This is a genomic window from Citreicella sp. C3M06 (genome assembly GCF_018860705.1).
Taxonomy (GTDB): domain Bacteria; phylum Pseudomonadota; class Alphaproteobacteria; order Rhodobacterales; family Rhodobacteraceae; genus Salipiger.
Map to the genome: position 1 here is coordinate 1 of NZ_JAHKQA010000039.1, position 56326 is coordinate 56326.

57 protein-coding genes (1 of these 57 cut by a window edge) are annotated in these 56326 nt (G+C 63.5%); 10 read left to right on the forward strand and 47 right to left on the reverse strand.

Annotated elements, in window-relative coordinates:
• Positions 1-13: 13 nt before the first annotated feature.
• Complete coding sequence (locus KO516_RS07800) at positions 14-808, reverse strand: GntR family transcriptional regulator (RefSeq protein WP_371742043.1); 795 nt, start codon at positions 806-808, stop codon at positions 14-16.
• Between the two features lie 407 nt (positions 809-1215).
• Between KO516_RS07800 and KO516_RS07805 the strand changes: the two genes are divergently transcribed.
• The 5 genes from KO516_RS07805 (at position 1216) to KO516_RS07825 (ending at position 6169) form a co-directional block, all read left to right on the forward strand.
• Complete coding sequence (locus tag KO516_RS07805; RefSeq protein ID WP_216003233.1) at positions 1216-2199, forward strand: TRAP transporter substrate-binding protein; 984 nt, start codon at positions 1216-1218, stop codon at positions 2197-2199.
• 69 nt (positions 2200-2268) lie between these two features.
• A complete protein-coding gene (locus KO516_RS07810; RefSeq protein WP_216003234.1) occupies positions 2269-2862 on the forward strand; it encodes a TRAP transporter small permease in 594 nt (197 codons plus the stop codon).
• Entirely contained in the window at positions 2859-4139 is a 1281-nt protein-coding gene (locus tag KO516_RS07815; protein ID WP_216003235.1) for a TRAP transporter large permease, read from the forward strand. The genes KO516_RS07810 and KO516_RS07815 overlap by 4 nt, the downstream gene beginning before the upstream one ends.
• A gap of 64 nt (positions 4140-4203) precedes the next feature.
• A complete protein-coding gene (locus KO516_RS07820) occupies positions 4204-5391 on the forward strand; it encodes a CaiB/BaiF CoA-transferase family protein (protein ID WP_216003236.1) in 1188 nt (395 codons plus the stop codon).
• Positions 5384-6169 (forward strand): enoyl-CoA hydratase, encoded by a 786-nt coding sequence (locus KO516_RS07825; RefSeq protein ID WP_216003237.1) that lies wholly within the window; start codon positions 5384-5386, stop codon positions 6167-6169. The genes KO516_RS07820 and KO516_RS07825 overlap by 8 nt, the downstream gene beginning before the upstream one ends.
• Positions 6170-6229: 60 nt before the next feature.
• Here KO516_RS07825 and KO516_RS07830 read toward each other — a convergent pair whose 3' ends face one another.
• The 11 genes from KO516_RS07830 to KO516_RS07880 all read right to left on the reverse strand — a co-directional run bounded on the left by KO516_RS07830 (position 6230) and on the right by KO516_RS07880 (position 21440).
• Positions 6230-8509 (reverse strand): NADP-dependent malic enzyme, encoded by a 2280-nt coding sequence (locus KO516_RS07830; RefSeq protein WP_216003238.1) that lies wholly within the window; start codon positions 8507-8509, stop codon positions 6230-6232.
• A gap of 24 nt (positions 8510-8533) precedes the next feature.
• Positions 8534-9520 carry a type I glyceraldehyde-3-phosphate dehydrogenase gene (locus tag KO516_RS07835; protein ID WP_216003239.1) on the reverse strand — a complete coding sequence of 329 codons (987 nt, stop codon included), beginning with the start codon at positions 9518-9520 and terminating at the stop codon, positions 8534-8536.
• A 22-nt stretch (positions 9521-9542) separates the two neighbouring features.
• Complete coding sequence (bhcD, locus tag KO516_RS07840; RefSeq protein ID WP_216003240.1) at positions 9543-10508, reverse strand: iminosuccinate reductase BhcD; 966 nt, start codon at positions 10506-10508, stop codon at positions 9543-9545.
• Between the two features lie 109 nt (positions 10509-10617).
• Positions 10618-11781 carry a 3-hydroxy-D-aspartate aldolase BhcC gene (gene bhcC, locus KO516_RS07845; protein ID WP_216003241.1) on the reverse strand — a complete coding sequence of 388 codons (1164 nt, stop codon included), beginning with the start codon at positions 11779-11781 and terminating at the stop codon, positions 10618-10620.
• 55 nt (positions 11782-11836) lie between these two features.
• Complete coding sequence (bhcB, locus tag KO516_RS07850) at positions 11837-12802, reverse strand: beta-hydroxyaspartate dehydratase BhcB (RefSeq protein ID WP_371742044.1); 966 nt, start codon at positions 12800-12802, stop codon at positions 11837-11839.
• Positions 12802-13995 (reverse strand): L-aspartate--glyoxylate aminotransferase BhcA, encoded by a 1194-nt coding sequence (bhcA, locus tag KO516_RS07855; protein WP_216003242.1) that lies wholly within the window; start codon positions 13993-13995, stop codon positions 12802-12804. Before bhcA ends, bhcB begins: the two co-directional genes overlap by 1 nt.
• Before the next feature lie 34 nt (positions 13996-14029).
• On the reverse strand, positions 14030-16966 hold the full coding sequence (locus tag KO516_RS07860) for an FAD-binding and (Fe-S)-binding domain-containing protein (RefSeq protein ID WP_216003243.1): 2937 nt from the start codon (positions 16964-16966) through the stop codon (positions 14030-14032).
• 92 nt (positions 16967-17058) lie between these two features.
• Complete coding sequence (locus KO516_RS07865) at positions 17059-18576, reverse strand: tripartite tricarboxylate transporter permease (RefSeq protein WP_216003244.1); 1518 nt, start codon at positions 18574-18576, stop codon at positions 17059-17061.
• Between the two features lie 24 nt (positions 18577-18600).
• Positions 18601-19119: a tripartite tricarboxylate transporter TctB family protein gene (locus tag KO516_RS07870; protein ID WP_216003245.1), complete on the reverse strand. Its 519-nt coding sequence runs from the start codon at positions 19117-19119 to the stop codon at positions 18601-18603.
• 56 nt (positions 19120-19175) lie between these two features.
• A complete protein-coding gene (locus tag KO516_RS07875; RefSeq protein WP_252737473.1) occupies positions 19176-20132 on the reverse strand; it encodes a tripartite tricarboxylate transporter substrate binding protein in 957 nt (318 codons plus the stop codon).
• Positions 20133-20249: 117 nt separating this feature from the next.
• Positions 20250-21440, reverse strand: coding sequence for an alanine--glyoxylate aminotransferase family protein (locus KO516_RS07880; protein WP_216003246.1), 1191 nt, complete (start codon positions 21438-21440; stop codon positions 20250-20252).
• Between the two features lie 235 nt (positions 21441-21675).
• Here KO516_RS07880 and KO516_RS07885 point away from each other — a divergent pair, with 235 nt between their 5' ends.
• Positions 21676-22362, forward strand: a complete 687-nt coding sequence (locus tag KO516_RS07885) for a GntR family transcriptional regulator (protein ID WP_216003247.1) — start codon at positions 21676-21678, stop codon at positions 22360-22362.
• A gap of 401 nt (positions 22363-22763) precedes the next feature.
• Here KO516_RS07885 and KO516_RS07890 read toward each other — a convergent pair whose 3' ends face one another.
• From KO516_RS07890 to KO516_RS07910, 5 genes are all read right to left on the reverse strand, one after another.
• Positions 22764-24008, reverse strand: coding sequence for an extracellular solute-binding protein (locus tag KO516_RS07890; RefSeq protein WP_216003248.1), 1245 nt, complete (start codon positions 24006-24008; stop codon positions 22764-22766).
• Between the two features lie 85 nt (positions 24009-24093).
• Positions 24094-24906, reverse strand: a complete 813-nt coding sequence (locus KO516_RS07895; RefSeq protein ID WP_216003249.1) for a carbohydrate ABC transporter permease — start codon at positions 24904-24906, stop codon at positions 24094-24096.
• The gene (locus KO516_RS07900; protein WP_216003250.1) at positions 24903-25790 is read right to left on the reverse strand and encodes a carbohydrate ABC transporter permease; all 888 of its coding nucleotides are present in this window, start codon (positions 25788-25790) and stop codon (positions 24903-24905) included. Before KO516_RS07900 ends, KO516_RS07895 begins: the two co-directional genes overlap by 4 nt.
• The gene (locus tag KO516_RS07905) at positions 25787-26860 is read right to left on the reverse strand and encodes an ABC transporter ATP-binding protein (protein WP_216003251.1); all 1074 of its coding nucleotides are present in this window, start codon (positions 26858-26860) and stop codon (positions 25787-25789) included. Before KO516_RS07905 ends, KO516_RS07900 begins: the two co-directional genes overlap by 4 nt.
• Before the next feature lie 46 nt (positions 26861-26906).
• Positions 26907-27563 (reverse strand): TIGR00725 family protein, encoded by a 657-nt coding sequence (locus KO516_RS07910; RefSeq protein WP_216003252.1) that lies wholly within the window; start codon positions 27561-27563, stop codon positions 26907-26909.
• Between the two features lie 63 nt (positions 27564-27626).
• Between KO516_RS07910 and KO516_RS07915 the strand changes: the two genes are divergently transcribed.
• Entirely contained in the window at positions 27627-28358 is a 732-nt protein-coding gene (locus KO516_RS07915; RefSeq protein WP_216003253.1) for a DeoR/GlpR family DNA-binding transcription regulator, read from the forward strand.
• Between the two features lie 128 nt (positions 28359-28486).
• Here KO516_RS07915 and KO516_RS07920 read toward each other — a convergent pair whose 3' ends face one another.
• Positions 28487-28759: a hypothetical protein gene (locus KO516_RS07920; RefSeq protein WP_216003254.1), complete on the reverse strand. Its 273-nt coding sequence runs from the start codon at positions 28757-28759 to the stop codon at positions 28487-28489.
• A 62-nt stretch (positions 28760-28821) separates the two neighbouring features.
• Here KO516_RS07920 and KO516_RS07925 point away from each other — a divergent pair, with 62 nt between their 5' ends.
• The gene (locus KO516_RS07925) at positions 28822-29229 is read left to right on the forward strand and encodes a helix-turn-helix domain-containing protein (protein ID WP_216003255.1); all 408 of its coding nucleotides are present in this window, start codon (positions 28822-28824) and stop codon (positions 29227-29229) included.
• Here KO516_RS07925 and KO516_RS07930 read toward each other — a convergent pair.
• The 20 genes from KO516_RS07930 to KO516_RS08010 all read right to left on the reverse strand — a co-directional run bounded on the left by KO516_RS07930 (position 29199) and on the right by KO516_RS08010 (position 44729).
• Entirely contained in the window at positions 29199-29972 is a 774-nt protein-coding gene (locus KO516_RS07930) for an alpha/beta fold hydrolase (protein WP_216003256.1), read from the reverse strand. The genes KO516_RS07925 and KO516_RS07930 overlap by 31 nt on opposite strands.
• A gap of 52 nt (positions 29973-30024) precedes the next feature.
• Entirely contained in the window at positions 30025-30981 is a 957-nt protein-coding gene (locus KO516_RS07935) for a branched-chain amino acid ABC transporter permease (protein WP_216003257.1), read from the reverse strand.
• On the reverse strand, positions 30978-31847 hold the full coding sequence (locus tag KO516_RS07940; RefSeq protein WP_216003258.1) for a branched-chain amino acid ABC transporter permease: 870 nt from the start codon (positions 31845-31847) through the stop codon (positions 30978-30980). Before KO516_RS07940 ends, KO516_RS07935 begins: the two co-directional genes overlap by 4 nt.
• Positions 31847-32569, reverse strand: coding sequence for an ABC transporter ATP-binding protein (locus tag KO516_RS07945; protein ID WP_216003259.1), 723 nt, complete (start codon positions 32567-32569; stop codon positions 31847-31849). Before KO516_RS07945 ends, KO516_RS07940 begins: the two co-directional genes overlap by 1 nt.
• On the reverse strand, positions 32566-33300 hold the full coding sequence (locus KO516_RS07950) for an ABC transporter ATP-binding protein (protein WP_216003260.1): 735 nt from the start codon (positions 33298-33300) through the stop codon (positions 32566-32568). Before KO516_RS07950 ends, KO516_RS07945 begins: the two co-directional genes overlap by 4 nt.
• A gap of 5 nt (positions 33301-33305) precedes the next feature.
• On the reverse strand, positions 33306-34538 hold the full coding sequence (locus tag KO516_RS07955; RefSeq protein ID WP_216003261.1) for an ABC transporter substrate-binding protein: 1233 nt from the start codon (positions 34536-34538) through the stop codon (positions 33306-33308).
• A 40-nt stretch (positions 34539-34578) separates the two neighbouring features.
• Positions 34579-35883, reverse strand: coding sequence for a M20 family metallopeptidase (locus KO516_RS07960; RefSeq protein WP_216003262.1), 1305 nt, complete (start codon positions 35881-35883; stop codon positions 34579-34581).
• Positions 35880-36524, reverse strand: coding sequence for a cysteine hydrolase family protein (locus KO516_RS07965; RefSeq protein WP_216003263.1), 645 nt, complete (start codon positions 36522-36524; stop codon positions 35880-35882). The genes KO516_RS07960 and KO516_RS07965 overlap by 4 nt, the downstream gene beginning before the upstream one ends.
• Positions 36518-37399: an N-formylglutamate amidohydrolase gene (locus KO516_RS07970; RefSeq protein WP_216003264.1), complete on the reverse strand. Its 882-nt coding sequence runs from the start codon at positions 37397-37399 to the stop codon at positions 36518-36520. Before KO516_RS07970 ends, KO516_RS07965 begins: the two co-directional genes overlap by 7 nt.
• A gap of 193 nt (positions 37400-37592) precedes the next feature.
• Positions 37593-37907: a hypothetical protein gene (locus tag KO516_RS24115; protein ID WP_252737474.1), complete on the reverse strand. Its 315-nt coding sequence runs from the start codon at positions 37905-37907 to the stop codon at positions 37593-37595.
• A 63-nt stretch (positions 37908-37970) separates the two neighbouring features.
• A complete protein-coding gene (locus tag KO516_RS24120) occupies positions 37971-38528 on the reverse strand; it encodes a branched-chain amino acid ABC transporter permease (RefSeq protein WP_371742045.1) in 558 nt (185 codons plus the stop codon).
• 103 nt (positions 38529-38631) lie between these two features.
• Positions 38632-38904 carry a hypothetical protein gene (locus tag KO516_RS24125; protein WP_252737475.1) on the reverse strand — a complete coding sequence of 91 codons (273 nt, stop codon included), beginning with the start codon at positions 38902-38904 and terminating at the stop codon, positions 38632-38634.
• A gap of 492 nt (positions 38905-39396) precedes the next feature.
• Positions 39397-39789 (reverse strand): ATP-binding cassette domain-containing protein, encoded by a 393-nt coding sequence (locus KO516_RS24130; RefSeq protein WP_252737476.1) that lies wholly within the window; start codon positions 39787-39789, stop codon positions 39397-39399.
• 480 nt (positions 39790-40269) lie between these two features.
• Positions 40270-41004 (reverse strand): ABC transporter substrate-binding protein, encoded by a 735-nt coding sequence (locus KO516_RS24135; RefSeq protein ID WP_252737477.1) that lies wholly within the window; start codon positions 41002-41004, stop codon positions 40270-40272.
• A complete protein-coding gene (locus KO516_RS24140; RefSeq protein ID WP_252737478.1) occupies positions 41001-41174 on the reverse strand; it encodes a hypothetical protein in 174 nt (57 codons plus the stop codon). Before KO516_RS24140 ends, KO516_RS24135 begins: the two co-directional genes overlap by 4 nt.
• Before the next feature lie 96 nt (positions 41175-41270).
• Positions 41271-41540 (reverse strand): hypothetical protein, encoded by a 270-nt coding sequence (locus KO516_RS24145; RefSeq protein WP_252737479.1) that lies wholly within the window; start codon positions 41538-41540, stop codon positions 41271-41273.
• A gap of 38 nt (positions 41541-41578) precedes the next feature.
• Positions 41579-41758 carry an ATP-binding cassette domain-containing protein gene (locus KO516_RS24715; protein ID WP_371742046.1) on the reverse strand — a complete coding sequence of 60 codons (180 nt, stop codon included), beginning with the start codon at positions 41756-41758 and terminating at the stop codon, positions 41579-41581.
• Positions 41731-43041, reverse strand: coding sequence for a glutamine synthetase family protein (locus KO516_RS08000; RefSeq protein WP_216003265.1), 1311 nt, complete (start codon positions 43039-43041; stop codon positions 41731-41733). The genes KO516_RS24715 and KO516_RS08000 overlap by 28 nt, the downstream gene beginning before the upstream one ends.
• Entirely contained in the window at positions 43038-43886 is an 849-nt protein-coding gene (locus KO516_RS08005) for a MurR/RpiR family transcriptional regulator (RefSeq protein WP_216003266.1), read from the reverse strand. The genes KO516_RS08000 and KO516_RS08005 overlap by 4 nt, the downstream gene beginning before the upstream one ends.
• A gap of 591 nt (positions 43887-44477) precedes the next feature.
• The gene (locus KO516_RS08010; RefSeq protein WP_216003267.1) at positions 44478-44729 is read right to left on the reverse strand and encodes a hypothetical protein; all 252 of its coding nucleotides are present in this window, start codon (positions 44727-44729) and stop codon (positions 44478-44480) included.
• 957 nt (positions 44730-45686) lie between these two features.
• On the opposite strand from KO516_RS08010, the gene KO516_RS08015 reads away from it, so the two are divergent.
• Positions 45687-45959 carry a hypothetical protein gene (locus tag KO516_RS08015; protein ID WP_216003268.1) on the forward strand — a complete coding sequence of 91 codons (273 nt, stop codon included), beginning with the start codon at positions 45687-45689 and terminating at the stop codon, positions 45957-45959.
• Here the strand turns inward: KO516_RS08015 and KO516_RS08020 are convergent.
• The 9 genes from KO516_RS08020 to KO516_RS08060 all read right to left on the reverse strand — a co-directional run bounded on the left by KO516_RS08020 (position 45956) and on the right by KO516_RS08060 (position 55394).
• On the reverse strand, positions 45956-47389 hold the full coding sequence (locus KO516_RS08020; protein ID WP_216003269.1) for an amidohydrolase family protein: 1434 nt from the start codon (positions 47387-47389) through the stop codon (positions 45956-45958). The genes KO516_RS08015 and KO516_RS08020 overlap by 4 nt on opposite strands.
• Before the next feature lie 139 nt (positions 47390-47528).
• On the reverse strand, positions 47529-48164 hold the full coding sequence (locus tag KO516_RS08025; protein ID WP_252737480.1) for an aspartate/glutamate racemase family protein: 636 nt from the start codon (positions 48162-48164) through the stop codon (positions 47529-47531).
• Positions 48164-49618, reverse strand: coding sequence for a dihydropyrimidinase (hydA, locus tag KO516_RS08030; protein WP_216003270.1), 1455 nt, complete (start codon positions 49616-49618; stop codon positions 48164-48166). Before hydA ends, KO516_RS08025 begins: the two co-directional genes overlap by 1 nt.
• Before the next feature lie 14 nt (positions 49619-49632).
• Positions 49633-50394 carry a DUF1028 domain-containing protein gene (locus KO516_RS08035; protein WP_216003271.1) on the reverse strand — a complete coding sequence of 254 codons (762 nt, stop codon included), beginning with the start codon at positions 50392-50394 and terminating at the stop codon, positions 49633-49635.
• A gap of 12 nt (positions 50395-50406) precedes the next feature.
• Positions 50407-51204, reverse strand: coding sequence for an ABC transporter permease (locus KO516_RS08040; protein ID WP_216003272.1), 798 nt, complete (start codon positions 51202-51204; stop codon positions 50407-50409).
• Positions 51204-52037, reverse strand: coding sequence for an ABC transporter permease (locus tag KO516_RS08045; RefSeq protein ID WP_252737481.1), 834 nt, complete (start codon positions 52035-52037; stop codon positions 51204-51206). The genes KO516_RS08040 and KO516_RS08045 overlap by 1 nt, the downstream gene beginning before the upstream one ends.
• Before the next feature lie 21 nt (positions 52038-52058).
• Positions 52059-53186, reverse strand: a complete 1128-nt coding sequence (locus tag KO516_RS08050; RefSeq protein WP_216003274.1) for an ABC transporter substrate-binding protein — start codon at positions 53184-53186, stop codon at positions 52059-52061.
• A gap of 114 nt (positions 53187-53300) precedes the next feature.
• Positions 53301-54371: an ABC transporter ATP-binding protein gene (locus KO516_RS08055; RefSeq protein ID WP_216003275.1), complete on the reverse strand. Its 1071-nt coding sequence runs from the start codon at positions 54369-54371 to the stop codon at positions 53301-53303.
• A 96-nt stretch (positions 54372-54467) separates the two neighbouring features.
• On the reverse strand, positions 54468-55394 hold the full coding sequence (locus tag KO516_RS08060) for a LysR family transcriptional regulator (RefSeq protein ID WP_216003276.1): 927 nt from the start codon (positions 55392-55394) through the stop codon (positions 54468-54470).
• Between the two features lie 97 nt (positions 55395-55491).
• On the opposite strand from KO516_RS08060, the gene KO516_RS08065 reads away from it, so the two are divergent.
• A protein-coding gene (locus KO516_RS08065; RefSeq protein WP_216003277.1) for an N-carbamoyl-D-amino-acid hydrolase crosses the window boundary here: on the forward strand, positions 55492-56326 show its 5' portion. Its footprint extends 101 nt past the window's final position; 835 of the gene's 936 nt are visible here — the first part of the coding sequence; the start codon lies at positions 55492-55494; its stop codon lies off the right edge, out of view.

Consider the following 56326-nt stretch of genomic DNA (forward strand, 5'->3'; position numbering starts at 1 on the left):
ATGAATCCTGACCCTAGGTGGCAGCGATGACCTTTTCTTGGCTGCGGCCCTGTTCGCGCAGCACCGAGAACAGGGCCGCCCCGTCGCGATTGCGTAGGCAGCGCACCATTTCCACATGTTCGTGCAATACCTTCTGCCATTGCTCCGGCGTCTTTTCCGAGGAATAGCGTGCAACCTGAATGCGCCCTGACAGCGAGACGTAAAGCCGCTGCAGCGTCTCGTTTCGGCTGGCGGCTACGATTGCGTCGTGGATCTGGCGGTTACGGGTGAAGTAGCTCGGGAAATTGCCGTTCGACCAATCGCGGATCATCGCGTCATGCACCACCTCGATCGCATCGACCTCGGCCTCGGTGATGGTGTCGCAAGCCTGCTCGCCGGCCGTCGCCTCGAGCACGGCAATGACCTCGAGCATGTTCTTCAGCTCGGCCTCGTTGATCAGCCGAACCCGGGGGCCGTAGTTGGGCAGGATCTCGAGCAGGTCCTCGGCGGCGAGCATCTTGATCGCCTCGCGTACGGGCGTGCGCGAGATGCCGAAACTCTCCGCAAGCTCGCTTTCGTTGACCTTGTCGCCGGGCTTGAGCGCGCCCGAGCTGATCATGTCGCGCATGCGCATTGCCGCTTCGTCGTGAAGGTAGCGTCGATTGATGGGTTGCCTTGGCCTGCTCATTGGCGCCTCGCTCGGTCCAGTGGCCCGCTTGCGAAGACCCGTCCAATATGCCGGGGTCCGGGCTTGTGCGCAGCCCCCGTGGTTCTCCGCGAAATCATGCCCGGCTCGGCGGTGCAATGGAAATAGGCGACAGAGTCGCATCCCGCCAGAGCATCCAATCGGCCGCTCAACACCGGCGCCCGGCTCGCCTGAACCGGATGCGCAAGTTTGGGTTGACCCGTTACATACTTTATACAATATTCTAAATGCAATTTAGGGATGCTTATGAGGAGTGAGTCCCCTGAATGAACTGGGAGAGAAGAGCGGGCGCCGCCAAGGTGGCCCCGCATAAGACACCTGACGTGTGAACGACCGCCGCGGACATGACGCCCGGCGCCGGGGATCGCAGCACTGCTGTTCCCGAACAATCGACCTTTGCCCCGTGCCGGGCCGGACGCCGTCCGGACCGGGGCCTTGCCGCCATTAGCGGCACCTGACCGCACCCTGACAGGGGTGTGGGCTCTGGCGTTCTGTGCGGTGATGGACCGCATCTTTGGGAGGAGAAATTCATGAAGCGTCGCAATCTTTTGGTAGGTACCCTCGTGGCCATGCTTGGCCTTGCCACAACGGCCCAGGCCCAGACCGAGATCAAGTTTGGCCATGTCGGTGAACCCGGCTCGCTCATGGACCTGAGCGCAACCGAATTTGCCAAGCGCGCCAACGAAAAGCTGGGCGATCAGGCCAAGGTCGTGGTCTTTGGCTCAAGCCAGCTCGGCAATGACAAGGCGATGTTGCAGAAGCTGAAATTGGGCACCGTGGATCTGGCGCTGCCGTCGAGCATCATGTCCACCATGGTGTCGGAGTTCGGACTGTTCGAAATGCCCTATCTGGTCCAGAACCGTGAGCACATGGCGAGGATCAGCGAAGAGATCGTCATGCCGAAGCTGGTGCCCATCGCCGAGAAGGCGGGCTATCATATCATCGGTGTCTGGGAAAACGGTTTCCGCCAGATCACCAACAACCGCCAGCCCATCGTGACGCCGCAGGATCTCAAGGGCATCAAACTGCGCGTTCCGGGCAGCGAATGGCGCGTGAAGATGTTTGAAAGCTATGGCGCAAGCCCCAGCCCGATGGCGTTCTCCGAGGTCTTTGTCGGGCTTCAGACCGGCGTCATGGACGGGCAGGAAAACCCCTATGCCCAGATCTACCCGGCGCGCTTTTACGAGGTGCAGACCTATCTGAGCAAGACCAACCACGTTTACACGCCGGGATACGTGACCGCCGGGCGGTCGTTTGGCAAATTCTCGCAAGAGGTGCAGCAAATCCTGACCGAAACCGCGCAGGAAATGCAGCCCGTGGTCTATGAGATCGCAGCCGGGCTCGATACCGACCTGCTCGAAAAGCTCGTAGAGGCGGGCATGGAGGTGAACGAGGTGGACACGCAAGCGTTCATCGATGCCTCGGCCCCGGTTTACGCGGAATTTGCCGACAGCGTCGAAGGCGGTGCCGCGCTGGTCGAACAGGCCCGCGCTCTGGCCACGCTCACGAACTAAGCCTGATCGCGGGGCCGGGGGCATCTGTCTCCGGCCTTGCCGCGCTGCACATTCCCCCCGGAGAAACACATGCAATCGCTCAACAGCCTGAAGCAGGGGTTCGAAACCCTGCTCGAGGTGATCACGGCCACGATCGTGGCGGCCCTGACCATCCTCATCGTTTGCGGGACGGTATTCCGCTACGCCGGAAGCCCGCTGGTCTGGTACGATGAAATCGCCTCCGTCGGTCTTGTCTGGATGACCTATTTCGGTAGCGCACTCGCGGCGCTGAAAGGGGCGCATATCGGCTTTCCCGGTATCGTCAACGCCCTGCCACCCAACCTGCGCGTTCTCGCCACGGTGTTCTCCGAAATCTGCGTTTTCCTGTTCTTCGGCCTCATGGCCTATGCCGGGATGGAGGTGCTCATCATCCTCGAAGGCATGACGCTGGTCACGCTGCCGGGCGTGTCGGTGCAATTGACCCAGGCGATCATCCCGCTGGGCGCGGTGCTGTTCATGCTGGCCGAGGCTTTGCGTCTGCCCGAGGTCATGCGCGACGCACGCGGCGACGGCTTTGTCGACCACGAGGTCCGCGAGGCATTGGCCGAACTCGAGGCCGACCCCGAGGACAGCCCCGGGCGCAAGCACCCCCACGATGCCTCCCGCCTGGGAGAAGTATCATGACCATCGGCTACATGCTGTTCGGCCTGTTCGGCCTGTCGCTGCTGAATGTGCCCATCGCCGTCGCGCTGGGACTGGTCGCCATCGCCGCGGTGGTGACGGTGCAGGGGGCGGACATGCTGCCGAACCTTGCGCTGACCATGTTCGAGGGCGCGTCAAGCTTTCCGCTTCTGGCGATCCCGCTGTTCGTTCTGGCAGGCGCGATCATGAACGCCTCGTCAATCTCCAGACGGCTGATCGGCCTTGCGTCGGCCCTCGTCGGATTCATCCGGGGCGGGCTGTCCTTCGTGTGCATCGGTGCCTCGATGTTCTTTGCGGAAATCTCCGGCTCGGCGGTGGCCGGTGTCGCTGCGCTGGGGTCGATCCTGATCCCGGCGATGCGCAAGAAAGGCTATTCCAAGGAGTTCTCGGCGGCGATCTGTTCCTCGGCCTCGAGCCTCGCGATCATTCTGCCGCCGTCGATCCCGATGATCCTGTATGCGGTGATGGCGCAGCAATCGGTGGTGAAGATGTTCGTCGCGGGCTTTGGCCCCGGCATCGTCGGCGCCATCTGCCTTGCGATCGCCGCCTACGTGCAGGCGCGCCGGTACAATTTCCCGGTCGAAGAACGCTTCAGCCTGCACAATGTGTGGGTGAAGTTCAAGGAAGCTGGCTGGGCGCTGATGCTGCCAGTGATCATCCTTGGCGGCATCTTCGGCGGCATCGTGACCGCGACCGAAGGCGCGGGCCTTGCGGTGGTTGCGGCGCTGTTCATCTCGGGGGTGGTCTATCGCGAGTTCGACGTCAAGCTGCTCTACAAGGCGCTGGTCGACAGCGGGCTTCAGACGGCGGTGGTGATGCTGCTGGTCGCGGCATCCTACCTGATCGGCGGTTTCCTGACCGAAGCGCAGCTTCCGCAGCAACTGGCCGAGGCCATCGGCGGCGTGACCGAGAACAAGTATCTCATTCTTCTGATGCTGAACTTCGCCTTCCTCGCGCTTGGCATGTTCCTGCACTCGGCGGCGGCGATCATTCTCGTGGTGCCGATCGTCATGCCGATGGTTCATGCGGCGGGCATCGACCCGGTGCATTTCGGCCTTGTGGTGACGCTGAACCTCGCCATCGGGCAGCAGACGCCGCCCGTCGCCTCGGTGCTGATCGCCGCCTGTTCCATCGCGCGCGCGGACATCTGGGCCACCACCAAGGCGAACCTGCCGTTCATCGGCGCGCTGCTCGGCCTGCTGATCATCTGCACCTACTTCCCCGGCATCTCGCTGGCACTGGTGAACCTGATCTACTGACCCATCGAGCGGGCCGCGCTCCGGCCCGCTTACCCCCACCCATTTCCCCCCGAAGGAGAAAGACATGAGCCAATCCAAGACGGCCCTTCCGCTCGAGGGCATCCGCGTGCTCGATGTGTCACAGGTGATGGCGGGGCCCTTCGCCTGCATGCTGCTGGGCGACCTTGGCGCCGATGTCATCAAGGTCGAACCGCCCACTGGCGATCAGACCCGCAGCGCCATGGGGTTCAAGCTCAAGGGCGACGACAGCCTTGGCTTCCTCAACATGAACCGCAACAAGCGGTCCATCGTGCTGGACCTCAAGTCCGAAGCGGACAAGGCCACCTACCTCGAGCTGGTGCAGACCGCCGACATCATCGTCGAAAATTATCGCCCCGGCGCCATGGCCCGCATGGGGCTGGACTACGAGACCATCCGCAAGGTCAATCCCAGCGTGATCTACGCCAGCATCTCGGGCTTTGGCCAGTCGGGGCCGTGGTGGAAACGCCCCGGATTCGATCTGATGGCGCAGGCGGCATCGGGGGTGATGTCGATCACCGGCGCGCCCGACGGGCCGCCCGCGAAATCCGGCGTTCCGGTGGCCGACATCGGCTGTTCGCTGTTCGCGGTCTACGCCATCCTCAGCGCCTATATCGGGCGACAGACCAGCGGGCAGGGACAGTTCATCGACGCCTCGCTTTACGAGGCGGGGCTGTCCTTTGCGGTCTGGGACATCTGCGATTTCTGGGGCACCGGCAACGTGCCGCAGCGCATCGGTACCGCCAACCGCATGGCCGCGCCCTATCAGGCGGTGCGCGCCAGCGACGGACATTTCGTGCTGGGGGCCAATAATGATCGCGCCTTTGGCAAGCTGTGCGACGTGATCGGGCGCAGCGATTTGCCCGAACATCCCGACTATGCCACCAATTCCCTGCGCCTTGCCCATCGCGACGCGCTGATCGTGGAACTGGAAAAGACCTTTGGCACCCAGACGCGCGACCATTGGGTCGAAACGCTGCTCGAGGCTGGCATCCCGGCAGGGTCTATCCTTGATTACGCCGAGGCGCTGGACAATCCGCACGCACAGGAACGCGAAATGGTCATGCCCATCGAACATCCCGTAGAAGGGCAGGTGAAGAACATCGGCTTCCCGGTCAAGCTGCGCGGCACGCCGCAGCAGGTGCGCCGTCATCCGCCGCTGCTTGACGAGCACCGCGACGAAATTCTGGCGGAGCTGCGCGGCCTTGGGGACAGGCAGGTGTCCAATGGCTGATACGCTGCGATCCCACGGCCGCGTCGGGCTACTGATCGAAGGGGCGGTCGCCACCGTCACCTTCGACCGTCCCGAGGCGCGCAATGCCATCACTTTCGAAATGTACCGCCAGCTTGGTGACATTTGCGATACGCTCGAAGCCACGCCCGGTCTGCGCGCCATCGTCTTTCGCGGCAAGGGCGGGGCCTTCGTGGCGGGCACCGATATTTCCGAGTTCACCGCTTTCGAGGGCGGACAGGACGGGCTGGCCTACGAGGACAAGATCGCCGCAACCATCGCACGGGTCGAGGCGCTGCCCGCGCCGACTCTTGCGGTGATCGAGGGGGCGGCCATGGGCGGCGGCCTCGTGATCACCACCGCCTGCGATCTGCGCATCGTCACGCCCGAGGCGCGCTTTGGCGTACCGATTGCGCGCACCGTGGGCAATTGCCTGTCGCAGGCCAATGTTGCGCGGCTGGTGCGCGCCTTCGGGGTAGGCCCGACCAAGACCATGCTGCTGCTTTCGCAAGCACTGGACGGCGAGACGGCGTACCGGCTTGGCTTTGCCAGCGCCTGCGTTTCGCCCGAGGCGTTGGAGGAAGAGGTGTCGCGCACGCTGGATCGTCTGTGCAAAGCCGCGCCGCTGACCATCGCCGCCTGCTGCGAGATGGTCGCGAAGCTGGAACCGGAAACGCCGGATGATGCACAAACCGTCGCCCGGATTTACGCAAGCAAGGATTTCCGCGAAGGCGTCGATGCCTTCCTATCCAAGCGCAAGCCGGAATGGTCCGGCACCTGACGCTATTGGCGCAGCGATAATGACGAGCCGCTGGCCTGACCGCCAGCGGCTCGCTTCGTTTCAGCCGTAGCTTGCCACGTCGGCGCTTGCCAGAGTGGCGATGTTGATCAGCCCGCGCTGGGTGACCTCGGGGGTGACGATATGGGCGCGGTTGCCCATCCCCATCAGGATCGGCCCGACCTCCAGCCCTTCGGCCACGCCCTTGAGCAGATCGCGCGCCGCACCTGCCGCATCGGTGTTGCCATAGATCAGCACATTGGCGCGCCCGCTTAGCCGGTTGCCCGGCAAGAGCCGTTCGCGAAGTTCCGGGTTCAGCGCCAACTCGGTGTGCATTTCGCCCTCATATTCGAAATCCACGTTTTTGCGATCAAGGATCGCCAATGCCTCGCGCATGGCCACGCCTGTGCGGCAGTCGGTGTTGCCGAACTGGGATCGCGAACACAGGGCAATGCGCGGCTCGATCCCGAAGCGGCGCACATGCCGGGCCGCCGCCTCGACCGTCCGCGCCAGTGTTGTGCCATCGGGTTCAAGCGTCACATGGGTGTCGGCCACGAACAGCGGCCCCTCGTCGAGGATCATCAGCGACAGCGCCCCGGCGGCGCACAGATCACCGGTTTCCAGCACCTGCCGGATGTAGTTCAGATGCCACGAATACTGCCCGAAGGTGCCGCAGATCATACTGTCGGCATCGTTGCGGCGCACCATCAGCGCGGCAATCGCCGTGGTATTGGTGCGCAGGATGGCGCGGGCCAGATCCGGGGTCACGCCCTGCCGTTTCATCAGCTCGTGGTAGTCGCGCCAATAGTCGGTATAGCGCTCGTCGCTTTCGGGGTTCACGATCTCGAAGTCGCGGCCCGCCACCATCGGCAGCTCCATCTGCTCGAGCCTTTGCGCGATGACCTCGGGGCGCCCGATAAGGATCGGCGTGTGGATGCCGTCCTCGGCCAGCCCCTGTACCGCGCGCAGCACGCGGCGATCCTCGCCCTCGGCAAAGACGATGCGTCTGCATGAGCGCCGCGCCGCCTCGGTCACGCCGCGCATGGTGAGTGAGGAGCGGAAGACCTGCGCTTCGAGCGCCTGTCTGTAGCTGTCGAGGTCAAGCGTCCGGCGCGCCACGCCGCTTTCCATGGCGGCGCGGGCGACGGCCACGGCGATGGTCGGCAAAAGCCGCGGATCGAACGGCTTGGGGATCAGGTAATCCGGGCCGAAGGTCAGTTTCTCGTTCTCGTAAACCTCGCCGACCTCGGCGGTGGTGGTCTGGCGGGCCAGATCGGCGATGGCATCGACGCAGGCCAGCTTCATGGCGTCGTTGATCTCGCGCGCCTCGACATCCAGCGCCCCGCGAAAGATGAAGGGAAAGCACAGCACGTTATTGACCTGATTGGGAATATCCGACCGGCCTGTGGCGATCATCGCGCCGGGGGCGGCGGCGCGGGCGAGGTCTGGCATGATCTCGGGGGTCGGGTTGGCAAGCGCAAGGATCACCGGGGCAGGGGCCATACCCGCCACCATCTCGGGGGTCAGCACGCCGGGGCCGGAGACGCCCAGCACCATATCCGCGCCTTTCAGCGCGTCGCCCAGGCCGATGCCTTGTTCGGCATGGGCGAACTGGCGCTGTTCGGGGGCCAGATCGTTGCGTCCCGCGTGCAGCACACCGCCCTTGTCGAAGACGGTGATGTTGCGCTCGGGGATGCCGAGCTTGGCGAGCATGGCAAGGCAGGCCGTGCCAGCGGCGCCCGCGCCGATGCCCACCACCCGCACCGTGGCGGGATCCTTGCACGCAAGGTGCAACGCGTTGCGCGCGGCGGCGGCGACCACGATGGCGGTGCCGTGCTGATCGTCATGGAACACCGGGATGCCCATGCGCTCGCGGCAGATCCGCTCGACGGTGAAACAATCGGGGGCCTTGATGTCTTCGAGGTTGATGGCGCCGAAAGTGGGTTCAAGCTTGCACACCCAGTCGGCAAGCGCCTCGGGGTCGGTCTCGTTCACCTCGAGGTCGAAGCAGTCGATGTTGGCGAATTTCTTGAAGAGCACGGCCTTGCCCTCCATCACCGGCTTTGACGCCAGCGCGCCGATATTGCCCAGCCCCAGCACGGCGGAGCCGTTCGACACCACCGCCACGAGGTTGCGCCTTGCGGTGTAGCGGGTGACAAGGGCGGGATCGCGGGCGATCTCCATGCAGGCATCGGCGACGCCGGGGGAATAGGCCCGCGACAGATCCCGCGCCGTGGCCATGGGCTTGGTTGCGCGGATCTCAAGCTTACCGGGGGTCGGGTAGGCGTGGTAGTCAAGCGCGGCCTGCTGTTCGGGCGGCGGCGGTGTCTTGTCGAGGGCCATCGAGGTCTCCTTCAGGGTGCCATGTCAGATCGGATGGGCGAGGCGCTGCGTCATGTCGAGCATCCGCGCCGAGAACCCGGCTTCGTTGTCGTACCAGCCGAAGATCCGCAGCTGGCCATCGCCGACCACCTGCGTTTCAGTCCGGGCGAGGATCAGGCTTTCGGTCCGCCCACGGAAATCGACGGAGACGCAAGGGTCATGGCTGGCGCCGATGATCGTGCCGTCGGTTATGCTGTCGAGCAGCGCCTCCACCTTTCCCGGCGGGGCGGCGCATTGGATCACCGCGTCAATCGCCGAGACCGAAATCGTCGGGATGCGCGCGGCGGCGATGCTGAGCCGGCCCTGAAGCGCGGGAAGCACCTTCAACACCTGCGCGGCGGCGCTGGTCGAAGTGGGCACGATGGATTCATGCGAGGCGCGGCTGCGTTCCAAAGTCTCGCCGGGGCGGTCGGTGGTGGGCTGGCTGGCGGTGGCGCAGTGGATCGTGGTGACATGGGCGCGTTCGATGCCGCAGCGCGCGTGCACGGCGCGCAGCAGGGGGGCGATGGCATTGGTGGTGCAGGATGCGTTGGACAGGATGCGCGCATCCTGCGGCACCGCGCCCGAAGCCCCGATCACATAGGTCAGGTCCGCCGCCTGCGAGGGCCCCGAAATCAGCACCCGTGCGGCCCCGGCGTCAAGCCCGGCCATGGCCACCTCGCGGCTGCCCGCGCGCCCGGTGCATTCCAGCACCACATCGACGCCGGACAGGTCGAGCTGCCGCAGGTCTTGCACCGCATGAAAAGGCACCTGCCGTCCCGCGACGATCAGCGCGCCCGGCGCCACCTCCACCAGGGCGGGGAAGGGGCCGAAGACGCTGTCATAGCGCAGCAGGTAGGCACAGGTGTCCAGCGGCGCCACGTCATTGATGCCAGTGATCTCGATGGCAGGGCTGCCTGCGATGATCTGCCGAAAGACGGTGCGGCCGATGCGGCCGAAGCCATTGATGAAAATGCGGACGGGTCGGGTCATCGGGGGGCCTCATGCGGTGGGGTCAGACATCCACCTTGATGGCGATGCCTTTTTCGATCGCAAGGTCGACCACCGCGGCGGCGACGGCAAGGTCCTGCAGACCGACGCCGGTGCCATCGAAAAGCGTGATCTCGTCCGCAGACTTGCGCCCGGGATGGGTGCCGTTGATCACCGCACCGATCTGGTGGATGTCCGCCTCGGTCATCAGGTTTTGCGCAATGGCATGCTGAGCCTCGCCGATACTGACCGATTGCGCGATTTCGTCGGTGAACACCGTGGCCACCGCCAGAAGCGCGGCGTCGACTTCCTGTTTGCCCTTGGTGTCGGTGCCCATGCAGGCAAGATGCGTTCCGGGGCTGACATGGGCGGCCATCAGGCTGGGCGCGAAGGCCGAAGTGATGGACACGATGACATCCGCCTCGCGCATCCCGTCCAGCGGCACCGCTTCGAAGGGCAGGCCAGCCTCATTCGCCACCTTTTCGATGTTGGGCAGCATCTCGGGGTGGTAGTTCCAGCCGATAACCTTTGTGAAATCGCGCTGCTCCAGCGCGGCGCGCAGCTGGAAGGTCGCCTGATGGCCCGCGCCGACCATGCCCATCACTTTGGCATCCTTGCGAGCCAGATGGGCGATCGACACCGAGGACGCGGCAGCGGTGCGCAGCGCGGTGAGCAGGTTGCCCCCGACCATGGCGGCAACCTTGCCGGTGTCCGGATCGAACAGGAAAACCGTGGACTGGTGATTGATCTCGCCGTGTTTCGCAAGATTGTTCGGCCAGTAGCCCCCCGCCTTCAACCCAAGGCTAAGGCCCGCGCGATCAAAGCCGCCCTTGAACCCGTATAGCGCATCCTCGTGCCCGATGGCTTCGCGGATCACCGGGAAATTATAGGCCTCGCCCGAGGCCATGGCGGCAAAGACCTTTTCCACGGCGTCGAAGGCCGAGGTGCGCGTCATCAGCGCGCCGATCTCGCGTTCGGGAACGATGTACATGGTCTCTCTCCTGTTGTGCTGTCGTTCGCGCCTGTGCGACAGGCAAAGGGTCACCCGCACAGGCGCGTCTCGCAGGCCCTGTTCCGGGCCTGCCCCTTTTCCGTCGTTCTCAGTAGGCCTTGCCGCGCGCCGACACCGGCCAGACGCATTCGACCTTGCCGCTGCGCACGCCCACGTACCAGTCGTGCACATTGGCGGTGGGATCGCAGTGGCCGGGCACCAGTCGCAGCTTGTCCCCCACCTTCAGCACGCCCTGCGGGTCCGCGATCACTCCATGTTCGTCCGAACATTTGATGTATTCGACATCGTCGCGCCCGAAGATCACCGGAAGACCGCTGTCCACCGACTGCGCCTTGAGGCCCGCATCGACGATGGCCTTGTCCGCCTTGGCATGGCTCATGACCTGCGTCAGGATGAAGAAGGCGTTGAGCCATTCGCCCTGATCGATGCGCTTGCCGTCCTTATCCAAGATGCGGCCATAATCCGCGTCCATAAAGGCGTATGACCCACACTGAAGCTCGTTGTAGACGCCGGAATTGCTTTCGAAATAATACGACCCGGTGCCGCCGCCCGAGACTAGCGCGCAGTCGATGCCATCGGCCTTGAGGCCCGCCACAGCGTCCTCGACCATGGCGATGGCGGCGTCGAGCTTGTCTTTGCGCGCATCGTAGCTGTCGATGTGCTGCATCGCGCCCTGATAGGCCTGAATGCCCGCGAAGGTCAGGTTCGGCGCTCGTTCCACCGCCTTGGCAATTTCGACTACGGCGGGGGTGCTGGTCACGCCGCAGCGCCCGGCACCGCAGTCAATCTCGATGAAGATGTCGAGTCCGGTGCCGTGCCTGACCGCCGCCGCCGACAGCTCGGCCACGTTCTCCACGTCATCGACGCAGACGATGATCCGCGCGCCAAGCTGCGGCAGCCGTGCCAGCCGGTCGATCTTGGCCGGGTCACGCACCTGGTTGGACACCAGCACATCCTTGATGCCACCGCGGGCAAAGACCTCGGCCTCGGACACTTTCTGGCAGCACACGCCGACCGCACCGCCAAGACGTTCCTGAAGCTTGGCCACATCCACCGATTTGTGCATCTTGCCGTGCACCCGGTGCCGCATGCCATGCGCGCGGGCGTAATCGCCCATCACCTTGATGTTGCGTTCCAGCGCGTCAAGGTCGAGCACAAGGCAGGGCGTCTGGATGTCTGCCTCGTCCATGCCGGGCTTGGCCGGGATGTCGAAGCCCACGTCGAACTGTTCGAGATCGGAAAGGTCTTTCATCTGTGTTCCTCCCTTGTGGGGTTGAGTGGCTCGGGGGTGTATTGGGGCGGCTGGCTCAGGCGAGCCAAGGCAGCCGGTCTAGGTCGACATTGCCGCCGGTAATGACGAGGCCGACGCGCTTTTGGCGAAAAGCCTCCGGGTTCTTGAGAACGATCGCGAGGGGCACGGCGCTCGACGGTTCCATGACCACGCGCAGGTGCTTCCACACCAGCTTCATCGCGTCGATGATTTCCGGGTCCGAGGCGGTGTAGATCTCGGAGACGTGGTTCGACACGAAATGCCAAGTGAGGTCCTTGAGCGGCACCAGCAGCCCGTCGGCGATGGTCTTGGGGGCGTCATCGGCGATGATGTGCCCGGCCTTGAAGCTGCGGTAGGCATCATCCGCCTGTTCCGGCTCGGCGGCGATCACTTGCGTTTCGGGGGCCAGTGTTGCCAGCGTCAGGCAGGTGCCCGAGATCATGCCACCGCCGCCGATGGGGGCAACCACCATATCAAGCCCATCGGTCTGTTCGATGAACTCCTTGGAGCAGGTGCCTTGCCCGGCGATCACGCGCGGGTCGTTGTAGGGGTGGACGAAATCGCTGCCGGTCTCGGCTTGGATGAGGGCGAAGGTTTCCTCGCGCGACGAGGTCGACGGCTCGCATTCGGTGATGCGCCCGCCGTAGCGTCGCACGGTGTCCTTTTTGGCCTGCGGCGCGGTGCGCGGCATGACCACGTTGCACGGGATGCCGCGCAGCATGGCGGCGTAGCTGAGGCAGGAGGCGTGGTTGCCCGAGCTGTGCGTTGCAACGCCCCGCGCCGCCTGCGCATCGCCCAAGGCGAACACCGCGTTGGCCGCGCCGCGCACTTTGAAGGCGCCGGGTTCCTGAAAGTTCTCGCATTTGAAGAAGAGCTGCGCGCCGGTCAGCTCGTCGAGGTAATCCGAAGTCCGCACCGGGGTGCGGCGGATGTGGGGACGAATACGCTCATGCGCTGCGAGCATGTCGTCATAGCTGGGAATGATCATCGTTGGGGCGTTCATCAGGCGACCTCTCTGGCGATGGTTGCAGGGTGCTTGCGGTAGAAATCCTGCGCCGCGGCGACGCCGGAGCCGAGCGTGATGTTCAGGCCGAAGTCGGCCATGCACATCTCCATGGTGGCGATCCCGGACAGCATCATCACCTCGGTCAGGCTGCCAAGATGGCCGATACGGAACACCTTGCCCGCCAGCTCTCCAAGGCCGACGCCAAAGGCAACGCCGTAGGTCTGCGCCGCATGGCGAACGAGTTCCGTGGCGTCGAAGCCTTCGGGCGTGCGGATCGTGCTGACCGTGTCGGACATGAGGTCCGGGCTTGCGGCACAAAGCGGCAGCCCCCAGGCCCCGGTCGCCGCGCGCACGCCGCTGGCGATGCGGGCATGGCGGGCAAAAACGTTGTCCAGCCCTTCGTCCAGTAGCATCCGGCAGGACAGGTTCAGCCCGTTGATCAGACCGACGCAGGGCGTGTAGGGATACGCGTCCTGCCCATAAGCGCGCTGCATATCGCGAAAATCGAAGAAGGTGCGGGGCAGGGTCTCGCCGCCCTTGGTCGCCGACATCGCCTTGGGGCTGACCCCGAGAATGGCAAGCCCGGCAGGCAGCATAAACCCCTTTTGCGACCCGGTGACTGCGATATCCACGCCCCATTCATCAAAGCGGAAATCCATCGAGCCGATGGATGACACCCCGTCCACGAACAGCATCGCCGGGTGGCCGGCGGCGTTCATCGCCCGGCGCACCGCGTGAATGTCCGAGCGCACGCCGGTGGCCGTCTCGTTGTGGGTCGCCAGCACGGCGCGGATGCGGTGCTGGGTGTCTGCCGTCAGGATTTCCTCAAACCGATAGGCGGGAATGCCTTGGCCCCAAGGTGTTTCTACAACCTCGACGTTGAGGCCATGGCGGCGGCACATGTCGATCCAGCGGTGGCTGAACATGCCGTTGCGCGCCGCCAGAACCGTGTCACCCGCTTTGAGCGTGTTGCTCAGCGCCGCCTCCCAGCCACCGGTGCCGGTGGATGGAAAGATGAACACCTCGGCCCGCTGGCTTTTCAGCACCCGGCGCACGCCGCTGCGGGCAGGGCGCAGGATCTCGCCGAACAGCGGCGAGCGGTGGTCGATGGTGGGCATGTCGCAGGCCTTGCGAAGCCCCTCGGGGAGGTTCGTCGGACCGGGGATGAAACTTGGGTTCTGAAGGCTCATAGCACTGGCTTTCTGTTGCAAGTTGGGGCGCAGGTCATTGCAGGTACCGGTCAAGCACGAGGGCCACATGGATCGCCTCACGCGCGGCACCGTCGTGGATCTGATGGCGACAGCTGGTCCCGTCGGCCACGATAAGCGCGTCGGGGGCCGCATCGCGCACCGCCGGAAGAAGCGCGGCCTCGCCCATCTTCATTGACACATCGTAGTTCTTGGCGGCGTAGCCGAACGCACCGGACATGCCGCAGCACGAGCTTTCGATCATCTGCACATCAAGGCCCGGCACCCCGCGCAGCACGGTTTCCACCGCGCCCATGGCGCCAAACGCCTTTTGGTGGCAGTGGCCGTGCACGTGGACGGTCTGCCCGCCCGCATCCCCGACCGGCAGCGTCAGGGTACCCGCCGCGATGTCTTCGGCCAGCAGTTCCTCGAAGATCAGCGCCTTGCCCGCCATGAAGCCGGTTTCCTCGGCAGGCAGCAGGGCGGTCATTTCGTCGCGAAAGGTAAACATGCACGACGGTTCAAGGCCCACGACCCGCGCGCCCGCGTCAACGAAAGGCCGGAGCGCCCCAAGGGTGCGGCGCAGTTCGGCGCGCGCCTCGTCGGTCTGGCCAGACGCCAGATAAGTGCGCCCGCAACACATCGGACGGCGGCTGCTGCCCACGGTGACGCGGTGGATACGGTAGCCCGCCTTCACCAGCACGCGCTCGGCAGCCTCGAGGTTTTCGGATTCGAAGTAGCGGTTAAACGTATCGCCGAACAGCACGATGTCGCGCCCGTCGCCCTTGACGTCCTGCGGCACGGCCGGGGCGCGGTCCTCGACCCAGGGCTTGCGCCATTGGGGCAGCGTGCGTCTGGCCGAGAACCCCAGCCATTGCTCGGACAGTTTCGCCAGGAACGGCAGCTTGTCGCGCAGGTTCACCAGCGGCGCAAGGCGCGCGGCAAACGGTGCATAGCGCGGCATATACGCGATGAGCCGTTCGCGCAGCGGCAACCCGTGGCGCTTGTGATAGTGGTGCAGCACCTCGATCTTCATCCGCGCCATGTCGACCCCGGTGGGGCAGTCGCGCTTGCACCCCTTGCAGGATACGCACAGATCCATGGTTTCCTTCATCTCGGGCGAGGTGAAGGCGTCTTCGCCAAGCTGCCCCGAGATCGCGAGGCGCAGCGTGTTGGCGCGCCCCCGCGTCAGGTGCTGTTCATCGCGCGTGGCGCGGTAGGACGGGCACATGGTGCCGCCCGACAGCTTGCGACAGGTGCCGTTGTTGTTGCACATCTCGACCGCGCCGCCAAAGCCGCCCCAGTCGGACCAATCCAGCGCGGGTTCTGCGGGCAGCTTGGTCTTGTAGCCCGGCTTGAAGCGCATCAAATCGCGGTCATCCATGCGCAGCGGGCGCACGATCTTGCCGGGGTTGAGGCGATTTTCCGGATCGAAACTGTCCTTCACCTGTTCGAAGGCGCGGGTGAGTTCGGCCCCGAACATCGGCTCGACATATTCCGACCGGGAAATCCCGTCGCCATGCTCGCCCGAGAACGAGCCTTTGTATTTGCGCACAAGCTCAGCGGCCTCTTCGGCGATGGCGCGCATGGTTTTGGCGCCTTCCTCGGTCTTCATGTTGAGAATGGGCCGCACGTGCAGACAGCCGACCGAGGCATGGGCGTACCATGTCCCGCGCGTGCCGTGGCGTTCGAACAGATCGGTGATGCCGTCGGTGTAATCGGCGAGATGCTCAAGCGGGACGGCGCAATCCTCGATGAACGACACCGGCTTGCCCTCGGATTTCATCGACATCATGATGTTAAGACACGCCTCGCGCACGCCCCAGACCGCCTTTTGGCGATGCGGCTCGACCACCTCGACCACAGCATCCGCATGGCCGTGATCGGCCATGCACTGGTCCAGCCTTTTGAGATCTCCCTTTAGCGCATCAAGGTCATCGCCCGCAAATTCGCAGAGCAGCAGGCAGTTGGGCGTGCCCTTGGTGATGTCGCTGATGGTACGCACAAACGCGGGGATGTCGGCGCCCATGACCAGCACGTTGTTGTCGACCAGTTCCACCGCGACAGGGCCAAGGGCAACAAGGTGTTGCGTGGTCTCCATGGCGCTGCGGAAATCGGGGAAGTGGCACACGCCCATCACCCGATGCTTGGGCAGGGTCGACAGTTTCAGGGTGACTGCCGTGCTGAGCGCAAGCGTGCCTTCGGAGCCGACCAGCAGCCGCGACAGGTTCGGCTGGGCGGGCAGCAGCTCGTCAAGGTTATAGCCGCCAACACGGCGCTGCACCTTGGGGAAGATCTCGTCGATGCGCTCGCGGTGGGTGTCGGCCAGAGCGGTCAGGTTGCTCATGATCTCGCGCATCCGGGGAGAGGCATTTTCCGACCAATGCGCGGCATCAAGGCGGAAGCTGTCGCCGTCATGCATCAGCCCTTCCATGGCAAGAACGTTGTCCACCGTCTTGCCAAAGCGCAGCGATCGTGCGCCCGACGAGTTGTTGCCGCACATCCCCCCGATGGTGCAGCGCGAGGCGGTCGAAGGTTCCACCGGAAAGAACAGCCCATCCTGACGCGCCCGCTCGTTCAGCGTGTTAAGCACCATGCCGGGGCGCACGGTCACCGTGCGCGCGGCGGCGTCGTAATCCAGCATGTCGTTGAAATGGCGTGACATGTCGAGGATCAGCCCGCGCCCGATGGGCTGGCCGTTCTGCGAGGTGCCGCCGCCGCGGGCGATGACCGGCACGCCATGTTCCGAGGCGATCTGAAGCGCGGCGGCAATGTCGTCGGCGGATTTGGGATAGGCCACGCCGGTCGGCATGATCTGGTAGATCGAAGCATCGGTGGCATAGCGACCACGGGTGAAGGCGCCAAAATCGGTGCCGCCTTCCATGGCTTTGGACAGCGCGCTCTCGAAGGCCTGCGATCGGGCCACGGCACGGGCGGCGGGGGTGGTGCTGCGCTGAGGCATGGGAGCATTCATCTTGTGGCCTCCTTGGATTTTGGCATGAGGGGGGCGGCTCCGGGCCAAAGGCGGCCCGGATGGTATTGATTTTGTAACGTGAAACCCGTGGGTTAGCTGGTTTCAGGCTGCGCGTCGGGGGTGCCGTCTGATGGCGGCTTGCGGCGGATCTGCCCCCAGATGCCGTAGGCCAGCGACACAGCCGACAAGATCAGCAGCGTGCCGGTGATGGGGCGGCTGACCAAGGTCATGATGTCGTGGTCGGCAAGGATCAGGCCCTGGCGCAGGCTCACCTCGGCGATGGGGCCAAGCACCAGCCCGATGATGAAGCTTGCCACCGGCAGACCGTAGCTTTTCAGGAAGAAGCCCACGCCCCCGAAGACCAGCATCACCGCCACATCCGACACGTTGTTGTTCAGCGCGAAGACCCCGGTCATGCAGAGCACCACGATAGCCGGACCGACCAGCTGGTAGGGTGCGCGCAGCACCACGGCAAACAGCCGCGCCGCCCGCAGGCCGAAGACCAGCATCAGGATATTGGCCAGCAGCATGCCGATGAACACCGAATAGACGAGGTCCGAATTGTTCTGCATCAGCATCGGTCCCGGCACGATGCCGTGGATGGTCAGACCGCCGATCATCACCGCGGTGGTGGCAGAGCCGGGGATGCCCAGGGCCAGCAGCGGGATCATCGAGCCGCCTACCGCCGAGTTGTTGCCGGACTCCGGCGCGGCGATGCCCTCGGGCGAGCCCTTGCCGAACAGCTCTGGCTTCTTGGACCACCGAAACGCTTCGGAGTAGCTGATGAAGGCGGCGGTGGTGGCGCCAACGCCGGGCAGGGCGCCGATGATGGTGCCGATGACCGAAGAACGCAACAGCGTGGCCTTGGTGGCCATGAACTCGGCAAAGCTCGGAAGCTGGGTCGAAACCTGAGTCATCTGTTCGCCCTTGGGCGGGCCGTCGGCAAATCGTTGCAGCACCTCGGCAAGGGCGAAAATACCGATGATGGCGGCGATGAAGCTGACCCCGGTCAGCAGCATCATGTTGCCGAAGGTGAACCGCGCGGTCCCGGTCAGCGGATCGAGCCCGATCAGCGCCACCGCAAGGCCCAGAAGCCCGGCGATCAGCCCCTTGACCAGCGAGCCGCCGCCGATCGAGGCGATTGCCGTGATGCCCAGCACCGCAAGGGCGAAATACTCTGCCGGGCCAAATTCCAGCGCAAGGCGCGCCAGCGGCGGGGCCGCGAACATCAGCACCAGCGTGCCAAAGATGCCGCCCACGGCCGAGGCCGCCAGCGCGATCCCCAACGCCTTGCCCGCTTCGCCGCGCTTGGCCATGGGGTAGCCGTCGAGCGAGGTGCAGGCCGCCTCGGGAGAGCCGGGGGTGTTGAACAGGATCGCGGCGATGGAGCCGCCAAAGGTGGACCCAACGTAGACACCGCCAAGCAACAGCATGCCTTCCGTCGGATCAAAGGCAAAGGTGAAGGGGATGAGCAGCGCCACGCCCACGATGCCGGTCAGGCCGGGGACGGCGCCAAAAACGATGCCCCAGATCACGCTGAACAGGATCAGCAGAAAGCTCATGGGATTGCCGACCATATACCCGGCGGCGGAAACGAATGCGTCTAGCATGGGATTCTCCGGTGCTGGGGCGGCTTAGTAAAGCGCCTGGCTGAGATCGTAAAAGATGCCTGTGCCCCGGGGCAGCGACAGCGACAGCCCATAGCTGAAGAAGGCCGCCAGAAGCAGGGTGAAGGCGGGGGCGAAGAGCAGCTTCGCCAGCGTGTTACGGTAAGGAAGGATAAAGGATCCGGCCCAGAGGAAGACCAGCGTTGCCAGCAGAAAGCCGACGTATTGCAGCGCAAAGAAGTAGCCGATGATCAGCGCGCCGGTCACGATCAGCCGCGTGTAATAGCCTTGCGGCACGTAGGCCTCGAGTTCTTCATCAAGCGTGCGCGGCCCGCCGGAGGGCGCGGCGATCAGCCCCGCCACCTTTTGCGCCAGATGGATGGCACAGCAGATCCCGAGCGCCCCGAACACCATCTTCGGCCACATGTCGCTGTCGACCTGAGCGTAGCGTTTCGACACGGGTAGCGCATCGGAAGTGAACCAGAGCGCGACGGACGCGATGGTCATGGCCGCGAAGACGACCACTTCGGACAGTTTGTAGAGCATGTCGCCAGCCCCTCCCCAGGCTGGGGCGGACCCATGGGCCCGCCACGCCGATAAGATCAGTAGCCGAGCTGGTTCATGATGGTGCTGTAGGTCTCCACTTCCTTGTCGAGGAAGGTTTTGAACGCGTCCGGCCCCATGAACTCGGACCGGTACTGAAGCGCGCTGTCGGCCTCGACCTTCTTGTAGCCCTCATCGGCGGCGGCGTCCTTGAACAGCGACACCAGTGTGTCGATCTGCGCCGCGTCGGTGCTGGGGCGAATGCCGAAACCACGCCAGCGGCCCAGCGTCACATCATAGCCAAGCTCGGCGGCGGTGGGCACATTGGGCAGTTCTTCGAGCCGTTCGTCCGAGAACAGCACGATGGGGATGAGATCGCCGGATTCGATCAGCCCGCGGGTCGGGCCGTATTCCTCGTACATCATGTCGAGGTGCCCCCCGAGCGTGTTCGACACCATCTCGGCGGCGCCAAAGGGCACGGTGCCCAGCTCGATCCCCGCCTCTTCGTTGAACAGGCCGATCAGCGCGTCGTCAAAGCCCGCCGAGCCGGTCACCCCGACCTTGAGGCCACCCGGCTCTTCGGCCTCAGCGGCGAGCACGTCGTCGAGGCTGCGAATGTCGCTGTCCTTGGAGACCAGCAGTAGGCCCTGATCGTACTGGATGCGGACCAGCGGCTGCACGTTCGACAAATCGATCCGGCCAAGCGCGTGGTTGATCACGTCATCGGGGCTGAGCGACACCAGAGTGTAGCCGTTGGCCGGACGCTGCATGAAGGTGACGAAGGCGGGAACGCCGCCGCCGCCGGTGATCGAGATCGGAACAAAGCTCTGGCCGGTGGCCTCCTGCATCGGCTCGGAGATGGCGCGGATAAAGCGGTCGGTGCCGCCGCCGGGGCCATACTGGTGGATGATCTCCACCGTGCGCTCGGGGTAGTCACTGGCAAGTGCGGGCGTGGCTGTTGTCGCGACGGCGGCGATCAGGGCGATGCCGCGCATGGGCCGTCCTACGGGTGTCATGGTCTCTCCTCCCATAATGATGTCGGTCGCCGCCCCTCCTCCGTGGCGCGGTCGGCCTCTACCCGGCGCCGACGCCGGGTATGCGGTGCCCGGCTGGCGGGCACAAAAGGCTTTGGCTCACTCGGCTGCGAGTGGCTCGTAAGCGGTCTGTTCCAATTCCGCCATGGCTGCGGCGACGCCGCCCTGGTTGTGCGGAACCCCGGCCTTGCGCAGGCCAAGTTCCACCCCCGTCAGGGTGCCGGCCAAGGTCAGATCATTGATGTCACCGAGGTGGCCGATGCGAAAGACCCTATCGGCCACTTTGGACAGGCCATTGCCGAGCGAGATGTCGTAATGGCGCAAAGCGCTTGCGCGGAAGGCATCGGCGCTGTGCCCTTCGGGCATAAGCACCGCTGTCAGCACGCCCGATTCCTGCCCCTGCTGCGCACAAAGCACCTCGAGCCCCCAGTGGCGCACCGCCGTGCGGGTGGCAGCACCATGACGCTGATGACGGGCAAAGACGTTGTCCAGCCCTTCTTCGTGCAGCATCGCGATGGCCTCGTTGAGGCCGTAAAGCATGTTGGTTCCGGGGGTGTAGGGGAAGTAGCCGGTTGGATTGATCGCGGCCATTTCCTGCCAATCCCAGTAGGAGCGGCGCATGCCGTTGCTCTTGGAATACTCAAAGGCCTTCTGGCTCACCGCGTTGAACGACAGACCGGGGGGCAGCATCAGGCCCTTCTGCGAGCCGGAGACGGCAACGTCCACGCCCCATTCATCGAACCGGAAGTCGATCGAAGCCAGACCCGAGATCGTGTCGACCATCAGAAGCGCCGGATGGCCCGCCGCGTCGATGGCCTGCCGCACCTGCGCGATGGGCGAGACGGACCCGGTCGAAGTCTCGTTATGGACCACGCAGACCGCCTTGATCTCATGAGCGCTGTCCGCGCGCAAGCGCGCCTCGATGCGATCGGGATCGGCCCCGCCGCGCCAGTCGCCTTCGATGAACTCGGCGTTCACGCCGAGCTTGGCCGCCATCTTCTTCCACAGCGTCGCGAAATGGCCGGTTTCGTACATCAGAACCTTGTCGCCCTCAGCCAGGGTGTTGACCAGGGCCGCCTCCCAAGCGCCAGTGCCGGACGAGGGGTAGATGAAGACATGTTGATCCGTCTTGAAGATCGTCTTCATCCCCGAAAGCGCCGCCTTGCCAACATCGGCAAAATCCGGGCCGCGGTGGTCCATGGTCTGCGCCGAGATCGCGCGCAACACCCGGTCGGGCACCGGGCTTGGCCCGGGGATCTGAAGGAAATGGCGTCCTGCCCTGTGTGTCATGTTGTGTCCTCCCTGACGCCGCAGGCGGGCAAGACCCCTCTGCGGCAATATGAATTATGAATGCATTTTCATCAGCGAGGTGTCAACTGATAAGATTCTTCCCCAATCCTGCGGAAAAATGCTAAGACTGCTTCCCACTTGTCCTGCAATGGTAATAATGAAAAATTATGCATGCACAAATAGGTCGCACAGACCAGCCGTTCGCGGAACCGGCGCTTCATAGGGGTACCCAGAGATGACCACAGCTCTTTCGACACCGACGCCCTTCCGCCGCAAATCCCTGCACGCGGAGCTGACCGACGCGATCCGCAACCAGATCGTAAATGGCGATCTCGCCCCCGGCATCCGGGTGCCGGAAAAGGATCTTTGCACCTTTTACGGCGTGTCCCGCACGCCGCTGCGCGAGGCGCTCAAAGTGCTGGCCACCGAAGGGCTGCTGTCACTGGAGCCGAACCGGGGCGCATGGGTCAGCCGCATCACGCCCGAGGATCTCGACGAGGTGTTCCCGGTCATGGGCGCACTCGAGGCGCTTTCCGGAGAACTGGCCTGCAAGCACATCAGCGACGCCGAAATCGGCCATATCCGGGTGCTGCACCGGCAGATGCTGAAACATTACGAGAAGCGCGAACTGGCGAAGTATTTCGAGGTGAACCAGCAGATCCACGAGGCGATCCTGAACGCCGCCCGCAACGAGACGCTGGCCACGCAGTACCGTTCACTCGCCGCGCGGGTGCGGAGAGCGCGCTACGTTGCGAACATGACGCAAGAACGCTGGGCGCAGGCGACGGACGAGCACGAGCAGATCATGGATTGCCTCGAGACCCGGGATGGCGAACGGCTGTCTTATGTGCTCAAGCTCCATCTCGAGAACAAGCTCGAGACAGTGCGCCAATGGCTGCAAGACAATCACGACCCGGCCTGACCGCCGCCCCCACGCCAACATCGGCATCCCGCCGATGCCGCTGGTGTTTGCAACCGGTACACCGAGACCGTGGGTCCACCGGCAAATCCCCTTGATAGTAAAACTCATAATCTTGATTCTAGGAAACAGCCTTCGCGAAGCGGGGCGTTGATCATGTTACCACCCTCGTCGGCATCGATGTGCCAAGGTGAGTCTGCGATGATCCACAAAGGAGGAGGGTCAGATCATCAATGCCCAGTGACGCCGCCATCTCTTTGCCATCCTTTCATCGAAAAGAGCGGCCTAGACCCGTTCCGAACACGCCAAAGGCAAATTTCGAAAAGCCAATGAACCGCGTACCGCGAGCCGACGCGTTGCATTGCAAATGCGCGGCCCATGGCGGACCGCGCATTCCTTGAGCTCTAGTTGAAACCCAGCATCATGCGCGTTGTTTCGGCGAGGTCTTCAACCGCTTCGCGCGGGTCCGCGCCCTCGACAACCTTCAGCAGGTCGGCCGCGATGACGTCGGTGACGGCAACACCTTCGGCGCCGGGATAGGCATACCAGGGGCCTGCATATTGCGCGACCTGCGCGTGCGCGACACGGGCGTTGGGGTTCTGGGCGTAGAAGTCCCCTAGATAGCTGTCATCTTCGACAACCAGCGCATTGGTGGGGGCATAGCCGGTGGTCTCGACGATGATCTTCTGGGCGTCGGGGCTGGTGACAAACGCGATGTAGTCCCATGCCGCCTGCTGCTTTTCCGCGTCGTCGGTCAGCATCACGATGCCCGACCCGCCGGTGGGCAGATAGACGTCTTCGTCCGCCGCTACGATCGGCATCGGCACCACCGTCATGTCAAAGCGCTCGCCCGCACCCTCGGCAAAGCGCGCCATGAGCGAGGAGCTTTCGAACATGATGCCCAGCGTGCCAGCGGGAAAGGCCTGACGCGCGTCGTTCTCGCTCATGGTGGACATACCCGCTTCGGATGCGAAACGACCATAGATCGTGGCGGCGGCCACGCCCGCGTCGCTGTCGAAGGTTATATCGCTTTCATCGGCAGTCATCGGGCGACCGCCGTGCGCTCCGAGGAATGACTGAAAGCGCCAGTCATGAGGCGAAACCCAAACACCCTCGATGGTGGCGTCCAGCGCGTCGATCTTGGCAGCCAGCTCGATGATACCGTCGTAATCGGTGGGAAAATCCTCCATCGAACCGCCCGCGCGTGCGACCAGGTCGGGATTGACGTAGGCGACCAGCGTCGAGGCCGAAGTGCCAAGGGCGTATTGCGTGTCTTCAAAGCGCCCCAGTGAGAGCAGAGCGCCGGTATATCCGACGGCCTCGGGGTCTTCGGGCAGAAAATGGTCCAGCGGTTGCGCAAGGCTTCGCGCTTCAAGCACGCGCCACAGGTTCAGGCCAACCCAAGCCACGTCCGGCGCCGTACCAGCGACGGATTCGCGCAGCAGCCGCTGCACGCCTTCGGCATAGCCTTCGGCCGGGCCGTCCAGTTCGATGGTGATGTCGGGGTTCGCTGCCATGAAGGCATCGGCCAGCGCGGCCTGCGTGTCGGCCCAGATCGTGGGGATCGCGTAGTGCACGCGCAGCGTGGTGTCAGCGGCCGCGGACCCGGCAACCAGTGCAAGGCCGAGCGCGAGAATGGAACGGTTCATAACTGTCTCCTGAGATGTTCAGTCAATGGGGATCAAAGAGCAGGACGGGCGGTGTGCCGCCTCTTGGTTTTGTGTGGGGGCGGCTTCATCCCTTGAGGCCGGTGTTGGCCAGGCCTTGGGTAAAGCGGCGCTGGCTTAGCAAAAACGCCAGCACCAGCGGCGCGGTCACCAGCACGGCCCCCGCCATCAGGGGGCCCGGCGCATCACCGCTTTCGGCGTCGCGAAAGAACAGGATGCCGCGCGGCGGGGTGGCCAGCTGCGGATCGGTGGTGGCGATCATCGGCCAGAACAGATCGTTCCAGTGGGCGGTGACCGAAAAGATCGCAAAGGCGATCACTGTGGGCATCGCCAGCGGAAAGGCGATGCGCCATGCGATGGCCATTTCGCCCATGCCATCGACGCGGGCGGCATCGATCAGGTCTCGGGGAATGCGGGCAAAGGCCTGACGCAACAGGAACAAGCCAAAGGCCGTCGCGGTGAAGGGAAGGATCAGTGCGGTGTAGGAGTTCAGCCAGCCCAGCTGCGCCAGCCCCAGAAAGATCGGGATCGCCGTCACATGAAAGGGCGCCAGCAGCGCTGCGAGGATGGCCGCAAACAACACTCCGCGCCCACGAAACCTGCGATGCGCGAGCGCATAGGCGCAGGGCACCGAGACCAGCAATTGCAGCACAAGGATGCCACCGGTCACGAGTGCTCCGTTCAGGAGATAGCGCGGGATCGCGGTCTGGGTGATCGCCTGCCAGTAGTTCGCAAGTGTCGGCGCGCGCGGCAGCAAGGTAACCGAGGAGGTAAAGATCTCGGCCTGCGGTTTGAGCGAAACCGACACCATCCAGATGAAGGGCAGCAGCACAACCACCGCGCCAAGGGCCAGAAGCCCAAGCAAAACCATGCGTTTCATCGGTAATGCACTTTCCGTTCGATGACCCAGATCTGCAGCGCGGTCAGCAACAGCAGCGCGAGGAAAAACACCACGGTGATGGCGCTGGCATAGCCTGCCTTGAAGTAGACAAAACCCTCGCGGTAGAGCGCATAGACAATGGTGTCCGAGGCAAAGGCCGGCCCACCCTTGGTCAGCGTCGCGACCGTTTCGAACACGCGAAAGGCGCTGGCTGCGGTTACCACCATCACAAACAAGGTTGTCGGGCCAAGCATCGGCCAGGTGACCAGCCAAAAGCGCGCCCAGCCGCTGGTGGCGCCGTCGACCTCGGCGGCATCATAAAGGGAGGGCTGAATGGCGGCGAGCCCGGCCAGAAACAGCACCATGTTGTAGCCAACGCTCTGCCAGATGCCGATTGCGGACAGCGTATACAACACAAGGCCGCGATCGCTCAGCCACAGGGGCGCGGGCAGTCCAAGCGCGCTGGACCACGTGTTGACCAACCCCAGCGAGGGGTGCAGCAGCATCTGCCACGACACCGCCATGGCCACTAGCGTGGCGGCGACGGGCAGAAAATACACCGCCTTGAGCATTTCGGAAACGCGCGGCAGGCTGCGCGCCAGCGCGTGCAGGCCCAAGGCCACCAGCAGCCCCAGCCCAACCGAGGCGGGAATGACGATCGACACATAGGTCAGTGTATTGAGGATCGCGTTGCGGCCCATCCGCGACCCAAAAAGCTGTGCGAAATTGTCCAGCCCGACCCAGCCGATGCCCGGCGCGCCGATCTGATAGTTGGTAAAGGCCAGCACAAAGACCACAGCCACCGGCAGAAAGACACACAGCACCAGCGCCAGCGCTGCCGGGCCGGTCAGCAAGAGGGTGGACATGCTTTCGCGCATATTCATGCCTTGATTTCCTTGCGAAGGCCGGTGGCCGCGTCAAAGCAATGCAGCCGCGCCGCCTGAGCGCCAAAGCGCATCTTGGTTCCCTGCGGTGGCAAGGACGCAGTGCCTTCGGTCACGGCCAGCAGTTCGGCTCCTGCGTCGGTGCGCAGTCGCAGCAGGGTTTCCTCGCCGTGGAAGGCAGCATTTGTCAAAGTTGCAAGCAGCGCGCCGTTTGGATCGGCCTGCAACGCTTCGGGGCGGATCCCGATGTCATCCTGCATCCCGCGCGGGTGAAACGAGGCAGCCTCAACACCGGGCGGCAGGATGTTCATCCGGTGGGCGCCGATAAAGCGGGCGACCTCGCGGTTGGCAGGCCTGTGGTAGATGTCCGCCGCCGAGGCGCATTGCGCCACGCGGCCTGCGATCATCACCACGATCCGGTCGGCCATCGACAGCGCATCCGTCTGATCGTGGGTGACCAGCAAAAAGGCGTGGCCGGTGCGGCGATGCAAGTCGCGGATTTCTTCGCGGGTGCTGTGGCGCAGGGCGGTGTCGAGGTTCGACAGCGGCTCGTCCAGCAAAAAGGCCGACGGATCGCGCACCAACGCGCGCGCCAATGCAACGCGCTGTTGCTGGCCGCCGGATAGCTGGCCTGGCCTGCGCTCTAGCAGGCCGTCCAGCCGCAGCATCTGCGCGACGCTTTGGGTGCGGGCGTTGATCTCGGACTCGGCTTTGCGAACCTGCCCACTCAGCAGGCCCGCACCGGGCAGTCGCGCGGCGGCGCTGAGGCGCGTTTGACGCAACGGCGTTGCAATGTTCTGCCGAACGCTCAGATGCGGATACAGCGCATAGCTTTGGAACATCAGCGCAATGTTGCGTGCAGCGGGGCGCAGGTCGGTCACGTCGACGCCATCCATCAAGACCTTGCCGCTGCTGGGCCGTTCCAGCCCCGCCAGCATCCGCAGGGTTGTGGATTTTCCCGACCCGGACGCGCCCAGCAGGGCCACAAACTCACCGGCGAAAAGATCCAGCGAAAAATCCGACACGACCGTGGTGTCGCCAAAGCGCTTGGAGACGTTGCAGAGCGACAAGGCAGGCTTATCCGCGCGGGGTCGACAGTGTAAGATTTCGGTCATTTCAATCGGCCGCGATCATCGGCAAATCGGCCAGCAGGCGGGCCAGCGTGGCCTCGACGGCGGCTGCGGCGTCGGCGGTGTGATACACACCATCCAACTGCGCGGCCCCGGCCACGCCAACCACGGGTTTGTCGAAATGCAGGCCATAGGCAACCTCGGTCAGGGTGCCTGGCGAATTGCCCACGGCCACCAGCACCCGCGCCGCACGCACTATGATGATGTTGCGCACCTCGTTCAGCCCGGTGGTCAGCGGCACCGCGACATAGGGGTTGGCCTCTTGTGGATCGATGCCGGGCAGAATGCCGATTGGCAGCCCGCCTGCATCAAGCGCGCCCTTGCAGGCGGCCTCCATCACGCCACCGCGGCCACCGCAGATCACCGTCAGGCCCAAGGCACCAAAGGCTGCGCCAACGGCCTCGGCAGCTTCGATCTGCGCGGCTGTGGCATTGCGAGGGCCAATGATGCCGACAACCAATTGCTGCAATGGGCGGGTGCGGGCCAGAGCTGTAAGAACCTCAAACGCGGTGACAGGGGTGGTATCCTCGGCGTTTTTCGGGAGCGCCGCGCCCTTGGCGCGCCACGCCCATTGACTGCCGCTAAGCTCATTCTGACCTAGAAAAAACCGACCATCTTCGCTGCGGGAGAAGCTTTCTTGCATTGCGGCGTGCCTTCGTTCGTGTAAACTTTCTTCCACCTGATGGATGATAATTTACACAGTTTTATGACAGATACGCAGTCCACCGAAGATTTATCGTCGCGCCAAAGCGTGGTCTTGAGCCGCGTTTTGAGCTCGGGCTTTGTGACGATTGAGGCACTGGCCGAAGAGTTCGGCGTCTCGGCGCAGACCGTGCGCCGCGACATCATCACGCTGGCCGAAAAAGGGCTGTTGCAGCGCTTTCACGGTGGCGCTGGACCGGTAGGCCCGGCAGAGGCCGCGCGGCTGGACCACGCGGCCAAGCGCGATGTGGCACGGGTCGAAAAGCAGGTGGTCGGGGAACGCGCGGCCGCCGCCATCCCGGACGGGGCCAGCATTTTTCTGGACGTGGGCACCACCATCGAATGCTGCGCCGCGCGGTTGGCGCAGCGGGCGGGCTTTCGGATCTTCACCACCAGCATCCGCACGGCGCTGTTGTTCGACCCCGACGCGCATGAGGTCAACGTCATCGGGGGGCGGATGTCTGGCCGCGATGGCTCCCTCACCGGAGAGGAGGTGATCCTGCGGCTGCACGACCTCCAGATCGACATCGCGCTGATCGCTTGTTCGGCGGTGGACGATAACGCGAGGGTGATGGACTTCAACACCTCCAAGATCGCGGTCAAAAAGGCGGCAATGAACGCTGCCGCGGCCTCGTACCTGCTTTGCACGACAAGCAAGTTCGGACGAACGGCCCTTTCGACGATCGCTCCGATCAGCCGTTTTCAGTTGGTTATTACCGAAGCGGAAACGTCGTAGGTCCTAGGCCGCGGATTTCTCCCGCCCTTGCACGCCTTCACTCCGGCCCGCGAAGGTTTGGCGTAATCAGGCAAGGGCCGCTCTGCGCCGGAGGTGCTGCTCAGAAAATATTCGTCTGATGGTCGATTCTAACCCCGCGCGTCTGTGCCGATGGGCAGGGTCAGGCCAAACGCCTGCTCGTCGTCTACGGAACCTTGTCCCAGAACGGGCCTTTCGTGGATGCGCTTCGGCGAGGGCGGCGGTGTAGGTCGCGTGGGTTGAATGCGAGCCGTAATCGGTGATCGCCGCATGTTGGCGCAGGCGGTCAGGTGGCGGGCGGCGCGGCCCTTGCGTTGGCGGGTCAGGGCAAAACCGATCATCGCGCGCCACAGCGCGATCGGATACGACGTCTCGATTGCCATGCATTATCGCGATGGCGCAACCGGCCCGTCATCGCGAAACAGCCGGATAATCCCAGCTTCCCGTGACCCAAAGCGTGGGAGCAGAGCACGACCTGAACCGCGTAGAAGTTTTGAGCCAAGTCGTCCAGGGCTGGATGACAGCGGGCAATGCGACGACACTTCTGGCGTTGAGCCGCAGTCAGGTGCAGCGCCTGCTGAAGCGCTCCCGAACCGAACGCCCGGCGGCGGTCCGGCACAAGGCGCGCGGCCGACCGGTCGAACAATTGGATCGTTCCGGCGGTGCGGCCTTTGCCGTGATGCTTGTGAAGGAACAGCCTGCCGACTTTGGGCCGACGCCGGCGGCCGGGAATCTGGCCGAGGACCATGGCCTCAGGGTATCCCGTGAGAGGCTGCGCAAGCAGCGCCGTACCTCCCATCAGCCGCGCCTGCGCCGGGGATATTATAGCGAGGCCAGAAACCGCTGCAGATAGGGGTCAAACTGATCGGGAACTTCCCAGAATGGGGCGTGGCCGATCCCGGGAAGGCGGTGCACGGTGTCCTCCCACAGCGTTTCATACGGCAGCGCCGCGATGAAGTCATTGTCGATGAACACGTCATCCTCGCCATTGACGATGGCCAGCGGGCGAGTGCTGTGAATAGCCGTTGCCTGCTGATCGGCGGCTGCCGGGGCAATGATCCGTGAAAACATCAGTTTCCTTGCGCGCCCGTCCGTACGGGCCACTGCCTTGAGGAGAAACTCCTCGAACGGAGCGTTGGCGCCACAAGTGGAATGAGCGTAATCCGCCACGTTCTGCTCCGAGAACATTTCCTGCCCAGCAAGGCCCATATGTTCGCTAGGGCGAAAGCCCGCGTTAAGGGACTCGTCGCTTGGGGCGAAGGGAGGAGAGCCGGTAATCATGAGCCCGGTAAGTGCTTCGCTCCGGGCCAGCATTTCGATCCCGATGTGACCGCCAAGCGACCAGCCCAGCACGGCAAAGCGCTGGATGCCGAGCGCCTGCATCACCTCGAGCGCGGTTTCGGCGTAGCCCGGCATCCAATAGGTGCGTTCGGGGTCGGGCGCGTCTGCACTGTCGCCATGGCCAGGAAGATCCATGGCGATGCAGCGAAACTCCTGCCCGATTGCCCCTTGAACCTGATTGCGAAACACGCCCTTGCAGGACGAATTCCCATGGATCATCAGAACCGCCGGGCCACTGCCGCCGGTGTCATCCACGGCTATTGTGGCATGGGTCGTATCAATGCGATGAGTCTGCAAGACGGTCTCCTCAGGATTTGGGGCGCGGCGTGAACAGCCGAGCAAAGATGTCGATGGCGCCTGCGGGAGCAATGCGCAGCACCAGGATCATGGCCACCGCGACGACGAGGAACCGCGCTTCCTCAAGGCCGCGGATACCAGCCATGGCTTCGGTCGCAAAGGTCAGCCCGAGCGCGGCGAACACCGGGCCAAGGATCGACCCCGCCCCGCCAATGAGCACCATCGACAAGATCAGCGTGGCGACCGAGAAGCCGAAGACCTCGGGCGAGGCGACGCGCAGGTAAATAGCGTAAAATCCCCCCGCTATGCCGGTGAACACTGCCGAGGCGCAGAGCACCAGCACCCTTTGCCGCGCCACGGAAATGCCCCGCGCGGTGGCATAATCGGGGTTGTCGCGCAGCGCCCGAAGCGATTTGCCGAAAGGAGAGCGGGCCAGCAGCATCAGCGACGCGACCGAAACGGTCAGCAATCCGAGCGCGATGTAGTAGTAGCCGAAGCGGAAATCGCGGATGAAGGAGTAGTCACCGAGGCGCAGATAGGGCAGCCGCACGAGTCCCTCCGCCCCTCCGGTTAAGTCGCCTTGGCTTAGCACCACCTGCATGCAGAGCTGCCCGAAAGCGAAAGTGACGAGCACGACGTAGATACCTTGCAACCTTGCGACTGGCAGCGCGATCAATAGCGCCGCGAGCGCCGCCGTGACCCCGCCAAGCGGAATGGCGAGCCAGGGCGACAGGTCCAGCGACGTGGTGAGGATCGCCGCCGTGTAGACGCCGATACCAAAGAACGCGAGGTGACCGAAGTTGAACAGCCCCGCCAGACCAAGGCTCAGGTCCCAGTTCACCGCCACGGTGCCGTAGATAAACGCGATGATGAAGATGTGGCGCGTGTAACTGTCGGTGACGATCGCCGGAACAAGCGCCAGGATGAAAAGCGCAGCCAGCGCGAAAAGGCTTCTGTTGCGTGTCATGTGGCTTTCCCGAAAAGTCCGTTGGGTCGGAAGACAAGGACAAGGATCAGCGCCACGAACAGCACCGAGGGGGTCCAGTAAAGGCCAAGCCAAAGCACCAGCAGCGCCTCGAGCAGCCCGATGACATAGGCCGCGCCCGCCGTCGCGCCAAGGCTGCCAAGCCCGCCAAAGATCACGACGATCATCGCATTGACCAACGGATCGGCCCCGAGGCCAGGCGTCACAAAGCGGATCGAGCCCAGCAGAACGCCGGTCAGCCCCGCCAGCGCCGCCGACAGCCCAAAGGCCAGGCTGAAGGTCCGCGGCACATCAATACCGATGAGCGCCGCCGAACCGGGGTTTTGCCCCACGGCCCTTAGCGAGCGGCCGCTGCGGGTGCGCCCGGTGTACCACCACAGTGCCATCAGCACCGCAGGCGCCAACACGATGATCAGCGCCTCATGCGCCGACACCGGCGCGCCAAGTAGGCTCACCTGTCCGTCAAGCGTGCGCGGGAGCTGCTTCAACCGTGGCCCCCAGATCATCGAAATGCCGCGTTCCAATATGGTCGAGGCCGCCAGAGTCGTCATTACGGTGATCAGCATCATGTTGCGGTTGCCGTAAAACGGGCGGACCAGCAGAAGCTCGATCAGCACCCCTGCGATGACGGCAGCGCCGACGCCGGCGACAAACCCCATCACAAGGCCGAGGCCAAACTGTTCGGACACGGTCCAGGCGATGTAGGCGCTCAACGTCATCAGCGCGCCATGGGCGAAGTTGAACACGCCGAGAGTTGTCCAGATCAGGCTGAGCCCCGAGGCCATCAGCGCATAGAGCGAACCTAGCAAAAGGCCCGACACCAGCGTGGGAATGAGTACGCCATCCATCAGTGCGCCTGCTCTCCGAAATACATTTCCATGATCTCCTTGTGGTCGGGAGCGTCGGCGCGGTTGATCATTCGTGCGATCTCGCCCTGCTCCACGAGATAGAGTCGGCTCGAGAGCGCCAGAAGGAATTCGACGTCCTGTTCGACCACGATCAGCGGCACCCCTTTGCGGGCAATCTCGGCAATCGCCTCGCGCAGCTCACCCTTGAGGCGCGGCGATAGGCCCAGCGTTGGCTCGTCAAGGATCAGAAGCCGCGGGTTGCACATGAGGGCGCAGCCGATGGACAGCATCTGCCGCTCGCCTCCCGACAGGGTTCGTGCCCTTTGGCGTTTGCGTTCCGCAAGGCGCGGGAACAGCGCTTGCACCTCTTCGAGCCGAGTCTGCCAGCCGGACCGGGCGCGCGTGTTGAAGGCGGCAAGCTCCAGCGTCTCCTGCACGCCCATGTCGCCAAAGAGCGTGTTGCCCTGTTGCGCCTGCACAAGGCCCGCCGCCACGATGGCGGAAGGTTTCGCGCCGGTAATGTCTTGCCCGTCAAAGCGCACGCAGCCCGCCGTGGGCTTCAATAGCCCTGACACGGCGTGCAGCAATGTCGTCTTGCCGTGGCCGTTGGGCCCAAACAGACCGATGGCCTCGCCCGCGTCCAGATGCAGGTCGATCCCGTGCAGAACAGGCACGGTGGCATAGCCTGCGCGCAGGCCGGTAATGTCGAGAAGCCTCGTCATGCGGCGGCACTCCCCAGATAGGCCTCGATCACGCGCTCGTCGCGGATGACTTCCTGAGGGGCGCCTTCGGTCAGCACGCTGCCTTGATTGAGCACCAGCAGCCGCTGGCTCACCGACAGCAGCAGGCCGAGAACGTGTTCAATAATAAGAATTGTGACACCCGAGCGGTTGACCCGCATCAGCAGCTCGTCAAGCGCCGCGATCTCAGGGCGGGTCAGGCCCGAAGCTGGTTCATCCAGCATCAGGATCGCCGGTTTCGATACCAGCGCCGATGCGATCATCAGCTGTTTCTTGCCGTAGACCGACAGGTCGGCCGTGGCCATGTCGCGCCGCGAGAGCTCGAACCCCACGAGGTCGAGCGCCTCTTCGCTGGCCTGTTCCAGCACCTTCCCGCCAAGGCCCGCGCCATAATGCCCCCCCAGTGCGACGGTTTCACGCGCGCTAAGGTCAGGGAACTCTGCATCTTTCTGGAAGGTGCGCGATAGGCCCGCCCGGAAGATCTTGTGCGGAGGGATGCCGTCGATGCGCACACCGTCAAAGCGGATCTCTCCTCCGGACGGGCCGAAGGGGATTCCGGTGATGCAATTGAACAGCGTGCTCTTGCCGGAACCGTTGGGCCCGGCGACGCCGAAGACCTCGCCGCGATTGACGGTGAAGGTCACGTCGTTGACCGCCGTCAGCCCGCCGAAGGTCTTGGTGACGCCCCTGAGTTCGATTATCGGTTCCGGCATGACGCTTAGTCCATCCAGTGCGGAGTGACGAAGGCGCCGTCGGCATAGGCGTCGGGCGAGAACAGCACGCGGGTTCCATCCTGAATTTGGTAGAACTGCAGCGGAATGTTCTCGGGGCCCTGCACCGCGAGGTGAGTGGCGGGGTCGAACTCGAGCTTGCCCACGGCTGTGTCAGAAGAGGACGCGCCGATCCACTCGCCAATGGCAACGCGGTCGACCGGATCGCCCACGGCTTCGAGCCCGGCGGCATACAGCATGACCTCTTCATACAGCATCGGACCGTAGACGCCCGGGGTGGTGTCATAGGCGGCCTCGTAGTCGCCCACGACCTTGGCCGCACGTTCGGACGCGCTGGCAGGCAACGTCCCGCCCAGCATGTTGTAAAGCACTCCCGAAGATTTCTCTGCCGTCAGGTCAAGGAACTCCGGAACCGAAGGCGCGTACTGGATGAACACGAGGCTATCGGTGGGTTGCTCCATAAACTGAGACATGAAGGCTGCGGCATTGCCCGACAGGTAGTCGGTGTTGATCACCACGGTCGGCGGGTTCTGCCGCACCTGCGCGAGGAAACCGCGCCAATCGCCAACTTCGCCGAAGGGAACGAGGTCGTTCACGGTGATCTCCCACCCCGCGCCCTCAAAGCTTTCCACGAGGCCTTCCGCGATGGTCTTGGAATAAGGGTTGTCGGAAGAGATCAGCGCTAGCGTTTTCTCTTCGCGGGGCACCGAACCCTCTGCCATCAGCTGTTCGATCACCGGCAAAACGCCGGTGTTGTATGCGTCGAAGGACGGGCTGAAGGACCACACAGTCGGGAAGGCATCGGGATCTTCGGTAATGATCTCGGCAGTCTGCGCGGAGTTTGCGGAGACGAGGTAGATCATCTCCATTTCGGCCATCATGTCGATCTCGAAGTTTGACCCCGAGGCGTAGCCGGTCACGATGGCGCCCATGTCTCGGTCGCCCAGCAGTCGTTCGGTGGCGGTGGCGACGGAGGCCGCGCTCTGGTCGGCAGCATCGCCAACCACGAGCTCAAACGTATACTCTCCGATACCGCCTGCGGCATTGAGCTGATCGATGGCTAGCTGCGCGCCGTTCACCATCTCTTGGCCGTCGGCGGCGGCGGGGCCAGACACCGGGGCGAGAACGCCGATCTTGACCACCTCGGCGGCGGCGAGGCCGGGCAGGATGGTTGCCGCAACCAGCGAGGTCGCGGCAAGGAAGTGTCTTCTCTTCAGCATGGGGGTCTCCGAGTTGGATGTTGCTTTTTGTTATTAGGGCTCAGCGCGTACCGCAGATGTCGAGGATCGCCGCGGCGATAACCTTGGTCGATTTGTGCAACGAGGCGAGGTCCACGTATTCGTTGTCGCCGTGGAAGCCGTCGCCGGAGGGGCCGTAGATGCAGGCATCCACCCCTGCCCCAGCATAATGCGCCGCATCGGTCACCGCATCGAAACCGCAGACCTCGGGGGCCGCGCCAAGGCTGCTGTGATGGCCGATTAGCGATTGCACCAGCGGGTGATCTACCGGCGTGTCCATCGCCGGGAAATGCAGGCCGCCCAGCTCCCAAGCGATCTGGGGCGGGTTGGCACGGGTCCAGGGGTCCAGCGCCGCAAAGGCGGCGACGAAGTCCTCGAACTCACGGCGCACCTTGATAGAGCTTTCGTGGGGCAGGAACTTCAGGTCGAGGTCCAGCGTCACCCGGTCGGGCGTCATCGCGGGGTTGGTACGGATCAGCGGCAGGCCGTCTTCGCCGACGCCGACACCGCCGTGGATCACGCCGGGGTTGATGGTCGACAAGCCGGGCGGGCACAGCGGGTGGTAGTTGTTGCGGCAGCGTGACGCCTCAAATTCCTTAAGCGCGGCGAGGAAGCGCGCAGCGATCTCGATGGCATTGATTGCGGGCAGAAGGCGGCCCTCGACCTCGGGCTGAGGGAAGATGTCGTTATAGCGGAAACCCGCGTGGCCCGATCGCCCGAGCAGCGTGACCCGAACCCATTCGAGGCCCCCCTCGGCAGGCATGACCTTATCCCAAGTCGGTTCGGCTACGATGGCGTTCTTCGCGAGATGCCCCTTGGCCACTGCGTCCATCGCGCCGAAGCCGCCGGCTTCCTCGTCGACAACCGCGTGCACGGAGACTCGCCCATCAAGGTCTATTCCGGCGGCGCGGATGCTTTCGAGCGCCGCGATGCAGGCGGCAAGCCCGGCCTTCATGTCGACCGACCCGCGCCCCCAAAGCTTGCCTCCCGACACCTCGCCGCCGAAGGGATCGACAGTCCAGTTGTCGCCGTTGCCCACCGGCACGGTGTCGATGTGACCACAGAGGATAAGGCTCTTCTCTTCGTTGCCGGGCAGCGTGCCGATCACGTTGGGCCGGCCCGGCAGGGCATCCCAGGATTCAGTCTCGAGCCCCATGGAATCCAGCCGATCGCGCACTAGCGCGGCAACGTCGGCTTCATTGTTGAGGCCTTGTTTCATCTCAAACTTGGGGTTCACCGAAGGAATGCGCACCATGTCGCGCGTAAGGTTGACCACCCGGTCGGGAGTGCTATCGATCTCATCCCAGACTTTCTGCAGTGTCGTCATGTGGTCACTCCTTGCAGTTCCTCGATCAGCGCGTCGGTGCTGAGCTGTCGACAGTAGCCCTTGATCGCATTGATCGACGCGGCCTGCCGTTCGGGCGTGTAGGTCAGGCAGGCATCGGTGACCTGCGTCACCAGATAGCCAAGATCGCAGGCATCACGGATGGCCCCTTCGACGCACTGGTCGGTTACCAGCCCAGCGATCACCACCTGCTTTACGCCAAGGCAGCGCAGCACGTAGTCGATGTTGGTCGACACGAAGACCGAAGAGGACGACTTCGGAAGCCAGATCTCGTCCTCGCCTGGGGCGAGCGCGTCGATCGGACGGCCGTCCCAAGACCCTTTGGGCACGTTGAAACCGGTGATCTTGTAGTCAAGGCTGCGGTCTCGCCCATCCTTGGTCAGGCTTTCGATGGTTGTGTACATCACTTCCACCCCCGCCCCGCGCGCCGCATCTCGCAGGCGCTGCATGTTAGGCAAGGTTTCGGCCTCGAAAGTGTCGAAGAAGGCGCCGTAGGTGTCGGCAAAGGCTTTGGGATCCATGTCCTTGAACTCTCCGCCGTCGCGCCGGGCCGAAAAGTTCTGGACGTCGATGAAGATCAGCGCCGAAGCGGCGGGATCGAGCGGAACGCTGCGAGTCAACATTGGGTTTCCAGTACGGTGCGGACAGCGCCGCAGAGCAGGGCCGCCATCTCAGCCTGTCCCTCCGGCGTGTCGATGAGGTCGTTGCGGATTTCGATGAGGCTGTGCTGCAGTCCGCTGGCCTCGCCATGAGCGGGCACGAACCAGTCGGACTCGTCGTCGATCTGATAGGGCTCGTTCAACGCCAAGTTGAGATCGGGCCGCTGCACGGCAAGCGCGTCCAGCAGCGCCTGCGAGGTTGCCTGGTCGTTGCGGCACAAGAACCCAATATGCCACGGGCGCAGGCCGGGCTTCGTGCGCAGCTCCGGAGTGAAGCTGTGGATCGACAGCAGTATCCTGCAAGCCGTACGCCGAGCGGTCAACACGGCATTGTTGTAGGGGGTGAAGATTTCGTCCACCCGCCGCTGCCGATGCTCCGCACCGAGCGCAGCATTTCCGGGCACTGGTACCCCATCGGACCGCTCGGGCATGGCATCTTGCGCCTTTGGGGGACGGTTGCAGTCGATCACCAGCCGGGAGTAGCGCTGCAGTACCGCCTGGCAACCGAGCTCCTGCGCCATGATGCGAGTTACCGCCCCGGCGCCAATGTCCCAGCCCACGTGCAGTCCGAGCGCTCCGGGTTCGAGGCCAAGCCCGTCAAGCACCGTTGGAACCGCCTTGCCCGCGTGTTCGCAGACCAACAGCACCGGCAGCTTTGGCCGGTGTGGAGTTGGCGCCACCGTTTCGACCGGTTCGGGGTCGGTTTCGCGCGACAACAGGGAAACGGGCGCGCTCAGCAAGAGCGGCATCCCGGGGCGGGTCGCGCAGTGGGTGCATAGATTTGGCAAAGCGTCGTCATGGCGGAATGCTTTTGATGAATCTTTTTCAATGTCAAACAAATCACTGCAACATGATCGGATTCATTCCGTCCTTCAGGTGTTGCCCCCCGAGGTTGCGCAAGAAATAGGCAGGTACTCACCGCTCTGTTTCCATTGATTTAAATATTGAGCGCGCAACGCCGGAAAACCCGACTGCCATCCCATGGCGACCGGGCAGATACAGGTCCGGGCAAACCTGTGGCGTCTTCTCCGCTCAGGGCGCTCCGCTGGAGCTGCGGCGCTTGCGGCGGCGCAGTAGCTCCTCGATTTCGAGGTTGCCAATCAGCCCGCTCGGCAGCAGCGCCATGACCGCCACGATCACGACGCCCAGCATCAACCCCGAAAGAGCCAGCACCTGGGGCAGTTGCAGGCCCGCGATCTCAGGCCCGGCCTCGAGCCAGCGGATGGTTTCGAACCCGATGGAGTTAAACAGCGTGCCGAACACAGCGCCGGAGACACTGCGCAGGCCCCCGAGGATCAGCGTTGCCACCGTAAGGACGACGAAGTTGAAACAGAACGGTCGCGCCAAGATTGTGCCGAGGAATAAGGCCTAAGCGATCCCGGCCACGGCAAAGAACAGCGCTCCCAACATTCATGCCATCAGCCGGGTGCGGAAAACGTTGACCCCCATTTCACGGGCCCCGATCTCGTCTTCGGCGCAGGCCCGGAGTTGAAGGCCAAAGCGGCCGTCGCGGAACCAACGGGTGGCAAAGATCGCGATGATCACAAACACTGTGATCTGCGGCCAATCAGGCACTTGGGGAATGCCGAAGAGCGCTTGGTTGCCCTTGAAGATCTTGGTGCGGTGCAGGAAGATCGAATGCACGATGACGAGGATGGCGATGCTGACGGTGGTCACCCCCACCCCGGCCAGCCGTGCCACGAAGATCCCTGTGAACAGACCCAGCACCCCGGTGATCGTTATGGCCACCAAGGCCGAGGCCCATGGCCCCAGCGCAAAGACGTTGAGCCCCCATGGCGCATCGGGCAACGCGATGGCCTTCATCGCCGCCGGAGGCACGCAGATGGCGGCGGCGTAGGCGGCGATCCCCATGAAGGCGGCATGCAAGAAGTTCGTGAGGTTGGCATTGCCCGTGAAAACCTGAAGCCCGATCACCACCAACAGGTTGACGAAGGTGGCGTAGAGCACGCGCGTCTGCCATGTCTCGCCCCATAGATAGTAGGTCCCGACAATAAGCAGTCCAGAAGTCTCAGGAGCGCATTGCCGAGCAGCCCGCGACGTTGGCTTGAATTTATAGTTGTCTCCTCTCCTTCGCGGGTGACAGGATGCCGTCGGGCCTCCAGACCAAGATCAGTGCCACCAGCGCAAAGACCAGACCGCCGTAGCTTTGCGGCAAGAGGACAAGCACCACGACCTCGACTGCGCCCAGGAAGCCGCCCAGCACCGCCCCGGGCAAGCTGCCGAACCCGCCGATGACGCCGGCGACGAAGGCGGTGAGTAGCCCGGTGATCTGATCCGCCCGCCGCACCGTTCGGAAGGCGAGCCGTTCCAGCGGCGCCGGCACCGCACGCAGGCAATCAGCACTGCCGCCATGAGAATGAACAGGTTGCCGGTCAGCCCCGTGCCGATGCTGACCATGGAATAGCCGCCGAAAGCGATCACCCCGCCACGGGCGAAGTTCACCAACCCTGTGATCGAGAAGACGATGGCAAGCCCAAGTGTGATCAGCGCGTATCCCACGCCGGAGCTCAGGGCATTTAGGATCTGCTGAACTGCGTAGTCCATCAGCAGATCCTCAACGCCGCGCCGTCTCCGTAGTCTGCGGACCGGCCCTGCGATGAGACGAGACCATTGTTCAGACATAGACGTGGTCCGACAGGCCGATGGCCGCAGTGGCATTCTGTTCGACGAGGAGGATGGTGCCCCCCTGCCCCCGCAGCTCTCGGGTCATGCCTTAGATCTGCGCGTTGATCTGCGGCGCAAGGCCCAGAGACGGCTCGTCGAGCAGCAAGATACGGGACCCCGACATCGGCGCGCGGGCGATGGCGAGCATCTGCTACTCCCCGCCCGAAAGGAAGCCTGCAGGCGGGTCCCGGCGTTCGCCAAGGATCGGGAAGCGGGCGAACCAAAGATCGATCTTGCGGGCTATCTCGCCTTTGCCGGACCGGACGGCGGCGCCCATCACGAGGTTCTCACGCACAATAAGGTTCGAGAACTTCCGCCGCCCCTCCGGCGGAAGGGCGATGCCGCGCTTTACCCGGCCTTCCCCCGACAGGCGGATCGTTCCGGTGTATTTCGCCGTACCGGTAATCGCGGGCAGCGTCGAGGTCTTGCCCGCGCCATTCGGCCTCTGCAAGGCCACGCAGGTGCCCTCGGGCACCGAGATGTCACTGCCGTGAACCGTTTCGATCGGGTCGTGGGTGACCCTCAGGTTAAAGATTTCGAGCATGTCTCGCAGTCCTTGGTCGGCGGCTCTCCAAGCCGGTGGCCCGAGGCACCGCGCGATTTTGTTGCCAGTCCGGTACGTTCTCGGGGAAGTCCCGCTGCAGCAGGGTGCGGGTGCCGTCCTCGAAACCGATGATCGAGATGTCGCGCAGGGCGTAGCTGCCGGCCCCCTTGAAGCTGTTCTATTCAACGGACATGACGGGATGCTCTCGGCGCTGAAAATAGCCTCGCGCACTGCGACCGGATCGGTGGACCCTGCGGCCTCGACGCCATAGGCGACGATCCTGACGGTGTCGGCGTCCAACGATGGGAATAGGCCGTTTACCTCCATGCCCATCTCGGCGCACTCGGCCTGAAATGCGTCGATGCGGCTATCGAGGGCTGACGGAGCAAGGGTCGCGAAGAAAACCTTGTCGAGAAAACCTGGGTCTTGCTCGGCCTCGGCGTCGAGGGAGGGGTCGTCGAAGCCATCGGAGCCGATGACTCAGGCATCTAGCCCGGCCGAGCGCATCTGGCGGATGAGGAAGCCGATGTCGGGCATCGCCCACGAGATGAACAAGGCGTCAGGCGCGGGGTCGAGTGCGCGCATTTCGGCGATCTGTGGCGACCAGTCGGTGGTCCCGGAGGTATAGTTCAGCGGCGTCTGCAACGTGCCGCCATCGACGATCACTTCGGCGAACCATTCGGGCACCTTGGCCGACCACGATCCGCCCTTGTCCGAGGTGAAGATCGCCACGTTTTCCACCCCTTGCGACAGGGCGTAGTTCGCGGCGGCCGTAGCGGTGAAGGGATCGGGCGCCACATTGGATAGGAAGGTGTCGACCACGCCGGAATGCATTTCAACTTGAGTGCTCTGGGCCTGGATTACCGACACGCCCTGTGTGCCTGCGATCTGCGCCAAAGGGATCATCGTGTGCGAGAACGGGATGGTCCCCAGCACCACCATGCCTTCGCCGAGAAATCGTTCGGTCAGGGTGATGGCCGCTTGGGTGTGGGCGCCGGTGTCCTGAATCAGAAGATCGAACATGCGGCCGTCGACACCGCCTTCCGTGCTGATCATCTCGGCCATGCAGCGCGCGCCGTCGACCTCGTTATAGGCGGCATAGTCGCCGTTGAGAGGGGCCGTGAAGGCCACCTTGATGGCTTCGCCTGCGCCAGAGCCGTGCCAGCGCTCAGCGCCGGAACAGCTGCGCCGGACAGGATATTGCCCAAGCGTCATGTGGAATGCTCCTGTCGGGGGTGGTGGCCCTGCCCGGGGTAGGCCTTGATGACCTCTTGGTTGCATGTGATCTCGGCAGGGGCGCCCGTTGCGCGCAGACGGCCCATGTTCATGACCGTGGGCCGCTCGCAGGCGGACATGATGATTTTCAGATCGCGCTCGATCAGCATGATGCAACAGCGGTGGCGCTGGCGCAGCCAAGTGAGATCCTAGAAGAGCGCGTCGGTCTCGTCGTGGTTCATACCCCCCCGCAGGCTCGTCCAGCACTAGCACCTTGGGCCGCAGCGCCAGTGCGCGCACGATCTCGAGCCGCCGCGTTTGGCCGTAGGGCAGACGCCGGGCGCCTCGTCGAGAACCGGCAACAGGCCAAAGCGCTTCATGGCGCCCGGCAACAGGTCCCGGTCGGCGCTGTCGCTAGCATGAATTTCGGCCAGTTCGATATTGCGCCTTACGCTGAGGTTGCGGAACAGGCGCAGGTTCTGGAAGGTGCGCGCGATACCTGCACGGGCCCGCTTTTCAGCAGGCGTGATCTGCACCTCGGCACCGTCCAGAACGTTCTGACCCGTCCTCGGGGTCAGTAGCCCCAAGATCCGTTGAGCATCGTCGTCTTGCCCGCCCCATTGGGACCGATGAGGCCGTGTATCCCATTGCGCCCCACGGTGAACGAGACGGAATCCACTGCCACCACCCCACCTAAGTTCTTCGAGATGCCGCATATCTCGAGCATCAATAGACCTCGGCGTAACGCGCACATTTGGCGGGCCAGTCGAGCCCCTCGAGCTGCGCAAGCTCGCCCTGCTTGTGTGCGATATAGAGATCTACGAAACCGTCCCCGAACCAGCCACGCGCAGCCTCCGAGCTGCGCAGCGCCTCAAGCGCCTTGCCAAGGCTGTCCGGCAGACGGCGGAAGCCTTTGGCCGCCAGCGCCTCTGGTGACAGCAAAGACAGGTCTTCCTGCGCCGGGGCGGGCGGCTCGATGGCATCGCGAACGCCTTGGGCGCCGGCAAAGACCAGCGCCGCCAGCGTAAGGTAGGGGCTTGCCGCGTTATCGGCGGCGCGGACCTCGAAATTGTACTGTCGCGCGATGCTCTCGGGATCGGATGAGGTGACCGGGCAGATGCGCACCGACGCCTCGCGATCGCGGAACCCGAGGTTGTTGTAGGCCGCGCTCCAGCGATGCGGGGTGAGGCGCAGGTAGCTGATCTCAGAAGGGGCGAGGATCGCGAGGATCTGGTCGAGATACTTCAGAACGCCGCCGATGAAGTGCCGGGTGAGCGTGCTCATGCCGGTCTCCTCGCCCTCCTCCCAGGTCAGCGGCTCGCCTACATCATCCAGAAAGCTGAAATGCACATGCAGTCCGTTGCCGACGCTGTCGGGATCAAGGATCGGCGCAAAACTCGGGCACTTGCCGAAGCGCGTCAGCACATCGTGGGTCAGCATCCGCAGAATGGCAGCATTGTCTGCCGAGGTGATCCCTTGAGCGGGCTTCATGGTGATCTCGTACTGACCGGGGCCGTATTCCTTCATGAAAGTGTCAGGGGCGCAGCCCGCCGCAGAGAGCGCGGCAAGATAGGCCTCGGCCCATGCCTGTCCGTCTCGGAAGCCCTTGAAGCCGAACGCATCTCCGGGCCGGGGTACCTGCCCCTTGAGCTGAAACTCGTGTTCGAAAGAGGATAGCACCGTGGCCCCGGTCAAGGCGTGGAATTCCTCGATCGCCCGCCGCGCCAGAGAACGTGTACAAAATTCCCACGGCGCCCCCTCGAGGGTGCGGATGTCGCCCATGGCGAAATCTAACTTCTGGTCCTGGTCGATGGTGATGCGCGTCTGAGGGTCGGGCACCAGTGCCAAGTCGCCAAACGAGCCGAAGGGGCTGTCCGAGATGCTGTCGAAACAGGTGATCTGCACATTGGTCGGAGTCCAGCCGACGCCGCGCTGCGAGCGTTTGTCCCATTCCCCCACCGGGAAGGATTTGCCGCGCAGGATCCCCGCGATATCGTTCGTGCCCACGAAGAGCAAATTATTGTTTCTCTGTGTCATTTTTTGGTCCCTGGAGCGGGATCTTCCCGTAGTTTGTCCCATTGCGAGATGCGCGCCCGTGTCGCGTCCCAGTTGCGTTCCGCCATGGCTACCAGCATCGCTTCGATCATGGTGAAGGCTGGCACGTAGCTGTCCCAAACCGTGCCGGAGTGGATCGGCACAGAAATCAGCTCGGTCGCGCCCTTGGCCGCCGGGCTGATCCACTTGTCGGTGATCACAATCGTCTGCGCCTTGCGCGAGCGCGCCTGCGCCGAGAGCCGCGCGAGGCTCGCCTGATAGCGGCGAAAATCGATCAGCAGCAGCACGTCTCGCGGCCGCATCCGCAAAAGATATTCTGGCCAGAGCTCGGGGTCGGAAGGGATGTGCGACACGTCGGGGCGGATCTGGCGCAGGTGGCGCACGAAGAACTCGGCGATGGAGTCGCTCATGCGGCCGCCAATCATGAAGATCCGGCGCCGCGGATCCGTCATCAGCTCGCAGAGCCGGATGAACTGGACCGCGGGGATCTGTTCGATCATCTCCTGGTTCAGTGTCTCGACCTGTCGCACATAGGACGCCAAGGTCGCATCGCTGGCACCATTTATCGCGTCGCGCAGATCGATAGGCGACTGCTGCCCTGCCTTCAATTCCTGCACGAGCCGCTGCTGGAACTCCTGGAAGCCCGCGCAGCCGAGCTTGGCTACGAAGCGCGAGATCGACGGCGCCGAGATATGCGCTCTCTTGGACAACTTCTGGATCGGCTCGAGTCCGGCGAAAGGGTAGTCGGCCAGAAGCACTGACACCAGCTGCCGTTCCGCTGGAGTAAACTGGCTCGACATGTCTTCAAGCTTTTGACGGATCTGCATCGGGGTCTCACTGAAGCGGGCAGGTCCCAAGGCATTCGCCCTGGCGATTTCAAACCTACGACGAATGAAAATTATCTGTCAAATGTTATAAGATGAGCCACCTTGCACAAAGCATTGCAGCTTTATATTTGTGCAGAACCGCTCAGGTGTGGGAGACAAGTGGCAAGACAGCCGGCATGGAAGTTTGACGTGGTATGCGAAGTCGTTGTGCCAAGCGGGCTCCAGTTTCAGTCACGGCCTCCAGACAGGTGCCGCCGCCAGCGTCTTGAAGTCACAGTCCACATAGCTTGCCAAGCCTCCAGAGAGTTGAGAGTAAGCTGCACGACGGCCATCTCGAGCGGGGAGAATGGTTCTGCCTGAACCGTGTTGGCTACCAGTGCGGGCTAACAGGAACAAAAACGCGGACTGACTGCAGCACGAAATCTACAATCGGTCGGAGGGCGATATGCCTGCCATATTTGAGACCTGAACGGCCTTCAGGCAAAAGTTGCATGAGCCCCCAAGCATGAAAAAAGAGGCGCCCCGGTCAGGGCGCCCCTTGTCGAGTGTTCGCCAAGGCGGGCGGGTGGCCCGCTCTGGCAAGGCCACAGATCAGCTGTTGAAGTTGCGGATCAGGGCTTCGGCCTGGAATTTCGCGGTTGCGGCGCTGCCTTCGTCCGAGGCGGCCTGCCATGCGGCGACGGCTTCGGCGTTGCTCAGCGCAGCCACATCGGCATTGGGGGCGATGCGCGACAGGGCGGCGCAGGCTGCGTCGCCGGTGTTGTTGGTCTGGGCCGATGCGGCGCCCGAAAGAGCAGCGGTTGCGGTCAGGGCTGCGGCGGCGATGAGAGCGATGCGGGTCATGTGATGTCTCCGATTTGGGTCTGTGCGTTTGTGTTCGACGTTTCCGTCTTGTGGTAGACATATCGGTCGCATGGCCCAATTGTTCAAATCACAGGATCGCTCTCGCACGCTCTTGGGGATGTGAGAAATCTGGCTGTAACGGCCGCCGAAGCCTGGGAGGAAACGGATTAGCCGTTTGATATTTATCAAATATCAAGAAACACCAGCTGCGCAGAGCGCCTGTTTTCCTGTAACACCTGCAAGCCTGAAGGTCCGTTTCCCAACCGAACACCAGCTCTGTGCGAAGATGCACAAATGGAGACGCGTTAGATGGCAACCCCGTACCCGCGTAGCATGATCGAAAGACCCAGATCGCTCGGCTCCGCCTCGGCAGCGCCCGGCGACATGCGCCGCGGGAGCTAACTGTCCTTCGCGCGATAGCCGGCCTGCCGGCAGGCGCAGTGCCATGGCGGCTCGCAGCGGTTCACGCGATCCGGTGCCCGTGCACATCGAACACCAAGGTCCCCGGCCGTCGCGACACGCGCAGCAATCCCGAGCCGCGATAAAATAGCTGGCGGCCGCACCCGGGATACGTCCGACCGACAGGGCGCGCGGTCTCGTCGGTCTCATCGCCGCGCGGAAGTCGGAGCGGCGCGACCCGATCCGACCCGCAGCTCAGGGACACCGGGCGGCGCTGCAGCTGCATGACCTGCTCGAGAACCCTGAACCCCTATCTTGCGCCAGACGCCAGACGCCCGACCTCGCCCGTTCCGTATCGGCGCAGCACTCGCCGCCAGAGCACCGCGCGCCTGCGCTGCGCTTGTGCAACGACGGCGTTGTACCCAGTCTGAACCGGCGAATCGTGAATGACGCAATGGTGAGCCTCAATGCTGATTTCAGTCGCCCCCCGATTGCGCCCGAGCGCCTGGCGTTAGACAGGCTAGTTCCAAGGCCTGTTCTCGCTTCGAACGGCAACTGATGGAGCAGCCGGACGAGACCCGGTTTTTGCGGCGGCTCGTCAGGCTTGGCATTGAGGATCCGCTCTGGGGTATAGAACGTCACGGAATTGACCCGGTGGATCAAGTCAGCAATGAACCGGGCGAAGCACCGGGCCGCGGGCCCACTGTGTTCACAAAGAGCCGCGACCGGCTGTTGACGATCGGAATGGCGCGCACGACGCCCCTGCCGCATCACAGGTCAGAGCCGCGGTTCAAAGCGCATCAGCGCTACGTCGACTTTGCTCTCTTCTAAGCCGAAGCGAAGGCCTCCCGCGCCTCGGGCTGGTCCCAGATCTTGTGGATCGCAGCCGCACCGGCCTCGGTCAAGGCGGCGGCATCCGCGACGACGATGCTTGCACCATCGACCAGAACCCGACCGTCTACGATGACCGTGTCGACATTCGCTCGGTTCGCCAGTGCGACGAGCGTGCGGCGCGGATCGTAATGCGGCTGAAGGTGAGGATGGGTCATGTCGATCAGCGTGAGATCGGCCTTCGCGCCCGGCGTGATCCGCCCCAGATCGGGCCGGTTCAGCGCAACAGAACCGGCCTCGGTGATCGCATTCAGAAGTGCCGGAGCGGTGGCACTGCGCGCGTCGCCGCGCGTTACTTTCGAGACGATGCCAGCTGCGTTGATCTCGCCCAGAAGATCCATGTTGTACCCATCGGTGCCCACCATGGTGCGCAGCCCCGCGGCCTCGAACCGTCCGAAGGAGGCGGTCTTGCCGGTACGGGCGAAGACCCGCGGGCAGTTCATCACCGTCACGTCCTGGGCCTTCATCATGGCAAGATCGTTGTCGCTACTGTAGACACAATGCGCGGCCAGAAGATCCGGCCCCAGCACACCCAGCCAGTCGAGGTATTCCGCTGGCGTGCGCCCGCCCCAGCGCTTGCTGATGGTCGCAACCTCACCTTCGCTTTGGGCGAGGTGCGTGGTGATCGGGACCCCCAGCTCGCGTGCGCGGGCCGTCGCCGCACGCAGCAGATCGGGATCGCAAGTATCGGTGGCATGCGGGCTCATGGCGAGGCTGATCCGGCCATTTTCCTGACCGTGCCATTGATCGTAGAGCGCGTTCCATGTGGCCAGGTCGGCCGCGTTGTCGCTGCCGTCACCCGATGCCGTGCTGTAGGAAACGCTCCCCTCGGTGCCTGCCTTTGGATCGGAGGCCGAGAAAAGGTAGGGTGCGCCCCAGAAGCGCAGGCCCAGTTCCGCGGCAGCGTCGAACATTTCGGGGAGAGTGTTTCGGAACGGCTCCATGACAGAGGTCGCGCCGCCCAACAACAACTGTACAATCCCCATGCGCGCAATCGCCATGCGCTCATCCGGCGTCAGAATGTCCAGGCCGGTTTTCGATAGCGGCAGCAGCACCGTGTAGACAATGCTTTGATCATTGCGCTTGCTCACCCCGTCTTCGGCATGGCTGCGGGCAATGGCCTCGCTGAAACAATGATTGTGCAGGTTCATCAGCCCCGGCAGCACAAAGCGCCCGGGCCGGTCCATCACCATGTCGGCCTGAGATGGCCGGCTTTCCGAAACGGCGGCGATCCGATCACCTTCAAGGATCACCCAGCGATCGCGCAGCACCTCTTGCCCCGCGGCTGTGCTGGCCAGCACGTAGGAGCCGAAGACTGCGGTGGTCTTGCCGTCCATGTTCGGCAAAGCCGGGATCGGGGAAACTGTCATGATCAAGCCTTTCACAGCGGCGCACGGGGTGCGCCTGGGTCTTGCCGCGGTGAGGCCTGCGGCAGAGGATAGACAGCGCCGACGCTAGGGTGCCGACGCAGGAGCGGACCAGAGCATCGCTCCGGCACCGTGAAAATCGTCAGGATGAGACGTCCAACCTTGCAAGCACAAGACGGCCCGCAGCGGCGACCGGGTCGATCACTGGCACCCCGAGATCGTCCTGAAGCCGCGCCGCGAGCTGCGCCATGCCCGCGCACCCGAGCACGATCGCCCCTGCACCGCGATCGCGCAATTCCTCGCCAAGCGCGAGCACATGACGATAGACCTCGGGGTCCCGCCCTGAATCCGCCGCCGATACGTCGCGTAGCGGCAGTTCTGCAACCAGCCGATCCATGCAGCCAAGCGCCTCTATTCGCTTGAGATGGCGGGGAATGGCCCGCTCGGACAGCGCGATGATACCAAAACGGTCGGCCTGCGCGCAGGCCTCCAGCACGGCGGCTTCCTGCGCCCCGACCACGGGTTGGCTTACCCGTGTCCGCGCGAGATCCAGCCCGGGATCAGAGAAGCAGGCGATGATGAAGCCATCGGCCTGCGCGCCAGAGATGCGGACGGCCAGAGGTTCGGCAGCCTCGGCCACATGATCGTCGGTTCGGATCGTTTCAGGACCGTCCTCCTGACGGACGACCTCGAACTGGGGCCCCAGTGGCGCCAGCGCCTCGGCGATGCCCTCGGTCACCGCGACCGACGAATTGGGATTGATCACAAGCACCCGCATCAGCGCAGCTCCGCGCCGAAGTTCTGAGCAGGATCAAATTCCTTGGCGGTAAAGCCGGGCTTTGCGCGCAGATCGACGGGCTGACGGGCGACAAAACGGCCTTGGCCGGCTTTTGCCATAAGCGCGCCGTGTTCGACGATCACCGCGCCGCGTGTCATGACAACCTCGGGCTTGCCGGTCAGCTCCATGCCCTCGAAAGGGGTGTAATCCATATTGTCGTGCTGATCGGCAGCGGTGACAATGACGCGCGCCTCCGGGTTCCAGATCGCAATATCGGCATCCATGCCCGGCGCGATCCGACCCTTGGTGTTGCAGCCAAAGGTCTTGGCGGCGTTGGTTGAAGACAGCGCCACGAATTGCTCCAGCGTGATGCGCCCCTTCACCACCCCTTCGGAAAACAACCAAGGCAGACGCGCGGCGATGCCGGGCATGCCATTGGCGATCTTGGGATAGGGAATATCAGACCCGTTCAGGAACTTGCCGGTTTCGTCATAGCGGTAGGGCGCGTGGTCAGAGCTGACGCTTTCGAAGGTGCCCTGCGCAACGTGGTGCCAAAGGGCGTCCTGCGTGGCGGCATCGCGCAGCGGCGGCGAGCAGATGTATTTCGCCCCCTCCATGCCCGGCCGGTCGAGATCGCCGCGGGTCAGCGCGAGGTACTGCGGGCAGGTCTCGGCAAAAAGTTTGGCGCCGTTGAATTTTTCCCGCCGCACGATCTCGGCGCCGCCCGCGGTCGAGACATGCACGATGAACAGCGGTGCATCGACCAGCTTGGCCAGCTGGATCGCGCGGTTGATCGCCTCTTCCTCGGCCAGTTCGGGGCGCGAGATGGCGTGATACTTGGGGGCGGTCAGCCCCTTGGCTGCCAACTGCCGGTTCATCCATTTGACCATGTCGTTATTCTCGGCATGCACCATTGTGATGGCACCGTGCGCGCGGGCCACGGCAAGGATGTCGAGCATGCCGCCATCGCCCAGATTCATCAGGTCGTAGGTCATGAAGACCTTGAACGAGGTGATGCCACGCGCAAAAGCGCGGGGCAGTTCATCCTCAAGTACTTTCGGCTGAGGGTCCGAGATAATCAGGTGGTAGGAATAATCGATCACGGAACTTGCAGCGCGGGCGTCGTAGGTTGCAATCACGTCGTCGACAGATTGACCGCGCTGCTGCGCCGCAAAGGGGATGAACGACGAGTTGCCGCCGAAAGCCGCCGAGATCGAGCCCGAGAGGTAATCGTCGGCGCTCATCACCCCCGAAGAGCTTTCCTGAGCGATATGGGCATGCGCCTCGATGCCGCCGGGCATGACGAGACGCCCGCCCGCGTCGATGCGGCGCTCGCCGCCCGAGAGGGTTTCGGCAACTGCGGCGATGCGCCCGTCCTTGATGCCGATGTCACCTTTGGCCGTATAGTCTGCGGTGGCGATCGTGCCGCCGTGGATCACCGTGTCAAATTGCATGTCCCTGCCCTTTCCTAGCCCGCAACCGTCCAGCGATCCCGGTTCAGCGCCGTGGGAAAGCGCGCGTCAAGCCCCAGCTCCGCGATCCGTTCGATGCTGGTCTCGAAGAGTGTCGATTGCACGGGGATCGCGTCTGGCGACAGCGCAACCGCACGCAGCGCTGCCTCGCGCCCCATGTATGCCCCATATAGCGCCCTCAGATCTTCGACCGCCTGACCGTTGGACGTGTCGATGCGAAGGTCATAACTCGGGATGCCGTGATCGCCGGTGACCTGAAGCGCCGAAGAGCGCAAGGAACCCGCGACCTCGCCGCCTGCGGCCTGCCCTGCCTCGAGTGCGCGCAGCAGCTTTTCCGCCAAGGGCTGCTCTGGGTCTTCGAGGAAAGCGGCGGCCATGGCGGCCGTAACCCGCTCGTTATCCAGGATGTTCCCAAGAGCGAGGCAGTTCTTCCCGGCGGTATGCGTGTAAATCGAATACATGCGACGACCGTGGAACACGGCGCTTTGCCCGCGCTTGTCGAGCGCCCCAAGTTGCCGCCATTCGATATCCGGGCTGCTTGCAGCAACCTGAGTGATGGTGTCGTCGGCGGATGCGCCCTCGCGCAACAGCGAGATGCCAAGATCGCCCAAGCGGCTGTCGGTACGGTGCTGTGACAAAAACGCGCCGCGGCCATGCGCAAGCCGGACGCAGCGGCTGCCAACGGCGAGGTCAGAGGTGGTGATGGCGGCGCCAAACGCCCCTGTACGGTCACAATGTCCGATGATCGAAAAGGTCATGTCATGCTCCTCTCAAGACGGGTGGGGTTTGGTGGCTGCGTAGGACCGGGCCACAGCGGCTGCCGTGACCAGCAGGGTCAGGATGACAAGGATCGTGGCCACGGCGGCGATCACCGGATCAACGGATTCCTGAATGCCCTCCCAGATCATCTTGGGCAATGTTTCGACACGGCGTACGGTGAGGAACAGCACCCCGACAATTTCGTCGAAGCTGACGATGAAGGCAAAGATTGCGCCGGTGATCATTCCCGGACGGATCGACGGAAGGATCACCGTACGGATCGCCAGGATGAGAGGCGCGCCGAGGTTGCGCGCTGCTTGCGGGATGCGCCGATCAAGATTGGTCAATGCGGCGAAAACAGAGATCGTCACATAGGGCAGCGCCAGCAGCGTATGTGCGAGGATCACCCCGAAATGCGTGTCGATCAGCCCCAGTGTTACCCAGAACTTGTAGAATCCAAGCGACTGCACCACCGGCGGTACGAGGATCGGCACGATCATCACCCAGCGGGCGATTGTCGCCGCGCGGTCCGACAGGAACCAGCATCCGATGCAGAACGCGGTGCCGAGTGCCGTCGAGGCGGCCGCCACGATGATCCCGATCCAGATGCTCGTCCATGTGGCCTGCAACCATTCCGGCGAGTGCAGGAAGGTGTCAAAATGCTGAAGCGAAAGGTGCTCCTTGGGCAGGCCGATAAAGGCCGTGTCGGTAAGCGATACCGGGATCACAACGAGGATCGGCAGCACGAGGAAGGCCAGGATCGCCCAGCTTCCCGTGGCAAAGAAAATGCGCAGAGGCGAACGGGGCATCAGTTACGCTCCAGGAAGGTCTTGCGCAGGTTCACGAAACGCCCCGCGACAAAAAGGATGATGGCGGTGGCGACGAGCAGAGCCACCGAAAGCGCGGCGCCAAGGCCCCAGTTGAGGAATTCCTGAATCTGGTAGGTGATGTATTCCGAGATCATCATCACGCGGCCCCCGCCCAGCAGCGCCGGGGTGATGTAGAAACCAAGCGACAGCACAAAGACCAGCAGCCCACCGGAAAACACGCCGGGCAAGGTTTGCGGAAAATAGACGTCGCGAAAGGCGCGCCATTCGCTGGCGCCCAGTCCTCGCGCCGCTTTCATATAGCTGCCCGGGATACCGCGCATATTGGTCAGCATCGGCAGCACGGCAAAGGGCAGCATCACATGCACCATGGCGATGAGCACACCGGTTTCATTGTGCATGAAACGGATTGGCGTGGCGATCAGCCCCGTGTCCATCAGGGCGTCGTTCACCAGACCAGAGCGTCCCAGCAGCACGATCCACGCAAAGGACCGGATCAGCACCGACACCCAGAAGGGCAGCAGCACCAACCCCAGCATCAGGGGCCTTGCCTTGGTTGCGAAATTCGAAATCGTGTAGGCCAGTATATAGCCCAGCAGCAGGCAGACCACAGTGGTGATCGCCGCGATGCGGAAGGTCAGCATGAAGCTGACCCGTACCGCGTTTGAATCGAACATCTTGGTGTAGTTGCCAAGCCCTGTCGCGGGCTCGGTGACGGAGATGCCCCAAATGTTGAGCACCGGCCAGATGTAGAAGAAGATCATCACGGCCAGAGCTGGCAGAACCAGCATCCAGTAGCGGAGTTTTTCGTTCATTCGGGGCATCTTGGGCTCACGTCAACCGATCAGCGCGTCAATGTAGAGCTCTTCGGCAGAGACCTGATTCTTGCCGTACCACTCGTCGTTGTAGATCACCTGCTTGGCCACGTTCTCGGGCGTGTTGGGGTTCCACTCGGACAATTCTGCCGGAACCAGCGCTGCGGCTGCAGGGTTGATCGGGCCGTTGCCGATGGCAACGAACCACTCCGCCTGAAGCTGCGGATCCTGCACTGTGGCGATGAATTTCATCGCGGTCTCGGTGCCCGCCGGGTTGTTCTTCGGCACCACCCACATGCCCGGCTGAAGCAGCGCGCCGTCATATGTCATCTTGAAAGTGCCCGGCTCCATCTGTTCCCTTAGCAGGAAGCCGCGGGTCGAGTAGATGTTGCCCATCGCAACTTCGCCCTGAAGGAACAGGTTCTGGCTGTCCGAGCCCGACCCCCAGACGATGATGTTGTCGCGCAGCTCGCGGAACTTGGCGATGGCGGCCTTGATGCCGTCGTCGTCGAGAAATTCGTAAACGTCTTCCTTGGCGATGCCCATCGCCTGCGCCGCAGCTTCAAGCTGGCCGCGCACGGACTTGCGGAAGGTCCGCATGCCGGGGAAGTCCTTGACGTTCCACACGTCCGCCCAGCTCTGCGGCGCTCCGCCCGGCAGCATGGTCGGGTTATAGGCCATGGCGTAGGAAAAGAGGTAGTTGCCCACGGCAAAGGGCAACGCGGTGCCCTCAAGCACCTTGCTCTTGTCGACGATGGAATAGTCGATGTCCTGAATCACGCCGGCGCCGTTCATGACGATCGCCGAGCCTGCTCCGCTGTCGCAGACATCCCAGACCACCGCGCCGCTTTCGACCATGGCGCGGACTTTGCCCGCGCTCGGGCCGGCCCCGTCGACGCGGACAGGAATGCCGGTCTCTTCTTCGAAGGCCTTGCCAAGCAGATCGCGCAAGATGTCCGAGGCTTGGCCACCCCAGTTGCACACGACCACTTCACTGGCCTGCGCGAGTGCACGGTTGCCAAGCAGCGGCACGAGGCCAAGCGCGCCCATGGCGCTGAGAAAACCGCGGCGCGACAGCGTGCCAGCCTTGTATTTCTCTGCCGCAATCTCGGCGAGATCGGACTGAAAATGGTGATCTGAAGTATCCAAGAGAAGTCTCCTTGTTGGGTGGGTTACCCTGATCACGGGCACCCTTCTTGCGTTGGCCGCCCAACGCGCAAGTTGGGCGGCCCTCGAAACTCGCCAAACCGGGTACGGCGTCGATCAGGCGTCGACCAGCGCCACACAGGCTTTGGCATCCCAGCCAAAGCTCACGTCCATCCGCGGCTCTGGGCGCACACCCGAATGCCACGTGGGCTGCGAGACCAGCACTTCGCCCAGCACGTCATGGTCCACCAAAACCTGGCAGCGCTCGCCGAGGTAGCTGATCTGCTTGACCCGGCCTGTGAACGGTTCGTCACCGGGAAGACCCAGACGGATGCGTTCAGGTCGAAGCGCGAGGCAGCCTTTGCCGGTCTCGGCCACCCCCGTACCGGCATGAACTGCGAAACGGTGGCCTGCGGCTTCGGCGATCAGGTGATCCCCGTCGCGGCCCGTCATCCGGGCTTCGATGCAATTGGATTTGCCAAGAAAGTTCGCCACAAACCGGGTGCGCGGCCAATCGTATAGCTCATTTGGCGCGCCCTCTTGCTGAATAGCCCCATCCTTGAGGATGACGATCCGGTCTGACATCGACAGCGCTTCGTCCTGATCATGCGTCACGTAGATGAACGTCACGCCAAGCCGCTCGTGCAGCGCTTTCAACTCCCACTGCAAATCGGCCCGCAGCTGCTTGTCCAGCGCCGAAAGCGGCTCGTCGAGCAGCAGCACGTCGGGCTTGAAGGACAGCGCCCGCGCCAGTGCGATGCGCTGTTGCTGGCCGCCCGACAGTTGTTGCGGCATGCGGTCGGCGAACTGTCCCATCTGCACCAGATCAAGGCACTCCGTGACCCGCTCGCGGATCGCGGCCTTGCTCCACTTGCGCACCCGCAAAGGGTAGCCGACATTTTCGGCAACGCTCATGGTCGGGAAAAGCGCGTAGCCTTGGAACACCATGGCCAAGCCCCGTTTCTCTGGCGGCAGTCGGGTAATGTCATCGCCCTTGGCATGCACGACGCCGCTATCAAGCGCAGTGAATCCGGCGATGGCCGAAAGCAGCGTGGACTTGCCCGACCCTGAAGGCCCGAGAAGGGTAAGGAACTCACCCTCCCGAATGTCGAGATTCACGGCATCAAGTGCGCGGAAGTCGCCGTAGGTCTTGATGGCCTGGCGCACGGAGAGAATGGGTTCGGACATTTTACAGCCTCCTGAACGTCAGTGCAAAGCTGTGAGCTCCGCTGTTGCCGTTAACAGAACAGCCCCCGCCGTCATGGTGAAATAAAAAATATCGGCTCAGGAATAATCTGTAGTTATTCCCCATGCGGCCATGGCCTCGGGATCGTTCAGCGCGTCGTGGACGAATTTCTGGAACTGCATGGCCACATGGGAGGTCGGAAAGAGGTTCGAGGTGACACCGTGCAGGCTCACCGACATCGTTGGCTCGATCTCGCGTACGGCAATGCTGGGCCGAGCCACCCCCAGCAGCGCAAAGTTGTCGACCAGCGCAACCCCGGCCCCCGCGGCGACCATCTCAAGCGCCGTCGAGGTGTGACGCACTTCGCAAAAGTAACGCCGCTCCATACCGTGCCTGCGATAGACTTCGTCGACCATCTGCCCCAACGGCGTGCCAGAACTATACGAGATATGCCGCACGTGGTTCAGATCGAGCACGTTTATACGCCGCGACGAGGCCAGATCATGCCCCTCTGGCATCGCGCAGACCATGCTGCCCGCAGCCATCGAGCGTACGTTCAACGCCGTGTGGCGGGGCAACGTGATCGAGAATCCAAGGTCGGCCCTGCCGCTGACAAGCTGCTGAATGATCTCGTCGACGCTGCCGAGTTCGATCGACAGCTGCACCCGAGGTCGCGTGCGGGTGAACTCGGTGATCAGTCGTGGCAACAGCACGTAGCCGATCGAAGGCGTTGCGATCACGCTGAGCTGTCCGACAGTCCCGCCGCGCAATTGGTTGATGATGCGGTCAACGCGCTTTTGCTGTGAAAACAGGTGCTGCGCCTCTTGGGCGATGTGGAGTGCTTCGGGGGTCGGTGTCAGCCGCCCCTTTTCGCGCTTGAACAAGGGGAACCCCACAAGGTCTTCGATATGTCTGATCATGTTCGAAACCGCCGGCTGGCTTACCGACAGCACTTCGGCAGCGCCGGACGTGGTGCCGAGGTCGATCACCGCGCACAGCACTTCGAGTTGTCGCAATCGGATCATAACGAATAACCTTGGATTATTTCTCCTGTAGGCTTTTTTATTTCCAGATGAAATTTGTCTTGTCTACCCTCCTCCCAAGATTTCGAAGGAGCAGGTAATGAGCCGTAAAACCGTATTCGCCGTGGCCCAGATGGGCCCGGTCCATCTCAGCGACACAAAAGAAGCCACCGTTGCACGCCTGATCGAAATGCTGCGCGAAGCGCGGGGCCGCGGTGCGCGCTGGGTGACCTTCCCCGAATTGGCCCTGACCACGTTTTTCCCGCGCTACGTCTACGATGATCCCGCAGAATACGACCGATTTTACGAAGAAGGCTTCCCATCGCCCGCCATGGCACCCCTCTTTGACGAAGCCAGGAAGCTTGGCGTCGGCTTTTACCTTGGCTACGCCGAGAAGGTGACCGAGGGCGGCACGGTGCACCGGTTCAACACCTCGGTTCTGGTCTCGCCCGAGGGCGATCTGCTTGGCAAGTACCGCAAGATCCACCTGCCCGGCACCAAGGATCCGATTGGAGACCCGGAATTCGAACACCTTGAAAAGCGGTATTTCGAGGTCGGCGACCTCGGGTTCCCGGTGTTCAAGTCCGATGTCGGCCGCATCGGCATGTGCATCTGCAACGACCGCCGCTGGCCGGAGACCTTCCGGGTCATGGCCCTGCGCGGTGCCGAGGTCTTCATGCTTGGCTACAACACCCCGACCCGCAACATCCACCACAATGAACCGGTGCACCTGCGCGAGCATCATCATCGCCTCAGCCTTGAATCCGCCGCCTACCAGAACGGTGCCTGGCTGATGGCAGCAGGCAAATGCGGATCCGAAGATGGCTTCACCATGATCGGGGGCTCGGCCATTATCGCCCCCACCGGCGAAACCGTCACCCGCGCGGTCACCGAAGAGGACGAGGTGATCTCGTACAACTGCGATCTGGAACTTG

Coding starts and splice junctions, on each gene's coding strand:
- KO516_RS07800 (WP_371742043.1), bottom strand. CDS start 808: ATGCGACTCTGTCGCCTATTTCCATTGCACCGCCGAGCCGGGCATGAT.
- KO516_RS07805 (WP_216003233.1), top strand. CDS start 1,216: ATGAAGCGTCGCAATCTTTTGGTAGGTACCCTCGTGGCCATGCTTGGC.
- KO516_RS07810 (WP_216003234.1), top strand. CDS start 2,269: ATGCAATCGCTCAACAGCCTGAAGCAGGGGTTCGAAACCCTGCTCGAG.
- KO516_RS07815 (WP_216003235.1), top strand. CDS start 2,859: ATGACCATCGGCTACATGCTGTTCGGCCTGTTCGGCCTGTCGCTGCTG.
- KO516_RS07820 (WP_216003236.1), top strand. CDS start 4,204: ATGAGCCAATCCAAGACGGCCCTTCCGCTCGAGGGCATCCGCGTGCTC.
- KO516_RS07825 (WP_216003237.1), top strand. CDS start 5,384: ATGGCTGATACGCTGCGATCCCACGGCCGCGTCGGGCTACTGATCGAA.
- KO516_RS07830 (WP_216003238.1), bottom strand. CDS start 8,509: ATGGCCCTCGACAAGACACCGCCGCCGCCCGAACAGCAGGCCGCGCTT.
- KO516_RS07835 (WP_216003239.1), bottom strand. CDS start 9,520: ATGACCCGACCCGTCCGCATTTTCATCAATGGCTTCGGCCGCATCGGC.
- bhcD (WP_216003240.1), bottom strand. CDS start 10,508: ATGTACATCGTTCCCGAACGCGAGATCGGCGCGCTGATGACGCGCACC.
- bhcC (WP_216003241.1), bottom strand. CDS start 11,781: ATGAAAGACCTTTCCGATCTCGAACAGTTCGACGTGGGCTTCGACATC.
- bhcB (WP_371742044.1), bottom strand. CDS start 12,802: ATGAACGCCCCAACGATGATCATTCCCAGCTATGACGACATGCTCGCA.
- bhcA (WP_216003242.1), bottom strand. CDS start 13,995: ATGAGCCTTCAGAACCCAAGTTTCATCCCCGGTCCGACGAACCTCCCC.
- KO516_RS07860 (WP_216003243.1), bottom strand. CDS start 16,966: ATGAATGCTCCCATGCCTCAGCGCAGCACCACCCCCGCCGCCCGTGCC.
- KO516_RS07865 (WP_216003244.1), bottom strand. CDS start 18,576: ATGCTAGACGCATTCGTTTCCGCCGCCGGGTATATGGTCGGCAATCCC.
- KO516_RS07870 (WP_216003245.1), bottom strand. CDS start 19,119: ATGCTCTACAAACTGTCCGAAGTGGTCGTCTTCGCGGCCATGACCATC.
- KO516_RS07875 (WP_252737473.1), bottom strand. CDS start 20,132: ATGACACCCGTAGGACGGCCCATGCGCGGCATCGCCCTGATCGCCGCC.
- KO516_RS07880 (WP_216003246.1), bottom strand. CDS start 21,440: ATGACACACAGGGCAGGACGCCATTTCCTTCAGATCCCCGGGCCAAGC.
- KO516_RS07885 (WP_216003247.1), top strand. CDS start 21,676: ATGACCACAGCTCTTTCGACACCGACGCCCTTCCGCCGCAAATCCCTG.
- KO516_RS07890 (WP_216003248.1), bottom strand. CDS start 24,008: ATGAACCGTTCCATTCTCGCGCTCGGCCTTGCACTGGTTGCCGGGTCC.
- KO516_RS07895 (WP_216003249.1), bottom strand. CDS start 24,906: ATGAAACGCATGGTTTTGCTTGGGCTTCTGGCCCTTGGCGCGGTGGTT.
- KO516_RS07900 (WP_216003250.1), bottom strand. CDS start 25,790: ATGAATATGCGCGAAAGCATGTCCACCCTCTTGCTGACCGGCCCGGCA.
- KO516_RS07910 (WP_216003252.1), bottom strand. CDS start 27,563: ATGCAAGAAAGCTTCTCCCGCAGCGAAGATGGTCGGTTTTTTCTAGGT.
- KO516_RS07915 (WP_216003253.1), top strand. CDS start 27,627: ATGACAGATACGCAGTCCACCGAAGATTTATCGTCGCGCCAAAGCGTG.
- KO516_RS07920 (WP_216003254.1), bottom strand. CDS start 28,759: ATGGCAATCGAGACGTCGTATCCGATCGCGCTGTGGCGCGCGATGATC.
- KO516_RS07935 (WP_216003257.1), bottom strand. CDS start 30,981: ATGACACGCAACAGAAGCCTTTTCGCGCTGGCTGCGCTTTTCATCCTG.
- KO516_RS07940 (WP_216003258.1), bottom strand. CDS start 31,847: ATGGATGGCGTACTCATTCCCACGCTGGTGTCGGGCCTTTTGCTAGGT.
- KO516_RS07945 (WP_216003259.1), bottom strand. CDS start 32,569: ATGACGAGGCTTCTCGACATTACCGGCCTGCGCGCAGGCTATGCCACC.
- KO516_RS07950 (WP_216003260.1), bottom strand. CDS start 33,300: ATGCCGGAACCGATAATCGAACTCAGGGGCGTCACCAAGACCTTCGGC.
- KO516_RS07955 (WP_216003261.1), bottom strand. CDS start 34,538: ATGCTGAAGAGAAGACACTTCCTTGCCGCGACCTCGCTGGTTGCGGCA.
- KO516_RS07960 (WP_216003262.1), bottom strand. CDS start 35,883: ATGACGACACTGCAGAAAGTCTGGGATGAGATCGATAGCACTCCCGAC.
- KO516_RS07965 (WP_216003263.1), bottom strand. CDS start 36,524: ATGTTGACTCGCAGCGTTCCGCTCGATCCCGCCGCTTCGGCGCTGATC.
- KO516_RS24130 (WP_252737476.1), bottom strand. CDS start 39,789: ATGCTCGAAATCTTTAACCTGAGGGTCACCCACGACCCGATCGAAACG.
- KO516_RS24135 (WP_252737477.1), bottom strand. CDS start 41,004: ATGACGCTTGGGCAATATCCTGTCCGGCGCAGCTGTTCCGGCGCTGAG.
- KO516_RS24140 (WP_252737478.1), bottom strand. CDS start 41,174: ATGCTGATCGAGCGCGATCTGAAAATCATCATGTCCGCCTGCGAGCGG.
- KO516_RS24715 (WP_371742046.1), bottom strand. CDS start 41,758: ATGTGCGCGTTACGCCGAGGTCTATTGATGCTCGAGATATGCGGCATC.
- KO516_RS08000 (WP_216003265.1), bottom strand. CDS start 43,041: ATGACACAGAGAAACAATAATTTGCTCTTCGTGGGCACGAACGATATC.
- KO516_RS08005 (WP_216003266.1), bottom strand. CDS start 43,886: ATGCAGATCCGTCAAAAGCTTGAAGACATGTCGAGCCAGTTTACTCCA.
- KO516_RS08010 (WP_216003267.1), bottom strand. CDS start 44,729: ATGACCCGCATCGCTCTCATCGCCGCCGCAGCCCTGACCGCAACCGCT.
- KO516_RS08015 (WP_216003268.1), top strand. CDS start 45,687: ATGGAGCAGCCGGACGAGACCCGGTTTTTGCGGCGGCTCGTCAGGCTT.
- KO516_RS08020 (WP_216003269.1), bottom strand. CDS start 47,389: ATGACAGTTTCCCCGATCCCGGCTTTGCCGAACATGGACGGCAAGACC.
- KO516_RS08025 (WP_252737480.1), bottom strand. CDS start 48,164: ATGCGGGTGCTTGTGATCAATCCCAATTCGTCGGTCGCGGTGACCGAG.
- hydA (WP_216003270.1), bottom strand. CDS start 49,618: ATGCAATTTGACACGGTGATCCACGGCGGCACGATCGCCACCGCAGAC.
- KO516_RS08035 (WP_216003271.1), bottom strand. CDS start 50,394: ATGACCTTTTCGATCATCGGACATTGTGACCGTACAGGGGCGTTTGGC.
- KO516_RS08040 (WP_216003272.1), bottom strand. CDS start 51,204: ATGCCCCGTTCGCCTCTGCGCATTTTCTTTGCCACGGGAAGCTGGGCG.
- KO516_RS08045 (WP_252737481.1), bottom strand. CDS start 52,037: ATGAACGAAAAACTCCGCTACTGGATGCTGGTTCTGCCAGCTCTGGCC.
- KO516_RS08055 (WP_216003275.1), bottom strand. CDS start 54,371: ATGTCCGAACCCATTCTCTCCGTGCGCCAGGCCATCAAGACCTACGGC.
- KO516_RS08060 (WP_216003276.1), bottom strand. CDS start 55,394: ATGATCCGATTGCGACAACTCGAAGTGCTGTGCGCGGTGATCGACCTC.